A 56,013-nucleotide genomic window follows, 5' to 3' on the forward strand; every position below is an offset into this window, starting at 1 on the left:
GGGCGAGCAGGGTGGCGGCCATGGACAGGACCGGGGTGATGCCGCTGCCGCCGACGACGGCGGCGAAGTGTCCGGGGCGCGGGGCGAGGACGAAGCGGCCCATGGGCTCCATGACCTCGACGGTGTCGCCGGCGGCGAGCTCCTTGAGGGCGTAGGTGGAGAATTCGCCGCCTTCGACGAGGCGGATGCCGACGCGGAGGACGGGGGTCTCGCCTTCGGGGGCGGCGGGGGCGCAGATGGAGTAGGTGCGGCGGATCTCCTGGCCGTCGGCGCCGGTGCGGCGCAGCGCGAGGTGCTGGCCGGGGGTGTGGCGGTAGGTCTCGCGCAGCTCGGGCGGGACGGCGAAGGTGACGGCCACGGAGTCGTCCGTGAGCTGCTCGACCTCGCTGACCCGGAGCGGGTGGAAACCGGCCCGTCCGGTCTTTGAGGACTGCATCTACAACTCCTTGAAGTGGTCGAACGGTTCGCGGCAGGCCGTGCAGCGGCGGAGGGCCTTGCAGGCGGTGGAGGAGAAGCGGCTGAGGAGTTCGGTGTCGGTGGAGCCGCAGTTCGGGCAGCGGATGGCGAGGGTGAGGGGTATCGGGCCGCCGGCCGGGCCTTGGGGGCGGGGCGGAGCGATGCCGAACTCGGTGAGTTTGCGGCGGCCTTCGTCGGTGATGTCGTCGGTGGACCAGGCGGGGCTGAGGACGGTGACGACGGTGACGTCGGGCATTCCGTGGGTGTGGAGGGCGTGTTCGATGTCGGCGGACATCGCCTCGATCGCCGGGCAGCCGGTGTACGTGGGGGTGAGCTCGACCTGGACGCGGCCGGGGCCGAGGACGTGGACGCCGCGGACGACGCCGAGTTCGGCGAGGGTGAGGACGGGCAGCTCGGGGTCGGGGACGGCGCCGGCGACGCGGGCCAGCTCGGCTTCGAGCGCGGTGGGGGCGGCGGTCACCATGTCGCCCCCGGGTGGCTGCGGTGCAGGTGCTGCATCTCGGCGAGCATCCGGCCGAAGGATTCGGTGTGCAGGCCCTCGCGGCCGGCTCCGGCCTTCCAGGCTCCGGTGCGCGGGCCGGTGGGGACGGTGAGGGTGGCCCGCTGGAGGACGGCGGTGACGGAGGCGAGCCAGTCGCGCTCCAGGGCGGCGACGGTGGCGGGGTCCAGGCCGAGGCCGTCGAGGGGCTGGAACAGCTCGCCCGTGTAGCGCCAGAGGGCGTCGCAGGCGTGCTGGGCGCGCCGGTGGCTCTCCTCGGTGCCGTCGCCGAGGCGCAGGGTCCAGTGCTCGGCGTGGTCCTGGTGGTAGGCGACTTCCTTGACGGCCTTGGCGGCGAGTCCGGTGAGGGGGCCGTCGCCGGTGGCGAGGGCGGCGTAGAGGAGGCGCTGGTAGGTGGAGAAGTAGAGCTGGCGGACGATGGTGTGGGCGAAGTCGCCGTTGGGCTGTTCGACGAGCTGGCAGTTGCGGAAGGCGCGCTCTTCGCGGAGGTAGGCCAGCTCGTCCTCGTCGCCGACGAGGGAGAGCAGGATGCGGGCCTGGCCGAGGAGGTCGAGCGCGATGTTGGCGAGGGCGACCTCCTCTTCGAGGACGGGGGCGTTGCCCGCCCATTCGCCGAGGCGCTGGGCGAGGACGAGGGCGTCGTCGCCGAGGGCGAGGGCGGCGAGGGCGGCGGGGTCGGTGCCGGGGTCGGCGGGGGCGACGGCGGCCGGTGCCGTGGCGGCGGGTGCGGTGGGCCGGGTGCTCACAGGTGCTTCACCCCGTCCGGGATCTCGTAGAACGTGGGGTGCCGGTAGGGCTTGTCCGCCGAGGGCTCGAAGAAGGGGTCCTTCTCGTCGGGGGAGGAGGCGGTGATGTCGGCGGAGGGGACGACCCAGATCGACACGCCTTCGCTGCGGCGGGTGTAGAGGTCGCGCGCGTTGCGCAGGGCCATTTCGGCGTCCGGGGCGTGGAGGCTGCCGGCGTGGGTGTGGGACAGTCCGCGGCGCGAGCGCACGAACACCTCCCACAGCGGCCATCCGTCGGTGGTCATGCCCGTGCCTCCCCGTCCGTGTGCTGCTGTGCGGTGTGCGTCGCGGTGTGCTTGGCGGCGTAGGCCGCCGCGGCGTCCCTGACCCAGGCGCCGTCCTCGTGTGCCTGGCGGCGCGTGGCGAGGCGCTGCTCGTTGCACGGGCCGTTGCCCTTGAGGACGTCCCAGAACTCGGCCCAGTCGATGGGGCCGAAGTCGTGGTGCCCGCGCTCCTCGTTCCACTTCAGGTCGGGGTCGGGGAGGGTGAGGCCGAGGGATTCGGCCTGCGGGACGGCGATGTCGACGAAGCGCTGGCGCAGTTCGTCGTTGGAGTGGCGCTTGATCTTCCACGCCATGGCCTGGGCGGAGTGGGTGGACTCGTCGTCCGGCGGGCCGAACATCATCAGCGAGGGCCACCACCAGCGGTTCACCGCGTCCTGGGCCATGGCGTGCTGGGCCTCGGTGCCGCGGGAGAGGGCGAGGAGGGCCTCGTACCCCTGGCGCTGGTGGAAGGACTCCTCCTTGCAGACGCGGACCATGGCGCGGGCGTACGGGCCGTAGGAGCAGCGGCAGAGGGGGACCTGGTTGGTGATGGCGGCGCCGTCCACCAGCCAGCCGATGGCGCCGACGTCGGCCCAGGTGAGCGTGGGGTAGTTGAAGATCGACGAGTACTTCTGGCGGCCGGAGTGGAGCTTGTCGAGGAGCTCGTCGCGGCTGGTGCCGAGGGTCTCGGCGGCGCTGTACAGGTAGAGGCCGTGGCCGGCCTCGTCCTGGACCTTGGCCATGAGGATGGCCTTGCGCCGGAGGGAGGGGGCGCGGGTGATCCAGTTGGCCTCGGGCTGCATTCCGATGATCTCGGAGTGGGCGTGCTGGGCGATCTGGCGGACCAGGCCCGCGCGATAGGCGTCGGGCATCCAGTCGCGGGGCTCGATGCGCTCGTCGGCGGCGACGACGGCGTCGAACACCGCTTCGAGGGCGGCCTGCGTCGTCGCCGCCCCTGCCGTCGCCGGTGTCGCTGTCGTCTCTGCCGTGCCTGCGGTCATCGGACCCCCTACCGACCGATCGTTCGGTTGAATGACTTCAATGGTCGTTCGGCGGCCCGTATGGTGTCAACCTCTGTGGATAAGTGCTTGGGCCGATCGGGAGCGGGGCGCGATGGACTCGTACGACGACGGGGACGTACGCGAGGACCCGGGAGGGCCGGCCGGGCACACGGACGAGCCCCCGGCCGGGCAGGGCGGCGAGCCTGCGGCCGGGCAGGGGGACGAGCCCGCGGCCGGGCAGGGGGACGAGCCCGCGGCCCAAGGGCCCGGCGCACCGGCGGGCCCCCGCCCCGGGGCCGGTATCGCGGCGCTGTCGCTGCCGTACCAGGTGGCCGCCGCCGTCGCGCTCGCCGTGCTCGGCGTCTTCGCCTGTGTGCACCTCGCGATGGTGTTCCTGCACGTCGCCCCGTCGAACACGCTGACCAAGCAGCACGGCGAGGCCGTCGACGACTGGATCTACCCCGAGTTCGAGCAGAACTGGAAACTCTTCGCCCCCAACCCGCTCCAGCAGAACATCGGCGTCCAGGCACGCGCCCAGGTGGCCGGCGAGGGCGGGCGCCGGACGACCGGCTGGATCGACCTCACGGCCCAGGACACGGCGGCCATCCGCGGCAGCCTGCTGCCGAGCCACACCGAGCAGAACGAGCTGCGCCGGGCCTGGGACTTCTATCTGAACACCCACACCGACGACCACCGCCCCAACGGGATGCGCGGCGAGCTCTCCGAGAGCTACATGCGGCGGATCGTGATGCTGCGCCTCGACGGGCAGCGGCTCGGCGGCACCGTCGAGAAGATCCAGCTGCGCTCCGTGACCCGCCCCGTCCCGTCGCCCTCGTGGAGCGGCGAGAAGAACGGCACCGAGCCGTCCTTCCGCAGCTACCCGTGGTGGCGGATCACCGATGCCGACCGTACGGAGGCGGGCCGATGAGCCGCACCCCCGCTTCCCCCGCGCAGCCCCGCGTCCCCTTCGACCGGCGGCTCGCCCGGGCCGTCCAGAAGGTCACGGCCGAGGCCCTCGGCCCGTACCAGACGGCGATCGTCCGGATCGGCTTCGCCCTGACCTGGCTGCTGTTCCTGCTGCGCGAGTGGCCGCACCGACTGGAGCTGTACGGGCCCGACGGCCCCTGGTCCTGGGAGATGGGCCGCCGGCTGGTCGCCGACAACCACGCCTTCACCGCCCTGCTGTGGTCGGACGGGAGGCTGTGGTTCGAGGTCGTCTACGGGCTCGCGGTGCTCTCCTCCGCGCTGCTGCTCCTCGGCTGGCACACCCGGGCCGTGTCCGTCGTCTTCATGGCCGGTGTGCTGTCCCTGCAGAACCGGTCCATCTTCATGGGCGACGGCGGCGACAACGTCGTCCACATCATGGCGCTCTACCTCGTCCTCACCCGCTGCGGCCGGGTCTGGTCGCTCGACGCCCGCCGGGCGGCCCGGCGCGCGCGGGACGGCGCCGGGGACACGCCGGAGCGGGACCTCGTGGGGCCCCTGCTGTGGACGGTGCTCGGCGCGCTGCTGATGGCCGCCACCTGGTTCTCCGACGTCACCGGCACATGGTGGCTCGTGGTGCTGATGTGGGTGCTGTGGCTGGGGCAGGGGCTGTGGTGGCTGGTGTGCCGCTACGCCGACGACGAGCCGCGCACCCTGCTCGACGTGATCGCCAACCTCACCCACAACGCCGCCCTCGTCGTGATCATGGCGGAGGTCTGCCTGATCTACGCCACGGCCGGCTGGTACAAGGTGCAGGGCTCGCGCTGGCAGGACGGCACGGCGCTGTACTACCCGCTCAAGCTCGACTACTTCTCCCCCTGGCCCGCCCTCTCCGACCTGCTGGGCTCCAGCGGCCTGATGGTGCTGCTGCTGACGTACGGCACGGTGATCGTCCAGGTCGCCTTCCCCTTCACGCTCTTCCACCGCAAGGTCAAGAACGTCCTGCTCGCGGTGATGATGCTGGAGCACGCGGGCATCGCCCTCCTGCTGGGGCTGCCCTTCTTCTCGCTCGCGATGATCTCCGCCGACGCGGTCTTCCTGCCGACGGCGTTCCTGCTGTGGCTGGGCGCGCGGGCGGCGCGCGGCCGGGACCGGCTGCTGCGGAGGGGGCGGCCGTCCGCGGAGCCGGTGCCCGTGCCGCCTCCCCGTACCCTCGTCGGGTGAGCAGCACCGAGGAACAGCAGAACGAGCCGGTCCAGTACGACGAGGGCTTCGCCCCCGAGGTCGGCGTCGGGCCGCACCCGGAGCCCTGGCCGGAGGACGAGCGCTACGACCCCGAGCTGCTGGCCGGCGGCGACCGGCGCAACGTCGTCGACCGCTACCGCTACTGGACGCGGGAGGCGATCGTCGAGGACCTCGACACCCGCCGCCACGACTTCCACGTGGCCGTGGAGAACTGGGGCCACGACTTCAACATCGGGTCCGTGGTGCGGACCGCCAACGCGTTCCTCGCCAAGGAGATCCACATCGTGGGGCGGCGGCGCTGGAACCGGCGCGGCGCCATGGTCACCGACCGCTACCAGCACGTGCGGCACCACCCGGACACCGAGTCGCTGACCGCGTGGGCGGCGGCCGAGGACCTGCCGATCATCGGCATCGACAACCTGCCGGGCTCGGTGCCGCTGGAGCGGACCGTGCTGCCGCGCCGCTGCGTGCTGCTCTTCGGCCAGGAGGGTCCGGGCCTCACCGAGGAGGCCCGGAAGCACGCGGCGATGGTCTGCTCGATCGCCCAGTTCGGCTCCACCCGCTCCATCAACGCGGGCGCGGCGGCCGCGGTCGCCATGCACGCGTGGGTGCAGCGGTACGCGGTCATCGACTGAGGCGACTGAGGCGACTGAGGCGACTGAGGCGACTGAGGCGACTGAGGCGACTGAGGCGGTCGAGCGGGCCGGGCGGTCCGGCCTGGCCCGCTCGACCGGGCGGTCACGCCTGGCGGCGGACCTCCACCACGCGGAAGCGGTTGGCGACGAAGGCGCCGTCGCACAGCGCCGCGTTCGCCGCCGGGTTGCCGCCGGAGCCATGGAAGTCGGAGAACGCCGCCGTCTGGTTCACGTAGACGCCGCCCGTCAGGTTCAGCGAGAGCTGCGCCGACTCCTCCAGGCAGACCTCCTCGACGGCCCGCTCGGTCTCGGCCGAGGTCGTGTACGCGCCGACCGTCATCGCGCCCTTCTCGCGGACCGTGCGCCGCAGCAGCTCCAGCGCGTCGGCGGTCGAGTCGACCGAGACGGCGAAGGAGACCGGGCCGAAGCACTCGGAGAAGTACGCCGCCTCCGCGTCCGGCTTGGAGCCGTCCAGCTTCACGATGACGGGGGTGCGCACGACGGCGTCGGGGAAGTCCGGGTTCGCCACCTCGCGCGAGGCCAGCGCGACCTCGCCCAGGCCCGCGGCGGCCTCCAGGCGCGCCTTCACGTCCGGGTTGACCAGGGCGCCGAGCAGCGCGTTCGCCCGCGCGTCGTCGCCGAGCAGGCCGCCGACCGCGCCCGCGAGGTCGGCGACGACCTCGTCGTACGACTTCGGGCCCTGGTCGGTGGCGACGCCCTCGCGGGGGATCAGCAGGTTCTGCGGGGTGGTGCACATCTGGCCGCTGTACAGGGACAGCGAGAACGCCAGGTTGGACAGCATCCCCTTGTAGTCGTCGGTGGAGTCGACGACCACCGTGTTGACGCCGGCCTTCTCCGTGTAGACCTGCGCCTGGCGGGCGTTGGCCTCCAGCCAGTCGCCGAAGGCGGTCGAGCCGGTGTAGTCGATGACGCGGATCTCCGGGCGGACGGCGAGCGTCTTCGCGATGCCCTCGCCGGGGCGCTCGGCGGCGAGCGCCACCAGGTTCGGGTCGAAGCCGGCCTCGGCGAGCACCTCGCGGGCGACCCGGACCGTGAGGGCCAGCGGGAGGACCGCGCGGGGGTGCGGCTTGACCAGGACCGGGTTGCCCGTGGCCAGGGAGGCGAACAGGCCCGGATAGCCGTTCCACGTCGGGAAGGTGTTGCAGCCGATCATGAGCGCGATGCCCCGGGCGACCGGGGTGAACTCCTTGGACAGCTCCAGGGGGTCGCGCTTGCCCTGCGGCTTCGACCAGTCGGCGCGGCCCGCGGGGGTGCGGGTCTGCTCCTCGTACGCGTACGCCACGGCCTCCAGGCCGCGGTCCTGGGCGTGCGGGCCGCCGGCCTGGAACGCCATCATGAACGCCTGGCCGCTGGTGTGCATGACGGCGTGCGCGAACTCGTGGGTGCGGGCGGAGATCCGGGCCAGGATCTCCAGGCAGACCAGGGCGCGGGTCTCGGGGCCCGCGTCGCGCCAGGCGCTCATGCCGGCGCGCATCGCGGGCAGCAGGACGTCGATGTCCGCGTGCGGGTACGTGATGCCGAGGGCCGGGCCGTAGGGCGAGACCTCCGCGCCGGTCCAGTCGTCGGTGCCGGGCTGGTCGAGCTCGAAGCGGGTGTCCAGCAGGGCCTTGTAGGCGTCGAGCCCGGCGGCCGCGTCGAGCGAGCCGTCCTCCCCGTACGCCTTGGGGTGCTCCGGGTAGGGGGACCAGTACGCGCGCGTGCGGATGGTGGCGAGGGCCTGATCGAGGGTGGACCGGTGCTTGTCGGCCAGACGGTCGGTGGTCAGCTGAGCGGCGGCCATGGGCGCAACTCCTCAATGAGCTGGGCAGGGGCAGGCATACGGAGTTAGAGTAACCGAACGATCGGTCGGGACAAGGGGGTCCGTCGATCCTGTGGAAAACCCATCGGGGAGGATCACTCCTATGACCGCCAACACGACCGTCCGGGGGAGCGACGCGGAGTCGGGCGACGGATCCGGGCCCGTCGGTCCCGGCCGTGCCGTCGCCGTCGTCGGAACGGGCACCATGGGCCAGGGCATCGCCCAGGTCGCCCTCCTCGCGGGCCATCCCGTCCGCCTGTACGACAGCGTCCCCGGCCGCGCCGGAGAGGCCGTGGCGGCCGTCGCCGGGCGCCTGGACCGGCTGGTGGCGAAGGGCCGGCTCGACGCGGGAGAACGGGACGCGGCCGTCGCCCGCCTGCGCGCGGCGGACGCGCTCGCGGGGCTGGCCGACGCCGCCCTGGTCGTCGAGGCGATCGTCGAGCGCCTGGAGGTCAAGCAGGGCCTCTTCGCCGAGTTGGAGGGGATCGTCGGCGCGGACACCGTGCTCGCCACCAACACCTCCTCCCTCTCCGTCACCGCCATCGCGGGCGCCCTGCGGCTGCCCGGGCGTTTCGTCGGGATGCACTTCTTCAACCCCGCCCCGCTGCTGCCGCTCGTCGAGATCGTCAGCGGCGCCGCCACCGACCCGGCCGCCGCCACGCGCGCGTACGAGACGGCGAAGCGTTGGGGCAAGACGCCGGTGCGCTGCGCCGACACCCCCGGCTTCATCGTGAACCGGATCGCGCGCCCCTTCTACGCGGAGGCGCTGCGCGTCCTTGAGGAGGGCGCGGCCGACCCCGCCACCATCGACGCGGCGCTGCGCGAGTCCGGCGGCTTCCGGATGGGGCCCTTCGAGCTGACCGACCTCATCGGCCAGGACGTCAACGAGGCCGTGACCCGGTCCGTCTGGGAGTCCTTCTTCCAGGACCCCAAGTTCACCCCGTCGCTCGCGCAGCGGCGGCTGGTCGAGTCGGGGCGGCTCGGCCGCAAGTCGGGGCACGGCTGGTTCCCGTACGGGGACGACGCCGCGCGTCCCGAGCCGCACACCGCGGCGCCGGCGAAGGCGCCCGGGACCGTCACCGTCCAGGGCGACCTGGGGCCCGCGCGGGTGCTCGCGGAGCTCTTCGAGGGGGCCGGGATCGAGGTCCGGCGCGAGGGCGGCGCCGCCGACGGCCGCATCGTCCTGCCCGGCGGCGGGCGGCTCGCGCTCGCGGACGGGAAGGCCGCGTTCGAGCACCCGGGCGAGGACACCGTCCGCTTCGACCTCGCCCTCGACTACGCCGCGGCGGGCCGGATCGTGCTGTCGGCCGGCGCGCGGACCTCTCCGGAGACCCTGGAGGAGGCCGTCGGGCTCTTCCAGGCGCTCGGCAAGAAGGTCTCCGTGATCGGCGACGTGCCGGGCATGATCGTCGCCCGTACGGTCGCCCTGCTGGCCGACCTCGCCGCCGACGCCGTCGACCGGGGCGTCGCCTCCGCCGAGGACATCGACACCGCGATGCGGCTCGGCGTCAACTACCCGGCCGGGCCCCTGGAGTGGGCGGCCCGGGTGGGCCACCGGCGGCTCGCCGCGCTGCTCGGCGAGCTCCACGGCCGCTACCCCACCGGTCGCTACGCGCCGTCGCTCGCCCTCGCGCGGCGCGGTTTTGACGAACAGGCCGCAGAAGCGGAGGAGAACCGATGACCACCGCGCGACGCGATACGTACACCCCCGACACGCTGCTCTCGGTCGCCGTGCGGGTCTTCAACGAGCGTGGCTACGACGGCACGTCCATGGAGCACCTGTCCAAGGCGGCCGGGATCTCGAAGTCCTCGATCTACCACCATGTGGCGGGCAAGGAGGAGCTGCTGCGGCGCGCGGTCAGCCGGGCGCTCGACGGGCTCTTCGCGGTCCTCGACGAGCCGGGCGCGGGTCGGGGCCGGGCCGTGGAGCGGGTCGAGTACGTGACCCGGCGCACGGTGGAGGTGCTGATCGCGGAGCTCCCGTACGTGACGCTGCTGCTGCGGGTGCGGGGCAACACCTCGACCGAGCGGTGGGCGATGGAGCGGCGCCGGGAGTTCGACCACCGGGTGGCCGAGCTCCTGAAGGCCGCGGCGGCCGACGGCGACCTGCGGGCGGACCTGGACATCCGGCTGGCGACCCGGCTGCTCTTCGGCATGATCAACTCGCTGGTGGAGTGGTACCGGCCGCACGCCGACGCCCCGGCGGAGGGGGAGCATCTCGCGGAGACCGTGGTGCGGATGGCCTTCGGGGGGCTGCGGACGGCCCGCTGAGGCGTCCCTCCGGCCCCCTGGCGGCCCTGGCGGGCCCTCTGGCGGGCCTTGGTGGGCCTTGGGTAGGCCCTGGGTGGGCCCTGGTGGGCCCGTCAGGCGCGGTGGTCCGGGTCCGGGTCGAGGTCGGTCTCCTCGAAGACCAGCAGGGTGCGGGTGGAGAGCACCTCCGGGATGGACTGGAGCCGGGTGAGCACCAGCTCCCGCAGGGTGCGGTTGTCCGGGGTGTGCACCAGCAGCAGGACGTCGAAGTCGCCGCTGACCAGGGCGATGTGCGCGGCTCCGGGGAGGGCCTGGAGCTGTTCGCGGACGGTGCGCCACGAGTTCTGGACGATCTTGAGCGTGATGTAGGCGGAGGCGCCGTGCCCCGCCCGCTCGTGGTTGACGCGGGCGCTGAAGCCCCGGATCACCCCGTCGTCGATGAGCCGGTTGATCCGCGCGTACGCGTTGGCGCGGGAGACGTGGACGCGCTCGGCGACCGAGCGGACCGAGGCGCGCCCGTCCGCCTGGAGCAGGCGCAGGATGTCCCGGTCGATCGCGTCCAGCGGGCGCGGCGGCGGTATCGGGGAGACCATGGCTGCACCGACAGGACCGGCGGGGCTCGGGAAGGCTCCCGCCGGGCCCGCCGGAGTGCCCGCCGAGGGGGCGGCTCCGGGGGGCGCGTTCAGGAGCTCGTCGATGGTGCGCTCCCCGACGTCGGCCATTTGTTCATCCGCCATGTCCCCCCGCCTCTCTCCTGTGGACGACCTGCACCCATCCCAAGCTGTGGAGAACCGTTTGTCCACAGGCTGAAGGTGCCTGTAGCCAAAATGCCTCCACGACCGAACAATCGGTAGGTGAGGCGCGCCACATTCCGCGCCACCCGCCTTCGGGTCTTATGCCCGCTCCCACGAGGAGGTGGACTCGTTGCAACAGCGCAGTTCGACAGTCCAAGAGCCCCCCGGTGCCGCGCTCGCCTACCGGCCCACCCCGCCGCCGGCCTGGCAGCCCCGCACGGACCCCGCCCCGCTGCTGCCGGACGCCGAGCCGCTGCGCGTGCTCGGCACCGACGCCGTGGCCGACGCCGACCCGGAGCTGCTGCGCCGCCTCTACGCGGAGCTCGTCCGCGGCCGCCGGTACAACGCGCAGGCGACCGCCCTCACCAAGCAGGGCCGCCTCGCCGTGTACCCCTCCACGACGGGCCAGGAGGCCAGCGAGGTGGCCGCCGCGCTCGCGCTGGAGGAGCGGGACTGGCTCTTCCCCTCGTACCGCGACACGCTCGCCGCGGTCGCCCGCGGACTCGACCCCGTCCAGGCGCTGACCCTGCTGCGCGGCGACTGGCACACCGGCTACGACCCGCGCGAGCACCGCATAGCGCCGCTCAGCACCCCGCTCGCCACCCAGCTCCCCCACGCGGTGGGCCTCGCCCACGCCGCGCGCCTCAAGGGCGACGACGTGGTCGCCCTCGCCATGGTCGGCGACGGCGGGACCAGCGAGGGCGACTTCCACGAGGCGCTGAACTTCGCGGCCGTGTGGCAGGCCCCCGTGGTCTTCCTCGTGCAGAACAACGGCTTCGCGATCTCCGTGCCGCTCGCCAAGCAGACCGCGGCGCCGTCCCTCGCCCACAAGGCCGTCGGCTACGGCATGCCCGGCCGGCTCGTCGACGGCAACGACGCCGTCGCCGTCCACCAGGTGCTCACCGAGGCCGTGACCCGCGCGCGGCGCGGCGGCGGGCCCACCCTCGTCGAGGCCGTCACCTACCGCATCGACGCCCACACCAACGCCGACGACGCCACCCGCTACCGCGGCGACAGCGAGGTCGAGACCTGGCGGGCGCACGACCCGATCCTCCTCCTGGAGCGGGAGCTGACCGCGCGCGGACTCCTCGACGAGGACGGCCGGCGGGCGGCGGCCGAGGCCGCCGAGACGATGGCGGCGGCGCTGCGCGAGCGCATGAACGCCGACCCCGTGCTGGACCCGATGGACCTGTTCGCCCACGTGTACGCCGAGAAGACCGCGCAGCTGCGCGAGCAGGCGGAGCAGCTGCGGGCCGAGCTCGACGCCGAGAGCGAGGCGGGATGACCACCCACGCGACCGCGCGGCCCGCCGCCAAGGCGCAGGCCAAGCCGGCCACCATGGCGCAGGCCCTCCAGCGGGCCATGCGCGACGCGATGGCCGAGGACCCGACCGTCCACGTGATGGGCGAGGACGTCGGCACCCTCGGCGGCGTCTTCCGCGTCACCGACGGGCTCGCCAAGGAGTTCGGCGAGGACCGCTGCACCGACACGCCGCTGGCCGAGGCGGGCATCCTCGGCGCGGCCGTCGGCATGGCGATGTACGGGCTGCGGCCGGTCGTGGAGATGCAGTTCGACGCGTTCGCCTACCCGGCGTTCGAGCAGCTCATCAGCCATGTCTCGCGGATGCGCAACCGCACCCGGGGCGCGATGCCGATGCCGATCGTCGTCCGCGTGCCGTACGGCGGCGGGATCGGCGGCGTCGAGCACCACAGCGACTCCTCCGAGGCGTACTACATGGCCACCCCCGGCCTCCACGTCGTCACCCCGGCGACCGTCGAGGACGCCTACGGGCTGCTCCGCGCGGCCATCGCCTCCGACGACCCGGTCGTCTTCCTGGAGCCCAAGCGGCTCTACTGGTCGAAGTCCGACTGGTCCCCCGAGGCGCCCGCCGCGGTGGAGCCGATCGGCAAGGCGGTGGTCCGCCGCCGCGGCACCGGCGCCACCCTGATCACCTACGGTCCCTCCCTGCCGGTCTGCCTGGAGGCCGCCGAGGCCGCGCAGGCCGAGGGCTGGGACCTGGAGGTCGTCGACCTGCGCTCGCTCGTCCCCTTCGACGACGAGACGGTGTGCGCGTCCGTGCGGCGCACCGGCCGCGCGGTCGTCGTCCACGAGTCGGCCGGCTTCGGCGGGCCGGGCGGCGAGATCGCCGCGCGGGTCACCGAGCGCTGCTTCCACCACCTGGAGGCGCCGGTCCTGCGCGTCGCGGGCTTCGACATCCCCTACCCGCCGCCGATGCTGGAGCGGCACCACCTGCCCGGTGTCGACCGGGTCCTGGACGCCGTCGCCCGGCTCCAGTGGGAGGCGGGGAGCTGATGGCCCAGGTGCTCGAATTCAAGCTGCCCGACCTCGGCGAGGGGCTCACCGAGGCCGAGATCGTGCGCTGGCTGGTGGACGTCGGCGACGTCGTCGCCATCGACCAGCCCGTCGTCGAGGTCGAGACCGCCAAGGCGATGGTGGAGGTGCCCTGCCCGTACGGGGGCGTGGTCACCGCCCGCTTCGGCGAGGAGGGCACCGAACTGCCCGTCGGGTCGCCGCTGCTGACGGTCGCCGTGGGCGGGGCGGACGGGGGGAGTGCCTCCGGCGGGACCCTGGGGGATGCCGCCTCGGCCGGGGCTGCCGGGGCCGCCGAGTCTGCGGTGTCTGCGGTGTCTGCGGTTTCTGCCGTGTCTTCTGAGTACTCCGGCAACGTGCTCGTCGGGTACGGCACCGCCGGGCCCGCCGCCCGTCGCCGCCGGGTCCGCCGGGAGGCGCCCGCCGTCGCGGCCGTCGCACCGGTGCCGGTGCCGGTGGCCGCGCCCGCGCCCGTGGCCGCCGTGCCCCGGGGGCCCGTGCCCGTCATCTCGCCGCTGGTGCGGAAGCTGGCCCGCGACGAGGGGCTCGACCTGCGGGAGGTGCGCGGGTCCGGCCCCGAAGGGCTGATCCTGCGCGCGGACGTCCAGAACGCCCTCGCCGTCCGGACCAGGCCCGCACCGGCGCCCGTCGCCGCCCCGGTCGCCCCGGCTGTCCCGGCCGCGAGCGGGGCCGTCGCCGCCGCCGGTGAGCGGATTCCGCTGCGCGGGGTGCGCGGTGCCGTCGCCGACAAGCTGTCCCGCAGCCGTACGGAGATCCCCGACGCGACCTGCTGGGTCGACGCCGACGCCACCGAACTCATGGCGGCCCGCGCGGCCATGAACGCGGCGGGCGGGCCGAAGATCTCCGTGCTCGCGCTGCTCGCCCGGATCTGTGCGCACGCCCTGGCCCGCTTCCCCGAGCTCAACTCCACCGTGGACACGGCCGCGCGGGAGATCGTCCGGCTGCCTTCGGTCCACCTGGGCTTCGCGGCCCAGACCGAGCGGGGCCTGGTCGTCCCCGTCGTCAAGGACGCCGGCGGGCGCACCGCCGAGTCGCTGACCGCCGAGTTCGCCCGCCTCACGGAGTCGGCCCGGCAGGGGACGCTCACACCGGCGGACCTCACCGGGGGCACGTTCACCCTGAACAACTACGGGGTGTTCGGCGTCGACGGCTCCACGCCGATCATCAACCACCCCGAGGCGGCCATGCTCGGCGTGGGGCGGATCGTCCCCAAGCCGTGGGTGCACCAGGGGGAGCTGGCGGTACGCCGGGTGGTGCAGCTGTCGCTCACCTTCGACCACCGCGTCTGCGACGGCGGGACGGCGGGCGGCTTCCTCCGGTACGTCGCGGACTGCGTCGAGAATCCGGCGGTGCTGCTGCGCACGCTGTGACACGACTCCGCCGGGGCGGACGCCGACCGGGGCACGGGGCCCCGCCGGTTCCCGGCGGTTCCGTCCGGGACCCAACCCCACGCCGGGTCCCGGACACGTCCCGGCGGACCATACTGCTGGGATGACGACCGCGTACGACGCCCTCGTGCTGGCCGGCGGTGCCGCCCGGCGCCTCGGCGGGGCCGACAAGCCGGGAGTGCGGGTCGGCGGGCGGAGCCTGCTCGACCGGGTCCTCGCCGGCTGCCGCGACGCCGGGACGACCGTCGTCGTCGCCGCGCCCCGGACCACCGCCCGCCCCGTCACCTGGGCCAGGGAGGACCCGCCGGGCGGCGGCCCCCTCGCCGCCCTCGACGCGGGCCTGCGCCGGCTGGCGGAGGTGGATCCCCGGGTGCGGGGGGCCCTCGACGAGCCCGCCGACGGGGTCGCGTACGACGAAGGGGCCCGGGCGGGGGACGCCTCCCGCGCCCTCTCCACCGACTCCTCCACCGACTCCTTTGACGGCCCCTCCGCCGGCACCATCGACGCCCTCTCAGGCGCCCCCTCCGCCGACCCCGTCGTGCTCGTCCTCTCCGCCGATCTGCCGTTCTTCGGGCCCGGGGCCGCCGGGCGGCTCCTGGCGGCGGTGGGGGACGGCGCCGGGGACGGGGCGGTGTTCGTCGACGGGGAGGGGCGGGAGCAGCCGCTGGTGGCGGCGTACCGGGTCCGGGCCCTCGCGCGGGCGGTCCGGGAGGTCCGGGACGAGCGGGGCGGTCTCGCGGGGCTTCCGCTGCGGCTGGTGACCGGACGGCTGACGCTCGCACGGGTGGTCGCGGAGGGTGCGGACTCCTTCGACTGCGACACCTGGGGGGACATCGCCGCGGCCCGGGCACGGATCAGGGACCATGGGACTGTGCTGGACGAATGGATCACCGCAGTCAAGGATGAACTGGGCCTCGACCTGGACGTCGACACGGGCCTGCTGCTCGACCTCGCCCGCGACGCCGCCCACGGTGTCGCCCGGCCCGCCGCGCCGCTGACCACCTTCCTGGTCGGGTACGCGGCGGCGCGGGCCGACGGCGGGCCCGAGGCCGTGGCGGAGGCCGCCCGCAAGGCCGCGGCGCTCGCCCAGCGCTGGGCGGCCGAGCAGGACGCCGCCGGATGACGATGCGGGAGCGGCTGCCCGACGACGGGGTGGAGGACGCCCTCGCCCTCTTCGGCCGGCCCCGCGAGGACTCCCCCCGCCCCGGGGCGCACCGCGCCACCCCCTGGCCCGAGGCCCGCGCCCGCGCGGCCCGGGCCGGGCAGGCCGGGGCGGACGCGCGTGAACCCGTCCGGGTGCCGCTCGGGCAGGGCCTCGGGCGGCTGCTGGCCGAGCCCCTGCGCGCCCTCACCGACCTGCCCTCCTTCGACACCTCGGCCATGGACGGCTGGGCGGTCGCCGGGCCCGGCCCCTGGCGGACCGACCCCGAGGGCGCCGTCCTCGCCGGGCACCTCCCGGCCGACGGGCTGGCCGACGGCGACGCCGTGCGGATCGCGACCGGGGCGCGCGTCCCGCGCGGGGCGACCGCCGTGGTCCGCTCCGAGCACTCCCGCACCGACGAGGCCGGGCAGCTGCACGCCCTGCGCGAGGTCGTCCACGGGCAGGACATCCGGCCCCGGGGCCAGGAGTGCCGCAGCGGCGACCCGCTGCTGCCCGCCGGGTGCGCGGTGACCCCCGCGGTCCTCGGGCTGGCCGCCGCGGCCGGCTACGACGAGCTGGCCGTCCGCCCGCGCCCCCGCGTGGAGGTGCTGGTCCTCGGCGACGAGCTGCTCGCGGGCGGACTCCCCCACGAGGGCCTGATCCGGGACGCCCTCGGCCCGATGCTCGGCCCCTGGCTCGAGGCCCTCGGCGCGGAGGTGCTCGCCACCCGTCACGTCGGCGACGACGCCGAGGTGCTGTACGCGGCGGTCACCGGGTCCGCCGCCGACGTGGTCTTCAGCACCGGCGGCACGGCGGCCGGTCCCGTGGACCACGTCCACGCCGTGCTCGACAAGGCGGGTGCCGCGCTCCTCGTCGACGGCGTGAAGGTACGGCCCGGCCACCCCATGCTGCTGGCCCGGCTGGCGGACGGCCGCCACCTCGTCGGGCTGCCCGGCAACCCGCTCGCCGCCGTCTCCGGGCTGTTCACGCTGGCCGAGCCGCTGCTGCGCGCGCTCACGGGCGCGGATGCCGCCCCGGGCGCCGGCTCCGCCCCGTGCCGCCTGCCCGTCGGCGCGGAGGTGCCGGGGCATCCGTACGACACCCGGCTCGTCCCCGTGGTCGTGCGCGGCGGCGCGGCGGAGCCCCTGCACTACAACGGGCCCGCGATGCTGCGGGGCATCGCCGCCGCCGACGGCATGGCCGTGGTGCCGCCCGGAGGGGCACGCCCCGGGCAGCCGCTGGAGGTACTGGATCTACCCTGGCAGGTCGAGTCGGTCGAAGGGGCGGGCGGCGGAGCCCAAGGAGTGTGTTTCACGTGAAACTTCCCAGCCGGGACGTGATGGCCCGCCAGGCCGATGAGAAGGTCTCGGGTTCCAAGATCAAGCTGCCCCGGCGCGTGGTCGAGAAGCCGCTGCGGCAGGTCGGGAAGCGCCTGCTCATGGCGCTGGGCGTGCTGATCGTGACGGTCCTCATCGTCTACATCGACCGGGCCGGCTACCACGACAACGCCAACGACTCCGTCGACTTCCTCGACTGCGTCTACTACGCGACCGTCACCCTCTCCACCACCGGGTACGGCGACATCGTCCCGTACAGCGACTCGGCACGACTCGCCAACATCCTGCTGGTCACGCCGCTGCGCGTGCTCTTCCTGATCATCCTGGTCGGTACCACCCTCGAGGTCCTCACGGAGCGGACCCGCGAGGAGTTCCGGCTGAACCGCTGGAGGTCCGCCTTGCGCGATCACACCGTCATCGTCGGCTTCGGTACGAAGGGGCGGTCGGCGATCCAGACGCTGTGCGCGACCGGGCTGCGCAAGGACCAGATCGTGATCGTCGATCCCTCGACCAAGGTGATCGAGGCGGCCAACGCGGACGGCTTCGTCGGCGTCATCGGCGACGCGACCCGCAGCGATGTGCTGCTCCGCGCCGAGGTGCAGAGGGCCCGTCAGATCGTCATCGCCACCCAGCGCGACGACACCGCCGTCCTCGTCACCCTGACCGCCCGTCAGCTCAACCGCGCGGCGAAGATCGTCGCCGCGGTCCGCGAGGAGGAGAACGCGCCGCTGCTGCGCCAGTCCGGCGCCGACGCGGTCATCACCAGCGCCTCCGCCGCCGGACGGCTGCTCGGCCTGTCCGTGCTCAGCCCCAGCGCCGGCACCGTGATGGAGGACCTGATCCAGCAGGGCTCCGGGCTCGACCTGGTGGAACGCCCGGTGACCAAGGCCGAGGCGGGGCGGAGCGTCCGCGAGACGGAAGACCTGGTGGTGAGCGTGCTGCGCGGGCACCGGCTGCTCGGTTACGACGATCCCGCCGCCAGCCCGCTCCAGCTGACGGACCGCGTGATCACCATCGTGCGGGCCGCGCCGGTCACCCCGCTCACCACCCCGAGCGACGACTAGGGCCTGTACGCCTCGCCGTCCGGGGCCTGTTCGGGGCCTGTCCGGCCCGTCCCGCTCGCGGCGCGAGTAGCCTCGCCGCCATGTATGCGATCACGATTCCGGAACCCGGCGGGCCCGAGGCGCTGGTCTGGTCCGAGGTGCCCGATCCCGTGCCCGCCGAGGGCGAGGTGCTCGTCGAGGTGACGGCGAGCGCCGTCAACCGCGCCGACCTGCTCCAGCGGCAGGGCCACTACGACCCGCCGCCCGGCGGCTCCCCGTACCCGGGCCTGGAGTGCTCCGGCCGGATCGCCGCGCTCGGGCCCGGGGTCTCCGGCTGGTCGGTCGGCGACGAGGTGTGCGCGCTGCTCGTCGGCGGCGGTTACGCCGAGAAGGTCGCCGTCCCGGCCGGGCAGCTGCTCCCGAAGCCCGAGGGCGTGGACCTGGTGACCGCCGCCGCGCTGCCCGAGGTGGCCTGCACGGTCTGGTCGAACGTCTTCATGCTGGCCCACCTGCGGCCGGGCGAGACCCTGCTCGTGCACGGCGGGGCGAGCGGCATCGGCACCATGGCGATCCAGCTCGCCAAGGCGGTCGGCGCGCGGGTCGCGGTCACCGCGGGCAGCCCGGAGAAGCTGGCGCGCTGCGCCGAGCTGGGCGCGGACATCCTCATCGACTACCGCGCACAGGACTTCGTCGAGGAGCTGAGCAAGGCGACGGACGGCGCCGGGGCGGACGTCATCCTGGACATCGTCGGCGCGAAGTACCTGGAGCGGAACGTCAGGGCGCTCGCCGTCAACGGCCGGCTCGTCGTCATCGGGCTCCAGGGCGGCGTCAAGGGCGAGTTGAACCTCGGCGCCCTCATGGCCAAGCGCGCGGCCGTGCTGGCGACCACGCTGCGGTCGCGCCCGCCGGGCGAGAAGGCCGCCGTCGTGGCCGCCGTCCGCGAGCACGTCTGGCCGCTGATCGCGGCGGGCACCGTCACCCCGGTCGTCGACCGGACCGTGCCGCTGCCGGACGCCGCCGCGGCCCACCGGGCCGTCGAGTCCAGCGACCACGTCGGCAAGATCCTGCTCCGCGTGCCGGGGAAGTAGCCCCACCGGGCCCGCCACCGGCGGCCCACCGGCCCGTCGCTCCCGCCCGAGGGCAGCGAAAAGGCCCGGCACCTTCCCCGTGCCGGGCCTCGTCCTTCCCCGCTCCGCAGTCGTCTCGCTGCGGATACCCCCACCGCCTACAGATACGGTCCGGAGCCCACCGCGCGGCCGTGGCCGGGGCCGTGGTCGTCGTCATCGTCGTGGCCGGCGCCGGGCGGGAGCGCGCGGCGCATCTGCTCCAACTGGGCGCGGGCCGCCATCTGCTGGGCGAACAGCGCCGTCTGGATGCCGTGGAAGAGGCCCTCCAGCCAGCCCACCAGCTGGGCCTGCGCGATCCGGAGCTCCGAGTCGGAGGGGATGGCCTCGTCGGTGAACGGCAGGGAGAGCCGCTCCAGTTCCTCCACCAGCTCCGGTGCGAGACCGTCCTCCAGCTCCTTCACCGAGCTGGCGTGGATCTCCTTGAGCCGGACGCGGCTGGCCTCGTCGAGAGGCGCCGCCCTGACTTCCTCCAGAAGCTGCTTGATCATGCTGCCGATCCGCATGACCTTCGCAGGCTGTTCGACCATTTCCGTCACCGGGACCTCGCGGGATTCGTCGTCACCCTGAACGCCGCCGAGCGCCGTCCCGTCCTGGCCCACGATGAGGACCTGGGGGTGCTCCTGCGACCTGTCATTCCTCGGCATCTCCATGCCGCCATTCTCTCGCACACATGCCTCACCACACGGTGTGCCCCTGTACGAGGGTGATCCACCCTCGTACAGGGGCACGGCCCGGCAACGAACGCGTGTGCGGGTCCTGGGGCTGTCGGGCGGGCCGCCTAGTGGGCGGCCCGGCGGGCCAGGGAGCCGCGGGAGCGGGTCACCAGGGCGGCCAGCAGGGCGGCGCCGAGCGGCACGGCCACCAGGAGCGCGGCGAGCGTCTCCCAGGGGACGACGATCGGCACGTACGGCGGGGTATCCGAGCTCATCCAGCCCATGTCGAGATTCTGCTCGTAGAACGCGAGCTGCTCGCGCTGCTCGGTGAGCCGCAGCCCGATCGCGGGCAGCACGCCCGCGGCGGAGCCGAGGACCACGCCCATCGCGGCGACCACACCGCACTGGAAGCCGCTGAGCGTACGGCGGACCCCAGGCGGGGCACCGACCGCGGCGAGCGTCTTGAGGTCGGCCTCCGCGTCCGCCTGGGCGAGCCCGGTGGCGATGCCGGCCGCGCCGATGGTGACCAGGCCGGCGAAGACGGTCAGCGCGAGGAGGGCGAGGCTGGTCTTGCTGGTGTAGCCCTCCTCCAGGGTGAGGTCGACGTTGCTGCCCAGCTTGGCGATCTCGCCGTCCAGCTTCTGCCGCTGCTCGCCGTCGGGCAGCCGGTCGGTGGTGAAGTAAGAGCCCATCGGGACGGTGGTCAGTCCGGCGGCCTTGGCGGCGGCCGGGCTCAGGATGTTCTGCACGCCGTACGTGAGCGGGTTGCCGGGCACCTGGTACGCGGTCAGGTTCTTGACCTCGCCCGGGATCGGCTGGTTCTTCCGGGCGGCCGTGTCGGCGGCATCGGGGTCGGTGATCAGCCGGATGCCGACGGTGCCGGTCTTCTTGTCGACGTTCGTCTTCAGGAAGTTGACCATCTTGCCCTCGGCGAGGGCCTTGGCGGCGCCGGGGTCGTCGATCCCGAGGACCCCGAGGATCTCGGCGTCGGCGACCAGCAGACCGCCCTCGACGTACACCCCGCTGCCGGGGAGGGCCTGGCAGCGCCAGTCCTTGGAGGCGATCTCGCGGCGCTGCTCCTTGGTGAACTTCTCGGACGGGTCGGTGCCGTCGGGCGAGAAGGCCCACAGGGGGCACTCGTTGGCGGTCGGAATGACCACCTCGAAGCGGCCGCAGCCCTTGCCGCCGCCCCAGGGCTCGCAGCCGGGCTTGCCGACGGCGACCCGGGCGACGTCGGCGCGGACGTCCACGGGGAAGCTGCGCTCGATGGCCTCGCGGACCGCGGGCACGTCCCGGCCGCCCTCCTCGGTGACGAGCGCGGCGACGACGCCGTGCGGCAGCCGCGCCTCGTACTCGTTCCGCCCCTGGGCGTCCTGGCTGGCCGCGTAGGTGGCGACGGCGACGGTGCCGGCGACGGCGGCGAGCACGGCGGCGACGGCGGGGGCCGTGCGGCCCCGGTTGCGCACGGCGTCCCGCAGGGCGAGGCGCGGCGACAGCGGCAGCCAGCGGCCGATGCGGCCGAAGAGGCCGACCAGCACCGGGGTCAGGGCGACCACGCCGAGCTCGGCGATGGCCGAGCCGCCCGCGACGATCACGTACTGGTCGCTGACGACCGACCCGTACAGCGCGATGGCCGCGCCGAGCAGGATGGCGATGATGCCGATGACGGGCAGGACGCGGCTGGCGCGGCGGACGCCTCGGCGGCCGGTCAGGGAGGCGAGCACGGTCTGCCGGGAGGCGGTGATCGCCGGGGCGATCGCGGCCAGCAGTCCGGTGAGGATCGCCAGTCCGGCGATGCCGAGGAGTTCGAGCGGCCGGACGGTGAAGCCGCCGAACCGCTGCCCCATGACGTCCTCCAGCAGCGGCCGGAGCGCGAAGGTGAGGATCAGGGCGAGCACGGTGCCGACGACCGCCGCGGCGACGCCGATGACCAGTCCGCCGCTCAGCACGATGGCCCGGATGTGACTGCGGGCGCCGCCGTTGGCGCCGACGAGCCCGAGCTGGCGGCGCGAGCGGCGGGCGCCGACCGCGAAGGCGGGACCGGCGAGCAGGCAGATCTCCAGCATCGCCAGGCCGACGATGGTGGCGACGGCCGCGAGGACGGTGGCGTTGCCGGCCATGCTGGTGTCGAAGCTGCCCCAGCCGTCCTTCTGGTAGAGCGGGACCTCGGAGTCGGCGGGCGGGGCCAGGATCACGGCGCGGGACTCGACGACCACGCCCTTCTTGTTGATCTCCTGGACGTTGTTCCACGTGAAACCACCGGACTTCTGCACCAGATACGTGGTGGAGACGCCCTGCGCGTGGATCCCGGCCTTCTCGATGGCCTTGTTGTACGGCGCGAGGAAGGCCCCCGGCAGCACGTTGACCTGGTCCTTCTTCAGCTCGTTGGGGAGCTCGTAGGAGCCGGTGATCCGGTACGGGCGGTCGAAGCCGCGCGCGGTGAGGGTGGAGCCGACGTGCAGGCCGCTGGTCTCCAGGAAGTGCGTGCTCGCCGCGATCTCGTCGTTCTTCTCCGGGAAGCTGCCCTCCTGGAGCCGCATGATGCCACGGGCGACGGGGTCGGCGGCCTTCAGCTCGCGGACCTCGGTCATCAGCAGCCCGTGCGCGGTGGTCAGCTTGGCGCTGCCGACGCTGTCGGTGAGGACGGTGGAACCGGCCGGGATGGACGTGCGGACGTCGGTCCCGCCGTCGGGCCAGGGCTCGTCCTTGTAGTCCTTGACGGTGGTGCTCTGCTGGCCGGCCGGGTCCTGGTAGATCGGCACGCCGCTGACCCGGGCGTCTCTGAAGCGCGCGTCGGCGGCGCCTATGGAGCGTTCCGCCTTCTGCTCGGGCGGCAGCTCGGAGCTGCGCATGGTGACGGAGAAGGCGCTGACGCCGAGGATGGGCAGCGCGATCATCGCGAGGACGAGGAAGCTGCGGCCCTTGGAGCGCCAGGCGTCACGGCGGGCGATGCGGATCGCGGCCCGCCAGGAGTGGAGCCACGTGTTCACTGCTGTGCCGCCCGGCCGGTCAGGAGCGAGTCGGCCTCGCTGCGTACGGTCTGGTCGACGACGGCGCCGTCGCGCAGGAAGACGACCCGGTCGGCCCAGGCGGCGAAACGCGGCTCGTGGGTGACCAGGACGCCGGCGGCACCGGCGTCGCAGCGGCTGCGCAGCAGGGCGAGCACGGACTCGCTGGTCTCGGAGTCGAGGGCGCCGGTGGGCTCGTCGGCGAGGACGAGGCGGCGGTCGCCGACGAGCGCGCGGGCGATGGCCACGCGCTGCTGCTGGCCGCCGGACATCTCGTCGGGGAAGCGGTCGGCGAGGTGCCCGAGCTCCATCTCGGCGAGCGCGGCGAGGGCCTCGCCGCGGGCCTTGCGGGCGGAGACGCCGTCCAGCTCGCGGGGCAGGGCCACGTTCTCGGCGGCGGTGAGCGCCGGGATGAGGTTGTAGTCCTGGAAGACGTAGCCGATGCTGCGGCGGCGCAGGGCCGCGAGCTGCTTGACGCTCGCGGTGGTGATGTCGGTGTCCTCGACGATCACCTGGCCCGAGGTGGGGGCGTCGAGGCCGCCGGCGATGGTGAGCAGGGTCGACTTGCCGGAGCCGGACGGGCCCATGACGGCGACGAGTTCGCCGGGGTAGACATCGAGGTCGATGCCGCGCAGGGCGTGGACCTCGGTGGCGCCCGCGCCGTGGACGCGGGTCAGCTGCTGCAGGCGCAGCACGGGCTGCTGTGTGGACATGGCGGAATCCCCCTCGGGCGTACGCGGGCGAGGTGCCGGCCTGCGTCGGCCGGGCTCCGGCGGCGGTACGGCGACGGCGCGGGGCCGGTGCCGGGGACGGTGCCGCGGGCGGTGCCCGGTCCGGCGCGGATGCCGGTGCCGGTGCGTACGGTCTGGGTCGGTCGGATGTGCTTGCGGAGCGGTCGGAAGCGGTGCTTCGGGACGCCGGTACTTCGGTGGGGCGGTACTTCGGTAGGGCGGGTGGGTCGGCCGGGCCCTCGTGGGGCCCGCCGCGACCCGGTGGTCTGCCGGGTTACGAGACCCCCGTGGCTCCCGGCAGGGCGGAGGCGGGCGTGGCGGCGCGTGGCGGGCCCCCTGAGGCCCCCCCATGACTGCCGGGTGCCCCGGGGCCGGCCGGTCCGCCGGAGGCGCCCGAACCGGCCGCGGCGGCGACCGCCGACAGCCGGATCAGGCGTGCCTCGCAGTGGTCCAGCCAGCGGGCCTCCGCCTCGGTCTGGAAGATCAGCTGCTCCAGGACGAGCAGCCAGGCGACGTCGTCGCGCTCGCGCGCTCCCCCGCTCTCGACGGCGGTGATGGCCTGCGCCTTGAGCCGGGTGTAGTCCTGCATCGCCTTCACGGTGTGCCGGCGCTGGGACTGGATGACGTTGCGGATGTCGACCCCGGGCGCGCCGACGGCCATCGCCAGCTTGATGGCGAGTTCGTCGCGGGCGGGGCTGGTGCGGTCCACGGGCTTCTCGAACCAGGTGCGCAGCTCGCCGCGGCCCTTGTCGGTGATCGCGTAGAGCGCGTGCCCCGCGCCGTCCTCGCCGTCCTGCCCGACCATCCCGTCCCGCTCCAGGCGGGCCAGGGTCGTGTAGACCTGGCCGACGTTGAGCGGCCAGGTGGAGCCCGTGCGGGACTCGAACTCCGTACGGAGCTGCGAGCCGTAGCGAGGGCCGCGTTCGAGGAGGGCGAGGAGCCCGTGGCGGATCGACATACTCAGTATGTATACCGGGTATGCCCGAGCCGACAAGCGTCCTGAGAGGGACCTCGCGGGTCCGACTCAAGGAGGACCCGGGCCCCGGCGGCGGGCGGGGCGGGGGTCAGCGGCGCCGCATCCGCAGCCCGAGGAAGCCGATGCCGAGCCCCATCAGGGCCAGCCCGACTCCCAGCGTCAGCACGGGAATCCGCCGGTCGGACAGGTTCGCGACGGCTTCCGCGCCGATCCTCGGAGCCGCCGCCGGGAGCGCCGCGGCCGAGCCGCTCGCGGCCCCGGCGTCCGTCCCGAGTACCGCTCCGGCGGCCTCGTCGGCCGCCATCTCAGCCGTTTCGTCTGTTGCGGTTTTGATACGCGAAGGGCTTCCCGAGCCCTCCGGGGGCGTCGAGGCGGCCGGGGAACTCGGCTCCGGGGGCCGCCCCGGGTGCTCCCGCCCCTCGCCCGCCGGGCGCCCGGCGAGCGAGGCGGCGCCGCTCGGGGCGGGCCGCCCCTCGGGCGCGCGGGTGGCGGTCGCCGAGGACGGGGCGCCTGTGCTCGCGGGCGCGGAGGTGGATGTGGAGGTGGCCGCCGTGCCGGTCCCGGTCCCGTCCCCGGTGGCCGAGGGGCGCGGGAGGACGGTGGCGGCGGACGGCGGGGTCGTCCCGGTCGTCCCGGCGGCGCCGCTCGCGCCGGCGGCACCGGTCGCGGCGTCCGGCGCGGCTCCCCGGGGCGGCTCGCTCCGGGCCGGCGCCCCGGCGGACCCCGGGCTTCCGGCGGCGGCCGTGCCGCGCGCCCCACCGTGCCCGACGGCGGTCCCGGCGGTACTCACAGCCCCGGATGTCCCCGCAGCCCCACCGACGCCGCGCCCCGGTCCGCTCTCGCCGCTTCCCGCGCTGATCCCGGCCTCGTAGCCCCCGTACGCGAAGGCGGCGCCCGGGGCGGCGAAGGGCACCGCGCACGCCGTGAGACAGCAGGCGAGGACCGGGCCGAGCGCCCGTGTCCGTGCCGTGCGGAGTGCTGGAGTCACCGGGTGACCCCCTCCCGTGCCGAGCCGCCGTGTCCGTCGACTCAGCGTCACATGACGGGACGGACCCGGCATCCCGGAGCATCCGGACGGGGCCGAAGCGCCCTCCGCGCGGGAGCGCGTTTTCCTCCTGCGGCAGGCTGCGTAACCGCGGCGGGCCGCCCGCTTACGGCTGCCCGCCTACTGCGGCAGGCTGCCCGTGGAGACCTGGAGTTCGAAGTTCGCGTCCTCCGGCTTGATGTCCGTGCCCTGGCGCGGGTACTGGGTGATGACCGTGCCCTCGCCGTAGGTCGCCTCGTCGTACGGGGACTCGGACTTGATCTTCCAGCCGGCGGCCTGGATGCAGTCCTTCACCGACTGGATGTTCTTGTAGGTGAGGTCCGGCACCACGATCATGCTCGGGTCGCTGCTCGACTCGGTCGGCTCCGTGCACTTCTTCGTGGCGATGGTCTTCGTGAGGTCCGGCCCCTTGTGGCCGGGGGCGCTGCTGGTGCCCTGGCTGGGACCGTTCGCGGTGGGCGGGTCCGAGGGCTCGCGGTTGTAGAGGGAGATCCCGGTGATCACGCCGGCGACCACGAGCAGCGCGAGCGCGCCGAGGGCGAGCTTCGAGCGGTTCGACGAGGAGCCGCCGCCGGTCCCGGTCCCGGCCATGGTCACAGGCGCCTGCGGCGGCACCCCGTACGGGCCGGGGGCGGGCGCCTGGGCCTGGTAGACGGGCGGGGGCGTCTGGTAGACGGGCGGCGGGGTCGGGACCTGCTGCGGGGGGTAGCCGTACGAGGGCGCGGGCGCCGGGGTCGGTACGCCGTAGGGGCCCGGCTGCGGGGTGGGCTGGTACGGGGTCTGGACGCCGTGCGTCGAGGGCGGCGGGGTCTGGCCGACCGGCGGGAAGACGGCGGAGCCGACGCCCGCACCGCTCTGCACCGGACCGCCCGCGACGATCACCGGCGCCCCGGTCTGCCCGGCGGACAGCACCCGCAGGCACTCGTCGCGCATGGCGGCGGCGCTGGGGAAGCGCTCGTTCGGGTTCTTCTTGAGGGCGCGGGCGACCAGCGCGTCCATCGCCGGGGTCACCGCGCGGTTCACGGAGGACGGTGCGACCGGCTCCTCCTGGACGTGCGCGTAGGCGATGGCGAGCGGCGAGTCCGCGTCGAACGGCAGCCGCCCGGTCAGCAGCTGGAAGAGCATGATGCCGACCGAGTACAGGTCGGAGCGGGCGTCGACGGCGCGGCCCAGGGCCTGTTCGGGGGAGAGGTACTGCGGGGTGCCGACGACCATGCCGGTCTGGGTCATCGAGGTGACCCCGGACTGCATGGCGCGCGCGATGCCGAAGTCCATGACCTTGACCACGCCGCGCTTGGTCATCATCACGTTGCCCGGCTTGATGTCCCGGTGGACCAGGCCCATTTCGTGGCTGGTCTCCAGCGCGGCGAGCACGTCGCCGGTGACCTTCAGCGCCTTGTCGGCCGGCATCGCGCCGTACTGCCGCACGTCCGCGGCGAGCACCGAGCCGAGCGGCTGCCCCTCCACGTACTCCATGACGATGTACGGCATGACGGCGCCGTCGAGGGTGTCCTCGCCGGTGTCGAAGACCGAGACGATGTTGGTGTGGGACAGCTTCGCGACCGCCTGCGCCTCGCGCCGGAACCGTTCGCGGAACGACTGTTCGCGGCCGAGCTCGGTGTGCAGCGTCTTGATGGCGACCTGGCGGTCCAGGGCGCTGTCGTACGCCAGGTACACCGACGCCATGCCGCCCTCGCCGAGCAGGTCGCGAAGCTGGTACCGGCCGCCCGCGACCGAACCGCCCGCATAGCGGCCCTGTGCGCCGTCCTGGCTCATCTCGTGCTTCCCCCTACGCGCGCGTGGCGGCGCTGATCCCGGATTTTCCCGGCCAAGTCTGCCCGAGGGCGGTGACACGTCAAGCCGGGCGCGGGTTCGGTACCCGTTCCGTGACCCTCCGCGACCCTCCGTGGTCTTCCGGGCGCCGTCGTCCCGGGAGCGTGACGGGGGCGTGACAGGAACGGCACGGAATTTGCACAGGTGTATGCGTGGGGAGTTGGATGGCCCGTTCATCGCGGACCGTGATGTCGTACGGAGCCTGTAGCGTGACGACTGGACACGGCACCAGAGACGACGGCGAGGACTGATGGCACCCGAATCCGGAGCAGGTGGCGGTCTGCCGGACGCTTCTCCCGAGTCCTGGGGCGCCGACGGGGTGGTCGGCGACGGACGTTATCGGCTGACCCACCGCCTCGGACGCGGCGGCATGGCCGAGGTGTTCGCCGCCGAGGACGTGCGCCTCGGGCGCACCGTCGCGGTGAAGCTGCTGCGCAGCGACCTCGCCGAGGACCCGGTCTCCAAGGCCCGCTTCACGCGCGAGGCGCAGTCGGTCGCGGGCCTCAACCACCATGCGATCGTGGCGGTCTACGACTCGGGCGAGGACCTGGTCAACGGCCGCCCCGTGCCGTACATCGTGATGGAGCTGGTCGAGGGCCGCACCATCCGCGACCTGCTGATCAGCGCCGAGGCGCCGGGGCCCGAGCAGGCCCTGATCATCGTCTCGGGCGTCCTGGAGGCGCTGGCCTACTCGCACCAGCACGGCATCGTGCACCGCGACATCAAGCCGGCGAACGTGATCATCACCCACGGCGGCGCGGTCAAGGTCATGGACTTCGGCATCGCCCGCGCGCTGCACGGCGCGCAGTCGACGATGACGCAGACCGGCATGGTCATGGGCACCCCGCAGTACCTGTCGCCGGAGCAGGCCCTCGGCAAGGCCGTCGACCACCGCTCCGACCTGTACGCGACGGGCTGCCTGCTCTACGAACTCCTCGCGCTGCGTCCCCCGTTCACGGGCGAGACGCCGCTGTCGGTGGTCTACCAGCACGTCCAGGACATGCCGGTGCCGCCGTCCGAGGTGGCGCCCGCCTCGCCGCCGGAGCTCGACGGCCTGGCGATGCGCTCGCTGGCGAAGGACCCGGACGACCGGTTCCAGAGCGCCGAGGAGATGCGCGGCCTGATCCAGTACGGGCTGCAGATGCTCCAGGAGCAGGGCGGCCACACCGGTGTGTGGAACACCGGGCCGGTCGACCTGCACGGGATGCACGACCCGCACGGGATGTACGGGACGCACGACCAGATGCACACCCCGGGCGGCGGGATGGGCGGCGTCGGCGCGACGGCCGTCCTCGGCCACCCCATGGGCCACCCGATGCACCACGACACCGCGCAGGGCCCGATCCTGCCGCCGATGAACCCGGACGACGGGGGCTACGACGGCGGGCACGGCGGCCACGGCGGATACGGCCAGGACGGCACTTACGGCGGCAAGGGCGGCGGTGGCCGCCGGGCCAAGCTGCTGCTGTTCGTGGCGCTCGCGCTGGTCGCGATCGTCGCGGGTGTGGCGTACGCGATCGACAAGGCGGGCGACAAGGGCACCGGCGGCGGGACGACGCCGCCGGCGGTCTCCGACAAGCCGTCCACCGAGCCGCCGTCCCCGGACCCCTCCGACGAGCCCTCGGACCAGACCGAGCCGCCGGACTCCTCCTCGGGCGGCAACGACTACACCCACCGGCCGACGAACCGGCCCACCCAGCGTCCGACGAAGGACCCGACGCCGACGAACACCCCGTCGACCGACCCGACGGGCACGAGCGACGGCGGCACGGGCACCAACGAGGGCACCACCGAGGGGACGACCGAGGGCACCACCGAGGGGACGACGGAGGGCACCACGGACGGCTCCTCCACCGGCACCTCGACCGGCACGTCCACCGGCACCTCGACGGGCACGTCCACGGGCACCTCCACGGGTACGTCCTCGGGCACGGGCACCTCGTCCGGCACCGCGCGGGGCAGCACGGGCACGTCGACGGGCACGACCACCGGGACGGGCTGAGGCGGGGCCCGGCCGGGCCCTGTCGCCCCCCGGTCAGCCCGCGAAGGCGTCGCGCACGGCCTCGTACTCGCGGGTCCACCACACGGCCAGGGCCGATAACGCGGGGAAGAGCGGGTCGGCCCTGCGGTCCTGGTGCTGGTAGCGCCAGCGCAGGGTCCAGAAGTCGTTGAGCCGCTCCCACCAGACCCGGTCGACCGCCGCGGCCAGCTCCGCGCGGTCCGCCCCGGCCGCCCGCCGGTAGGCGCGCGCGTAGGCCCGCACCTTGTCCAGGGCGAGCTCCCCGGACGGGCGGACGAAGAAGATCGCGGCGGCCCGCACCGCCTCCTCGGCGCGCGGGCGGACGCCGAGCCGGTCCCAGTCGACGATCGCCGCGGGTTCGGCGCCCCGGTAGAGCAGGTTCAGCGGGTGGAAGTCGCCGTGCACCCAGCCGCCCTCGACGGCGGCCGGCGGGCGCCGGTGGGCGTGCCGGTCGAGCAGCGCCCGGCGCTCCCGCAGCCGGTGCTCGGCCAGCTCGTCGAAGCCGTCGCGCGGCCGGCGGGCCCGGACCAGCCGCAGCAGCTCCTCGATGAGCCGCAGGGTGTCCTCGGGGCGGGCGCTCTCGTGGCCGGTGTCCGGCGCCGGGGAGCCCATGACCCGCTCCAGGCAGGTGTGCACGTGCCCGAGGAGGCTGCCGAGGCGGCGGGAGCCCTCGGTGGACAGTTCGGCGCCCTCGCGGTGCCGGCCCTCGACCCAGGGGTGCAGCGCGTAGCAGCGCCCGCCGATGACGGCGACGGTGCGGCCCCTGGTGTCGTGCAGCGGCGGGGCGACGGGCAGCCCCAGGGCGTGCAGGCGCAGCGTGGCGCGGTGCTGCCGGGTGATGGTGTCCCGGTCGGCGGTGCGGGCGTCCAGGTGCTGTTTGAGGAAGTAGCGGCCCCGCGTGGTGGAGAGCCGGTAGCCCCGGTTCAGTAAGCCCTGGGCGACGGGCTCACAGGACAGCGGCTCGCCCGCGTCCCCGTAGCGGCGCAGCAGGGCGCCGAGCGGCGGGGCGGGCGAGGAGGCCGGGGCCGGGGCGGACGGGGCAGGCGGGGCCGGTGCGACCGGCGGGGCCGGTGGGCCCGATAAGGCCAGGGGTACAGATGAGCGCGGCACTCCGCAGATGTTAGATCACGCTACGTGGTGGAGGTGGCGTACGACGGAGGGAACGGCCGCGGGGGCCGGCGCCTCGGACGCGTAATCGAGGCTGTGCACCGTGACGAACTGGGGATCGATCCGCATGAAGACCGGGTCGAACGCCTCGTCGTCCACGGTGCGCGGCTCCCGCCCGAAGGCGGCCCGCTGCGCCTCGGTGGGTTCGATGATCTCGGCGGTGCCGGTGAACTGCACGGACCACATCGCCTCGTCGTCGGAGCCGAAGTTGTCCGTCCCGTAGGCCACCACGCTGCCGTTGCAGGCGCGGTGGTAGCCCAGGCCGCGGTGCATCCGGATCAGGACGTCGCCCTCGAACACGATGTGCCGGGCGGGGGCGACGAAAGGCATCGCCCGCATACTCGTCGCCACCCGGCCGTACGGCACACGGCTGAGCAGCTCGATGGCGCGGATCTCGTCGGTGGACATGGCTACCACTCTCCGCCACCGGCAGGTTGTCGGAAAAGGGGCCCCTGCCCCTTTTCCGGGGACGTAGGTCCCTAGTACGGGCCGTCGGGCCGCGCCACACCCGTTCGGGTGAAGGCGGCGGCCCCGGCCCGGCGTCCCGCGGCGCTCAGTGGCGCTCGGCCTGCATACGCGCCACGTACGCGGCGGCCTGGGACCGCCGCTCCATGCCGAGCTTCGACAGCAGGCTGGACACGTAGTTCTTGATGGTCTTCTCGGCCAGGTGGAGCCGCTCGCCGATGGCCCGGTTGGTCAGGCCCTCGCCGATCAGGTCGAGGATCTTCTTCTCCTGCTCGGTGAGGTTGGAGAGCCGGTCGTCGCCCTTGGGGCTGTTGCCGTCCCGCAGCCGCTCCAGCACCCGCGCGGTCGCCACGGGGTCGAGCAGCGACTTGCCGGCCGCCACGTCGCGCACCGCGTTCAGCAGCTCGTTGCCGCGGATGGCCTTCAGCACGTACCCCGAGGCCCCGGCCATGATCGCGTCGAAGAGCGCCTCGTCGTCCGCGTAGGACGTCAACATCAGGCACTTGATCGAATCGTCCTGGGAACGGACCTCACGGCACACCTCGACCCCGCTGCCGTCCGGGAGCCGGACGTCGAGCACGGCCACGTCGGGCCGGGTCGCAGGGATCCTGACCAGGGCGTCCGCGGCGGTACCGGCTTCGCCGACCACCTCGATGTCGTCCTCCACGGAGAGCAGCTCGTGGACGCCGCGCCGCACGACCTCGTGGTCGTCCAGCAGAAATACCCGGATTTTTCCTTCTTCGCGCACGCAGCCAGTCTCACATATTCGCTCTTCCCGTGCCCGGGGTGACCGGGATAACGTGCCGGGTGTTCCGGCGGCCCCTGCGGGCTGCCCCCGGATGCCCGCTGACCAGCGGCGAGTCCCCCTTTTCTCGATTTACTTGGAAATCCAAGCAAAATCGCAGGTCAAATGGGGTTTCGCGGGAATGCGGCGCTGTGGGTAACGTGCCTATGACAGGGCGCTCGCCGGGGCACCTGTCACGCCCGACCCCAGCCGCGTCGCACCCACCCCGTGCGAAGGGCACGGTGAAGGCGGAGCCGCACTGGCCTTACCGGCGAACCCGGGGGCCGGACCGACGGAGGAGCACGCACGTGACCGTGGAGAGCACTGCCGCGCGCAAGACGACGCGACGCAGCAGCGGCACCAAGCGCACCGCAAGTGCCGCGAGCGCGAAGAAGGCGACGGCGGCGCAGAGCGCAGAGCCCGAGCTCGTTCAGCTGCTGACGCCCGAGGGGGAGCGCGTCCAGCACCCCGATTACGACATCGACCTGAGCTCCGAGGAGCTGCGCGGGCTCTACCGCGACATGGTCCTCACCCGCCGCTTCGACGCCGAGGCCACCGCGCTCCAGCGCCAGGGCGAGCTGGGCCTGTGGGCCTCGCTGCTCGGCCAGGAGGCCGCGCAGATCGGCTCCGGCCGCGCCCTGCGCGACGACGACTACGTCTTCCCGACCTACCGCGAGCACGGCGTGGCCTGGGTCCGCGGGGTCGATCCGACCAACCTGCTCGGGATGTTCCGCGGCGTGAACCACGGCGGCTGGGACCCCAACACCAACAACTTCCACCTGTACACGATCGTCATCGGCTCGCAGACCCTGCACGCCACCGGCTACGCCATGGGCATCACCAAGGACGGCGCCGACTCGGCCGTGATCGCGTACTTCGGCGACGGCGCCTCCAGCCAGGGCGACGTGAACGAGGCGTTCACCTTCTCCGCGGTCTACAACGCCCCGGTCGTGTTCTTCTGCCAGAACAACCAGTGGGCCATCTCCGAGCCCACCGAGAAGCAGACCCGTGTGCCGCTCTACCAGCGCGCCCGCGGCTTCGGCTTCCCCGGCGTCCGGGTCGACGGCAACGACGTGCTGGCCTGTCTCGCGGTCACCCGCTCCGCCCTGGAGCGCGCCCGCCGCGGCGAGGGCCCGACCCTCGTCGAGGCGTTCACCTACCGCATGGGCGCCCACACCACCTCCGACGACCCGACCAAGTACCGGGCCGACGAGGAGCGCGAGGCATGGGAGGCGAAGGACCCGATCCTGCGCCTCAAGGCGTACATGGAGCGCGAGGGCCACGCCGACGCGGCCTTCTTCGAGGAGCTGGAGACGGAGAGCGAGACGCTCGGCAGGCGCGTCCGCGAGGCCGTCCGCGCCATGCCCGACCCGGGCCACCTGGCGATCTTCGAGAACGTGTACGCGGACGGGCACGCCCTCGTCGACGAGGAGCGCGCGCAGTTCGCCGCCTACCAGGCGTCCTTCGCGGACGGAGAGGCCGAGTAACCATGGCTGTTCAGAAGCTCCCCCTCGCCAAGGCGCTCAACGAGTCGCTGCGCAAGGCCCTGGAGACCGACCCCAAGGTCCTCATCATGGGCGAGGACGTCGGCAAGCTCGGCGGCGTCTTCCGCGTCACCGACGGGCTCCAGAAGGACTTCGGCGAGGACCGGGTGATCGACACCCCGCTCGCCGAGTCCGGCATCGTCGGCACCGCGATCGGCCTGGCCCTGCGCGGCTACCGGCCGGTCGTGGAGATCCAGTTCGACGGCTTCGTCTTCCCCGCGTACGACCAGATCGTCACCCAGCTCGCGAAGATGCACGCCCGCGCGCTCGGCAAGATCAAGATGCCGGTCGTCGTGCGCATCCCGTACGGCGGCGGCATCGGCGCGGTCGAGCACCACTCCGAGTCCCCCGAGGCGCTCTTCGCGCACGTCGCGGGCCTCAAGGTGGTCTCGCCCTCGAACTCCTCCGACGCGTACTGGATGCTCCAGCAGGCCATCCAGAGCGACGACCCGGTCATCTTCTTCGAGCCCAAGCGGCGTTACTGGGACAAGGGCGAGGTCGACACCGAGGCCATCCCCGGCGAGCTGCACAAGGCGCGGGTGGCCCGCGAGGGCACCGACCTCACGCTCGCCGCGTACGGCCCGATGGTGAAGACCTGCCTGGAGGCGGCGGCCGCCGCCGCCGAGGAGGGCAAGTCCGTCGAGGTCCTCGACCTGCGGACGGTCTCCCCGATCGACTTCGACGCGATCCAGACCTCGGTGGAGAAGACCCGCCGGCTGGTCGTCGTCCACGAGGCGCCGGTCTTCTTCGGCTCCGGCGCCGAGATCGCCGCCCGGATCACCGAGCGCTGCTTCTACCACCTGGAGGCCCCCGTCCTGCGGGTCGGCGGCTACCACGCGCCGTATCCGCCGGCGCGCCTGGAGGAGGAGTACCTGCCGGGCCTGGACCGCGTGCTCGACGCCGTCGACCGCTCGCTGGCGTTCTGAGGAGAGCACCGTGACGATCCGCGAATTCAAGATGCCCGACGTGGGCGAGGGCCTCACCGAGGCCGAGATCCTCAAGTGGTACGTCCAGCCCGGCGACACCGTCTCCGACGGGCAGGTCGTCTGCGAGGTGGAGACGGCGAAGGCGGCCGTCGAGCTGCCGATCCCCTTCGACGGGACGGTGCACGAGCTGCGCTTCCCCGAGGGCACCACGGTCGACGTCGGCGAGGTCATCATCTCGGTGAACGTCGGCGGCGACGAGGCCCCGGTGGCCGCGCCGGCCCCCGCCGCGCTGCCGACGCCCGAGCCCGAGGCCGAGCCGGAGCAGACGGGCCGCCAGCCGGTCCTCGTCGGCTACGGCGTGGCCGCGACCTCCACCAAGCGTCGCGCCCGCAAGACGGCCCCGGTCGCGGCCCCCGCGGCCCCGGCTCCCGCCGCCGTGGTCCCCGCCCCCGCGGCCGTGGTCCCCGAGCAGCTGAACGGCCACGCCCCGGCGGCGGCCCGCCCGCTGGCGAAGCCGCCGGTGCGCAAGCTCGCCAAGGACCTGGGCGTGGACCTGGCGACGGTCACCCCGACCGGCCCGGACGGCGTGATCACCCGCGAGGACGTGCACGCGGCGGTCGCCCCGGCCCCGGTCGCGGCCCCCGCCGAGACCCCGGCCCCGGCCGCCGAGGCACCCGCCGCCCCGGTCGCCGTCGCCGTCGAGCCGGGCGCGCGGGAGACCCGTATCCCGGTCAAGGGCGTACGGAAGGCCACGGCGGCGGCGATGGTCGGCTCGGCCTTCACCGCGCCGCACGTCACCGAGTTCGTGACCTTCGACATCACGCGCACGATGAAGCTGGTCGAGGAGCTCCGGTCCGACAAGGACATGGCGGGCCTGCGGGTCAACCCGCTCCTGATCATCGCCAAGGCGGTCCTGGTCGCGGCCCGGCGCAACCCGGACATCAACGCGTCCTGGGACGAGGCCGCCCAGGAGATCGTGCTCAAGCACTACGTGAACCTGGGCATCGCCGCGGCCACCCCGCGGGGCCTGATCGTCCCCAACATCAAGGACGCGCACGCCCAGACCCTGCCGGAGCTGTCGCGGTCCCTGAGCGAGCTGGTCGCCACCGCCCGCGAGGGCAAGACCACCCCGGCGGCCATGCAGGGCGGCACCTTCACCATCACCAACGTCGGCGTCTTCGGCGTCGACACCGGCACGCCCATCCTGAACCCGGGCGAGTCGGCGATCCTCGCGGTCGGCGCGATCAAGCTCCAGCCCTGGGTCCACAAGGGCAAGGTGAAGCCCCGCCACGTCACCACCCTGGCCCTCTCCTTCGACCACCGCCTGGTCGACGGAGAACTCGGCTCCCGCTTCCTGGCCGACGTGGCCGCGATCCTGGAGCAGCCGAAGAAGCTGATGACCTGGGCGTGATCACCTGGGCGTGATGACGTGAGGGCATGACACGAGGGGGATGACATGGGGGGGATGACATGGCCGTGATGACGGAGGCCCGGCGGGCGCGCGGCGACGGACGCTTCGCGTTCGTCGTCGTCGAGTCGGTCGTCAGCGGGCTGCTCGCGGTGGGCTGGCTGCTGCTGGCGCTCGCGATGTCCATGGAGGCGTACGACCGCGTTCCGGGCGAGCCCGGAACGCCGGAGGGGCAGGGCGGGCTCGCCCTGCTCGCCCTCGGGGTGGGCGTCTCCGTCGGGGTGACCTGGGCGCTGCGGCTCTTCCGGGCGCCGGGCGCGCGGCTGGTGGTCGACGGGGTCGTCGCGCTCCGGCTGCTCGCCGTGCTCGTGGTCAGCGTGCTGCTCGGCATGGACCTGCTCGACGGGTGAGGTTCGGCACAGGGCCGTCCGTATCGCGGACGGCCCTGTCTGTTGCGCCTCTGTTGTATCTAAGCTGTGTCCATGGCATCCGCACCCCCCGCAGCAGACCGCGTCTACACGCACGTCAAGCAAGCCGTGCTCGACCGCCGGTACGAAGGGGGGACCCTGCTCACCGAGGGGGAGCTCGCGCTGGCCGTCGGGGTGTCGCGGACGCCCGTGCGGGAGGCGCTGCTCAAGCTGGAGATGGAGGGGCTGCTCAAGCTCTATCCCAAGAAGGGCGCCCTCGTGCTCGCCGTCTCCGCGCAGGAGATCGCCGACGTCGTCGAGACCCGGCTGCTCGTCGAGGAGTTCGCCGTGCGGCGGGCCGTGCCCGCCGGGCCCGGGCTCGTGGCGCGGCTGGAGGAGCTGCTGGAGGAGCAGAAGCGGCGGGCCGCGGCGGGGGACCTGGCCGAGGTCGCCGCCACCGACCGGGCCTTCCACGCCGAGATCGTCCAGCACGCCGGCAACCAGATCCTCGCCCGCCTCTACGACCAGCTCCGGGACCGGCAGCTGCGGATGGGCGTCGCCGTCATGCAGTCGCAGCCCGACCGGATCGCCAAGAACATCGTCGAGCACGCCGAGATCCTGGAGCGGATCAAGGCGGGCGACGCGGAGGGCGCCGCCGGGTGCGTCCGGCAGCATCTGAGCTGGGTCAAGGTGCTGGTGCGGGGAGAGGCCCGGTGAGCGGGGGGAAGAACGGGTACGGCTCCGCCGTCACGCTCCCCGGGGACCCGCCCGGCGGGCGCCGCGCCGCGCTCGTGTGGGGCGTCGGCGTCGCCGTCTACTTCGTCGCCGTCATCTTCCGGACCTCGCTCGGCGTCGCCGGGCTCGACGCCGCCGACCGCTTCGGCGTCAACGCCTCCGCCCTGTCGACCTTCTCCATACTCCAGCTCCTCGTCTACGCCGGAATGCAGATACCCGTCGGCCTCATGGTCGACCGGCTCGGCACCAAGAAGGTGCTGACCATCGGCGTCCTGCTGTTCACCCTCGGCCAGCTCGGCTTCGCGCTCTCCCCCACGTACGGCATGGCGCTCGCCTCCCGCGCCCTGCTCGGCTGCGGCGACGCGATGACCTTCATCAGCGTGCTGCGGCTCGGCACCCGCTGGTTCCCCGCCCGCCGCGGGCCGATGGTCGCCCAGCTCGCCGGGCTCGTCGGCATGGCCGGCAACCTCGTCTCCACCCTCGTCATCGCCCGGCTCCTGCACGGCCTCGGCTGGACCCCCGCCTTCGCGGGCAGCGCCGGCGCCGGAGTCGTCGTCCTCGTCCTGCTGCTGCTCTTCCTGAAGGACCACCCCGAGGGGTACGAGCCCGAGCCCGTCCCGCACGCGGGCGCCGCCTTCGTCCGCCGCCAGATCGGCGAGTCCTGGCGCGAGCCCGGCACCCGGCTCGGGATGTGGGTGCACTTCACCACCCAGTTCCCCGCCATGGTCTTCCTGTTGCTGTGGGGGCTGCCCTTCCTCGTCGAGGCGCAGGGACTCAGCCGCGAGACCGCCGGGTCGCTGCTCACCCTCGTCGTCGCCTCCAACATGGCGGTCGGGCTGGTCTACGGGCAGATCATCGCCCGGCACCACGCCGCCCGCGCCCCGCTCGCCCTCGGCACCGTCGCCATGACCGCCGTCGCGTGGGCGGCCACCCTCGCCTACCCCGGCGCCCACGCGCCGATGTGGCTGCTCGTCACCCTGTGCGTCGTGCTCGGCGCCTGCGGGCCCGCCTCGATGATCGGCTTCGACTTCGCCCGGCCCGCCAATCCGCCCGAGCGGCAGGGCACCGCCTCGGGGATCGTCAACATGGGCGGCTTCATCGCCTCCATGACCACGCTCTTCGCCGTCGGCGTCCTCCTCGACGCCACCGGGAACGACTACCGGATCGCCTTCTCCTCGGTCTTCGTCCTCGAAGCCCTCGGCGTCGCGCAGATCCTCCGCCTCAAGTCCCGCACCGCCCGCCGGGAGCGGGAGCGGCTCGTCGCCAGCCGGGTCGAGGCCGTGCACGTCCCCGCCGCGTAGGACGGCCGTGTAGGGCCGCCGCGTGAGGTCGCCGTGCGAGGCCGTGTGCGGGTGCAGGCCGTCGTGCGAGGCCGTGTGCGGGTGCAGGCCGCCGCGCAAGGCCGCCGTGCGGGGGCCTCAGTTCGGTGTCACCGCGAAGTGGTCCAGGATCGCCCGCGCCAGGTCCGCGTCGCCCTCGGTCTTCACCCGGTCGGCCACCTCGGTGTGGCGGACCCGGCCGCAGGCCAGCCGTACGTACGTCTCCCAGTCCGTCACCAGCGTCACCGCCGGGCCCAGCGACGGCGCCCCGTCCACCGAGCCGTTGCCCTGCGCGTCCACCCGGACCGTCCGCAGGAACTCCAGCGGGCCGGTCACGTCCAGCACCACCGCCGAGCTCGCGGGCGCGCCCGCCTCCTTCGCGACCACGAACGGCAGCGCCTCCAGCAGCACGTCCCGCACGATGTACGCGCCGGGGGAGTCCAGGTTGCCCGGGACGCCGAGGGCGGTCCGCAGGTCCTGCTCGTGCACCCAGCAGTCGAAGGCGCGCATCCGGTAGGCCAGTTCCAGCGTCTGCTCGGCGCCGAGCGGGGCCCGCATCAGGGCGTCGGGCAGCCGGTTCTCGTTGCGGAGCTGACGCGCCCGGCGGATCAGGATGTACTCCAGCTCCGACGTCATCTCCGGCGCCGTGTGGTGCCGCCGCACATCGACCTGCATCTCCATGTAGCGGGCGAAGTCGCTGCGCACGTGGTAGAGATCGCGGGGCAGGCTGTGGATCGGGCGCGGGTCGCCGAGCATCTCGGTCTCCATGCCGATGACATGGGACACGATGTCGCGGACCGACCAGCCGGGGCACGGGGTGGCGCGATTCCACTCCCCCTCCACGAGCGGCTGCACCAGCTCGGCTATCGCTTCGATCGAGTGGGTCCAGGCGTCGGCGTAGTTCTGGAGGCTGGGATGGACGGTCACGGGACCCCTCGGCGGCGCTGGTACGGCTGGGCGGGCTGAAAACATGACTGCGTGGGAGGCTCGGTGGCTAAGTTACGCTGCCCGCAGGCACCCCGGCAGTGCTTTCGTGTGACGATCGTAGGCCGGTGTTGACGGCTCGAATGCCAGGACGGTGGTAGTGTGCGCGCCTCGCTGATCCAGATCGCGGTAGACCCGGACGAACCGGTCGAGAGCCGCAGGGCGCGCGTCGCGCGCCTGGTGCGGGAGGAACGAGGGGCCGCCGACCTGGTGGTCCTGCCCGAGCTGTGGCCCGTCGGAGCCTTCGCCTACGAGGAGTTCGCGGCCGAGGCCGAGCCGCTGAAGGGCCCCACGTACGAGGCGATGGCCGACGCCGCGCGCGCCGCCGAGGTCTGGCTGCACGCGGGCTCGATCGTCGAGGCGGCGGGCGGCGCGCTCTACAACACCTCGCTGGTCTTCTCCCCCGACGGCGAACTCGCGGGCTCCTACCGCAAGATCCACCGCTTCGGCTTCGACAAGGGCGAGGCGGTGCTGATGGCGCGCGGCGAGGACCTCGTCACCGTCGATCTGCCGCAGCTCACCGTCGGCGTCGGCACCTGCTACGACCTGCGCTTCCCCGAGCTGTTCCGGGGGCTCGTCGACGCGGGCGCGCAGGCGTTCCTGCTGCCGGCCGGCTGGCCCGCCCGCCGCCTCGCCCACTGGCGGCTGCTCGCGCGGGCGCGCGCGGTCGAGAACCAGGCGTACGTCCTGGCCTGCGGCACCGCCGGCACCCACGCCGGTGTCGAGCAGGCCGGGCACTCGATCGTCGTCGACCCCTGGGGCGAGGTGCTCGCCGAGGCGGGCCCGGACGAGGAGATCCTGCGGGTCGTCCTGGACCCGAAGAAGGTGACGGAGACGCGGGAGCAGTTCCCGGCGCTCAAGGACCGGGTGCTGTAGGGCCCCGGACGCCCGCGAGCTCGCGCCCCGGCGCGTACTCCCGCCACGCCGTCGCCAGTCGGCGGACCGCCTCCCGGAGCGTGTCCGGGGGCAGCAGGAAGTGCAGGCGGAGCATCCGGACGCTGCCGCCGAGCGCGTCCATGGTGGAGCCGGGCAGCACGGCCACCCCGTGCCGCAGCGCGAGCTGGGCGAACGAGATCCCGTCGCCGTGCGGGAGCCGGACCCACAGGGTCTGGCCGCCCGCGCACGGCGGGCACTCCCAGGACGGGAGGTGCCGGGCGAGCTCGGCCCGCAGCAGGTCGTGGCCCGCGCGCAGTTCGGCGCGCCGGGCCGCGAGCAGCGGCTCGTAGGAGTCCAGCAGCCGGGCCGCCACGAGCTGGCCCGGCACGTCGCTGCCGAGGTCGTGCAGCGCCTTCAGGCGGGCGAGGCGCGCGATCAGCGGGGCCGGGCCGCGCACCCAGCCGATCCGCAGGCCGCCCCAGACGGACTTGCTGAGCGAGCCGACGCCGATGACCTCCTCGCCGTACGCGGAGAGCGGCGGCGCGGCGGCGGCGCCGTCGAAGCGGAGTTCGCTCAGCACCTCGTCGTCGACGAGCGGGATCCCGTACGCCTCGGCGGCGGCGACCAGCCGGCGCCCCGGCAGCGGCGGCAGGACGGTCCCGGTGGGGTTGTGCAGGTGCGGCACCACATAGGCGAGGGACGGGCGGTGACGTTCCATCACCGCGACGGCCGCCGCCACGTCGAGGCCGTCAGGACCGACCGGTACGGGCCGGGGCACCGCCGCCGCCTCCCGGAACAGGTCGAGCGCCCCCGGATAGCTCGGCGCCTCCACGAGCACCGAGTCGCCCGGCGCCAGCAGCAGCCGGGTGAGCAGCCCGATGCCCTGCTGGGCGCCGGTGGTGACCAGGATCCTGTCCGGGCCGGTCGGCACCCCGCGCGCCGCGTACCGGCGGGCGACCGCCGCCCGCAGGGCGGGGAGGCCGGCCGGGTGGTAGCCGAGGTCGTCCGTGGGCAGCGTGATCTCCGCGTACGCCTCGGCCAGCGCCGCCGGTGGCGACGGCGGGGCGGCGCAGCTCAACAGGATGACGCCGTCGGAGGGTTCGAGGAGGTGGAGGAACATCGGGTTGGAGGTCTCCACCACGCGGGGGCCCGGCGCGGCGAGCACGGCGGGCGCCACCCGGGTGCCGCTGCCCTGGCGGCGCACCAGCCGCCCCTCCTGCCGCAGGGTGTCGTAGGCGGCGACGACCGTCGTCCGGCCGACGGACAGCGCGGTCGCGAGGCGCCGGTCGGGCGGCAGCGGGGCGCCCGGCGGCAGCAGCCCCTCGTCGATCAGCCGGCGGAAACCGGCGGCCAGCAGCAGATACAGCGGGCCCCGCCCGGCCGACCAGCGGCCGAGCCAGGCGACGAGTTCGGCCGGGGCGGGTGTCATTGGATCCATTGGCGGACCAATCTGCCGGGATTGGTCCTGTGGACGCAAGCGTTCCGTCCACAGACTGACGTCATGAGCGCCGACTTCCCGCCCTTCGCGTCCCGCCCCGAGACCCTCGCCGTCCACTCCCCGCAGCCCGAGATCAAGGGCAGCAGGCCGCTCGGCGTGCCGCTGCACCAGGGGCACGTCTTCGCCTTCGAGACCGCCGACGCCATGGCGGACGCCTTCCACTCCACGGACACCTTCCTCTACAGCCGGATGGGCAACCCGACCGTCCGCGCCCTGGAGACCGCCGTCGCGCGCCTGGAGGGCGGGGCCGCCGCCCTCTCGTACGCCTCCGGGATGGGCGCCATCAACGGCGTGCTGCTCGCCCTGCTCGGCACCGGCGGCCACGTCGTCGCCCAGCGCTGCCTGTACGGCGGGACGTACGCGCTGCTCGCGGACCTCTCCGCGCGCTGGGGCGTCGAGGTCACGTACGTCTCCGGGAGCGACGCGGACGAGGTGCGGGCGGCGCTGCGCCCGGAGACCCGGCTGCTCTACCTGGAGACCATCGCCAACCCCACCACCCGGGTCTCCGACCTGCCCGCACTGATCGCCGCCGCGCGGGAGGCGGGCGTGCCCACGGCCGTCGACAACACCTTCGCCTCGCCGCTGCTGTGCCGCCCGATCGAGCACGGGGCCGACATCGTCGTGCACTCGGCGACCAAGTACCTCGCCGGGCACGCCGACGTCCTCGGCGGCATCGCCGTCTTCAGGGACGAGGAGCTGTACGGCCGGGTGCGGCACTACGCGGTCGAACAGGGCGCCAGCACCGACCCGTTCGCCGCCTGGCTGACCCTGCGCGGCCTCCAGACGCTGCCGCTGCGGATCGAGCGGCAGTGCGCGAACGCCGCCGGGCTGGCCGCGCGCCTGGCCGCCCACCCGGCGGTCGCCGCCGTCCGGCACCCGGCCCTCGCCGGGCACCCGGACGCGGCGGTGGCGGCGCGGCTGCTGCCGAGGGGCGGCGGCGGGGTGGTCTCCTTCGACCTCGCGGGCGGCCGGGAGGCCGGCCGGGCCTTCGTGGAGGGCGTCCGGCTGGCCTCGCTCAGCGCCTCGCTCGGCGACGTGAAGACCCTGGTGATGCACCCGGCCTCCACCTCGCACCGCCAGCTGGACGCGGCGGCGCTGGAGGCGGCGGGCATCGGCCCCGGCACGGTGCGGCTCTCGGTGGGCATCGAGCACGTCGAGGACCTGTGGGCGGACCTGGAGCAGGCCCTGGCCAAGGCCCTGTAGCCGACCGGGGCCGCTCGGTCCTCCCGGTCCCGCTCAGTCCTCCCGCTCCCGCTCGGCCATCCGGATCACGCACACCGCGACCGCGATGAGCAGGGCGGGATCGGCGTCCTCGCGGACCGCGTTCACGGCGTACGTGTCGCGGACGTGGAACCACTGGCGGGAGATGTGGGCCAGGAGCTCGCCGTCGTACTCGACGGTGAACTCCCGGTCCAGGATCCTGCCGCTGACGTCGAGTTCGGTGCCTTCGACGAGGCTGACGCGGTAGTGGTTGCGGAGCAGCGAGAGGCGCTTGCGGCGGATGGTGGCGAGGGGGCGTTCGTCCCGCTCGATCGTCATCGCGTCCCGCAGGCTGAACATCTTCTGCCGCAGCGTGATGAGGACGTGCCCGTCCGGGTCCTTCAGCTCCAGGGTGTCGCGCAGCCGCAGCGCCTTGCCGTCGACGAGGTAGGCGTGCCGGCCCCGCTCGTCCTCGATCCAGTAGTCGTCGCCGATCGCGAAGATCTTGTCCCGTACCAGGTATTTCATGGCGGAATGCCTTCCCCGTCAGGACGGGAAGTAGCGCGTGAACGGGTCCGGACTCGCGCCGAGCATCGCGCCGAACGGCGCGTCGAGCTGGTGGATGAGCAGGACGGTGAAGGCGATGAACCCGGCGAGCCCCATCACCATCACCACGTGCGTGGTGCTGCGGCTGATCCCGAACAGGAACATGAAGGCCAGCGTCAGCAGGCCGCCGATGATCAGCCCGGTCCACAGCACGGGGGACAGCCGCTCCTGCGCCGCCGCCTCCCGGCCGCGCCGCGCGTCGTCCACGTACCCGATCTGGGCGAGCGTCTCCTGCGCCGCGATCTGCTGGGCGGTGGTGCCGGTGCCGCGCAGCTGGCCCGCCTCGCGCAGCCGGGCCAGCATCGCCCAGCCCTCCGGCCCGAGGGGCTCCCGCTCGGTCATGAGCGGCCACTCGACGTCGACGACGTGCGTGGCGTACGAGCGGGCCGCCTGCCGCAGCGGCTCCCGCTGCGCGGCGGGGAAGGCGTCCGCGAGCAGGTACGTCTGGTGCAGCGCGCTCGCCTCGGCCTGCACCTGGTCGTCGGCGGAGGAACGGTTGTCCCAGACGGAGACCAGGCAGAGCCCGAGCACGATGGCGTAGAGGACCGAGACCATCATCGCGATGTACTCGGCGACGTCCTCGCGCGGTTCGTCGCCCTCGCGCATCGGGAACAGGCGCGTCTTGGCGACCACGGCGAGCGCCGCGACGAGGGCGACGCCGATGACGACGACGAGGGTTTCCAGGAGGGCCATGGGGGCTCGCAGGATCTCTCAGTGGTGGCGGGAGCCGAACAGGGCGGCGGCGAGCGCGGCCGGGATCAGCAGGAGCAGCAGCGTCACGACCACGCCGAGGCGGGGGAGCTCGCGGGCGCGGCGGTGGAGGCGGGGCAGCAGCCCTTCGTCGGCGGGGGCGGGGGCGACGGCCACCGGGACGGGGACCGGGGCGGGGACGCGGGTGGACGGGAGGGTGGCGGTGCCGGGGGAGGTGCCGGTGCCGGTGCCGGTGTTGGTGCCGGTGTTGCCGCCGATGCCTGTGCCTGCGCCTGTGCCCGTGGCGGCGCCTGTGCCCGTACCGATGCCCACGCCCATCCCCGTCCCGTTCCCGGCGGCCGCCGTGTCCGCTGCTGCGGCGGCTCCCACCCCCACCGGTGCCCAAGGCCCCGGCCCCCGGCCCCCCGCCACCAGCCCGGCCACCAGCCCGCCGGGCACCCCGCCCGCGCCGGGTGCGCCGGGTGCGCCCGGCACCGGGGACTGCGTGCCGGGGCGCGGGCGCGGCCGGGGCCCCGCGCCCGGGGACTCCCCGCCGCCCCCGTCCCGTACCCGGAACTCCGCCGAGGCGCGGGCCGTGAGCTCCGGGGCGGGGACGGTCCCGCCGCGCTCGTCGACGGTGGCGACCCGGTCGCTGCCCCGGGCGAGCCCGGTGCTGCGGTACGTGCCCGGCGGCCGCCGTACCGTCGCCGCGCACTCCGCCGAGGCGCCGGGCGCGAGCAGGGGCACGGTGCCGGTGCGGTCCTGGCCGCAGGCGAGGGCGCCGGGGCCCGCGGCCAGGGCGGTGTCGGTGAGGCGGACGGTGTGGACGGGGCGGTTGCCGAGGTTGGTGACGGTGTAGCGGACGTCCACGAGGGTGCCGGCGGGCACGGGGGCGGCGCGGCCCTGGCGCCCGCCGGGGCCGGGCGTCCCGGCCACCCGTACGGTCTCGGTCAGCCGCAGCGCCCCGGCGACACCCTCGTAGCCGGAGCGGGCGGTGGCGGTGAGGCGGTCGCGCAGCGAGGGGATCTCGCCGGTGGCGCGGGCGGTGGCCGTGTGGCGGCCGGGCAGGGCGCGGAAGCGGGCCGTGCAGACCATCGAGCGGAGCGCGGTGAGCGGGCGCGCGGGGCAGCGGACCAGGTCGCCGGGGACGCCCGGGTCGGCGATCCGGACCCGGTGGAGGTCGGCCTCGCCGCGGTTGACCAGCACGTACCGCTTGACGAGCGGGCTGCCGGCCCGGACGGGGCGGGTGCCGGTGCCGTCACCGCCGTTGACGGTGACGCTGAGGCTCAGGCCGCCGCTCCCGGCGCCGCCGGCGCGCGCGGCGGGCGCCCAGGGGGCCCAGAGCGGCAGCAGGAGCAGCGGGAACAGCAGCGGGACGAGGAGCGCGGCACCCGGTGATCCCCGCATGACACCCTCCCCGGGAAGATCCGACGGAAAATCTGATGATCGTTCCGCTTGTCATGCTCGCCAGGCCCCCCGCCCCGCCCCCGGCCACGACACGCCGGGGTCCGGCCACCCGGGGCCCCGCGTTCATCCGTACGGCGGGACGTACGGCACCCTTGAGCCATGAACGACGACTCCGTGCGCGCACGCGTCCGTGTCCGGGCCCCCGAGCTGATCGGCAAGGGCGGCTGGCTCAACACCGGCGGAGACGATCTGTCCCTCACCGACCTGCGGGGAAAGATCGTTCTGCTCGACTTCTGGACCTTCTGCTGCGTCAACTGCCTGCACGTCCTCGACGAGCTCCGCGAGCTGGAGGAGAAGCACCGGGACACCCTGGTGATCATCGGCGTGCACTCGCCGAAGTTCGTGCACGAGGCCGAGCACCAGGCCGTCGTGGACGCCGTCGAGCGCTACGAGGTGCGCCACCCGGTCCTCGACGACCCGGAGCTCGCGACCTGGAAGCAGTACGCCGTACGGGCCTGGCCGACGCTCGTCGTCATCGACCCCGAGGGCTATGTCGTCGCCCAGCACGCGGGCGAGGGGCACGCCAACGCGCTGCGCGCGCTCGTCGAGGAGCTGGAGGCCGAGCACGGCGCCAAGGGCACCCTGCGGCGCGGCGACGGGCCGTACGTGCCGCCGGAGCCGGTCGCGACCGACCTGCGCTTCCCCGGCAAGGCGGTCCTGCTGCCGTCCGGGAACCTGCTGGTCTCCGACACCACCCGGCACCAGCTCGTCGAACTGGAGCCGGACGGCGAGACCGTCGTGCGCCGGATCGGCGACGGGGAGTTCCGCGAGCCGCAGGGCCTCGCCGTGCTGCCCGACGGCAAGGTCGTCGTCGCCGACACCGTGCACCACGCGCTGCGCCTGTTCGACCCGGCCACCGGCGCCTCGGAGCGGATCGCGGGCACCGGCCGCCAGTGGTGGCAGGGCTCCCCGACCGCCGGCCCGGCCCTGGAGGTCGACCTGTCCTCGCCGTGGGACGTGGCCTGGTGGCGGGGGAAGGTGTGGATCGCGATGGCGGGTGTCCACCAGCTGTGGACGTACGACCCGGAGACCGGGACCGTCGGCGTCGCGGCCGGCACCACCAACGAGGGCCTGGTCGACGGGCCCGCCGCCGAGGCGTGGTTCGCGCAGCCGTCCGGGCTCGCGGCCACCGAGGACCGCCTGTGGGTGGCCGACTCGGAGACGAGCGCGCTGCGCTGGGTCGACCCGGAGGGCCTCGTGCACACGGCCGTCGGCACCGGCCTGTTCGACTTCGGGCACCGCGACGGCGAGGCCGGGCAGGCGCTGCTCCAGCACCCGCTGGGCGTGACCGCCCTGCCCGACGGCTCGGTCGCCGTCAGCGACACGTACAACCACGCGCTGCGCCGCTTCGACCCGGCGAGCGGCGAGGTCACCACGCTCGCCACGGACCTGCGCGAGCCCTCCGACGCGGTCGTCGTCGGCGAGGACGTCGTGGTCGTCGAGTCGGCCCGGCACAAGCTGACCCGGCTGCGGCTGCCCGAGGAGGCCGTCCAGGTCGAGTCGGTCGCCCACCGCACCCGGCGCGAGGCCACCGAGGTCGCCCCGGGCGCGTTCCGCCTCGACGTGGTCTTCCAGGCCCCGAAGGGCCAGAAGCTGGACGAGCGCTACGGCCCCTCGACCCGGCTGCTGGTCTCCTCGACCCCGCCGGAGCTGCTGCTCGCGGGCGAGGGCACGGGCACGGACCTGTTCCGCGAGCTCACCCTGAACCCGGAGCTCGCCGAGGGCGTCCTGCACGTCTCGGCGATGGCCGCGTCCTGCGACGACGACCCCGCCAACGAGTACCCCGCCTGCCACGTCCACCAGCAGGACTGGGGCGTCCCGCTCCGCCTCACCGAGGGCGGCGCGACCCGCCTCCCGCTGATCCTGGCGGGCATGGACGCGGCGGACGGCTGACCGGAGCGGTCACCCCGCGACCACGGCCGCCGTCTCCCGGTCGAGGACGGCGGCCAGCGGCCGGGCGATCCGGATCCGCCGCCGCAGGTCCTCGGCCTCGGCGTGCAGCCGGTGGAAGGCGGCGGCGACGTCCCGCATGTGCACGAGCTCGCCGCGCCCGTCCTTGAGGACCTCCAGCTCCCGCGCTGTGTCCCGCAGCCGCCGCCGCAGCGGGCCGCTGGTGACGCCGTCGGCGGCGAGCGCGGCCAGCTCCGCCTCGGCGGCGGCCAGGCCGTCCGCCGCAGCGAGGGCGGGAGGCCGGCACAGCGTGCGGAACGAGGCGATCGTGTCGAAGAGCTTGTCCAGGTCCTGCTTGGCGGCGGCGCCGTCGTCCATCGGCCCCAGGACGTGCAGGGACGCCTCCTCGAACGCGGCCCGCGCCTTCCGCAGCCCGCGGACGGACGCGTGCGGGCGGAGCGGGAGCAGGGCGTCGCGGAGCTCGAAGTACTCGGTGAAGACGGTGACGAACACGGCCTCGACCTGGGCGCAGGCGTCGAGGACGGGGGCGACGCTCGCGCGCCGCAGCCCGAACCCGTCGTCCATGAGGCGCCTGAGCTCGGCGGCGTAGGACGTGATGGCCCGGTCGAGGACCTCCGCCTCGTAGAACGTGGCGGTCATGTACCGGAGCGCCTCCTCCGCCGAGGCCCGCGCGTACTCCCGCTCCTCGCGGTCCCGTCCCCATGGCCACCACATGCGCGTACCCCTCCCCCGATCGGTCCGTGGATCATGGCACGGCCGGGGGGAGGGGCACAGGGTTCCGCCGGGCCTCAGCCCTCCAGGAAGGCCACCAGGGCGTTGGCCAGGTGGTACGGGTCGTCCGAGCCGCACAGCTCGCGGGCGCTGTGCATCGAGAGGCAGGCGACGCCGATGTCGACGGTGCTGATGCCGTGGCGGGCGGCGGTGATCGGGCCGATCGTGGTGCCGCAGGGCATGTCGTTGTTGGAGACGAAGGTCTGCCACGGCACGCCGGCCTTCTCGCAGGCGGCGGCGAACACGGCCCGGCCGCTGCCGTCGGTGGCGTAGCGCTGGTTGACGTTCACCTTGAGGATCGGGCCGCCGTTGGGGCGCGGGTGGTGCGTCGGGTCGTGGCGCTCGCTGTAGTTCGGGTGCACGGCGTGGCCGACGTCGGAGGAGAGGCAGACCGAGCCGGCCAGGGCGCGGGCCTTGTCCTCGTAGCCGCCGCCGCGGGCGTAGACGGAGCGCTCCAGGACGTTGCCGAGCAGCGGGCCGTGGGCGCCGGTGTCGGCCTCGGAGCCGTTCTCCTCGTGGTCGAAGGCGGCGAGGACCGGGATGTACGGCAGGTCGGGCAGCGTCGACACGGCGGCCAGGGCGGCCACGCAGGCGTGCACCGAGATGAGGTTGTCCATGCGGGGCCCGGCGAGCAGCTCGCGGTCGCGGCCCAGGTAGGCGGGGGCCTCGACGGCGTGGACCATGAGGTCCCAGCCGGCCACGTCCTCGGCGTCGACCCCGGCCTCCTCGGCGACGAAGGAGATCAGGTCGCCCTCGTGGACCTCGCCCAGGCCCCAGATCGGCTGCATGTGGCGCTGGCGCTCCAGCTTCATGCCGTCGTTGACGCCCCGGTCGAGGTGGACGGCGAGCTGCGGGACGCGCAGCACCGGCCGGTCCACGTTCGCGAGCACCTGGCTGCCGTCGCGCAGGGTGAGCCGGCCGGCCAGGCCGAGGTCGCGGTCGAGCCAGCTGTTGAGCAGCGGGCCGCCGTAGATCTCGACGGCGACCTGGCGCCAGCCCTCGCGGCCGAAGTCGGGCCGGGGCTTGACGCGCAGGTTCGGGGAGTCGGTGTGCGCGCCGACGATCCGGAACGGCGTGTGCGGGGCGGCGCCCTCGGGCACGTACCAGGCGATGATCGCGCCCCCGCGCACCACGTACTTCCCGCCGGTCGTGGCGTCCCAGGCGGCGGTCTCCTCGACCTTGCGGAAGCCGGCCTTCTCCAGGCGCTCGGCGGTGTTCGCCACCGCGTGGTACGGCGAGGGGGAGGCCGCGAGGAAGGTCATGAGGTCATCGGTGTGGCCGCGGTCGAACCGGGGAGGTGCGCTACTCATGCGTTCACCTTACGCAGCGGCCCGGGGAAGCCAGAACGGCCCGCTCCCCTCCCCGGGAGCGAGCCGTTCCTTGTGCGGACTCAGGCGCGCGTCAGAACGCGGCCTCGTCCAGGTCCATCAGCGAGCCGTCGACACCCTCGGCGAGGAGGCGCTCGGCGGTGACACCCGGCAGGACGTTGGCGGCGAAGAACTTCGCGGCCGCGATCTTGCCCTGGTAGAAGGCGGCGTCCTTGGCGGAGGCGCCCGCGGCCAGCTTCTCGGCGGCGACGGCCGCGCCGCGCAGCAGCAGGTAGCCGACGACGACGTCGCCGGAGGCGAGCAGCAGGCGGGTGGTGTTGAGGCCGACCTTGTAGATGTTCTTGACGTCCTCGCCGGTCGCCATGAGGTCGTCGAGCATCTTCTTGACGATGCCCTCCAGGTCCACGGCGGCCTTGGTGAGCGCGTCGCGGGCGCCGGACAGCTCCTCGCCGCCGGTGCCGACCGCGAGGAACTTCTTGATCTCCTCCGAGAGCGCGTTCAGGGACGCGCCCTGGTCGCGGACGATCTTGCGGAAGAAGAAGTCCTGGCCCTGGATGGCCGTGGTGCCCTCGTAGAGGGTGTCGATCTTGGCGTCCCGGATGTACTGCTCGATCGGGTACTCCTGCAGGAAGCCGGAGCCGCCGAAGGTCTGGAGCGACTGGGCGAGCTGCTCGTAGCCCTTCTCGGAGCCGTAGCCCTTGACGATCGGGAGCAGCAGGTCGTTCAGGCCGTGCAGGGCCTTGGTGTCCTCGCCGGCGGCCTCCGCGACGGCGATGGCGTCCTGGACGGAGGCCGTGTAGAGGACGAGGGAGCGCATGCCCTCGGCGTACGCCTTCTGCGTCATCAGCGAGCGGCGGACGTCGGGGTGGTGGGTGATGGTGACCTTGGGCGCGGCCTTGTCCATGAAGTTCGCCAGGTCGGTGCCCTGGACGCGCTCCTTGGCGTACTCCAGGGCGTTGAGGTAGCCCGTGGAGAGGGTGGAGATCGCCTTCGTGCCGACCATCATGCGGGCGAACTCGATGATGAGGAACATCTGGCGGATGCCCTCGTGCTTGTCGCCGATCAGCCAGCCCTTGGCGGGGTGCTGGTCGCCGAAGGTCATCTCGCACGTGTTGGACGCCTTGAGGCCCATCTTGTGCTCGACGTTGGTGGCGTAGACGCCGTTGCGGGCGCCGAGCTCGCCGGTCTCCCAGTCGAACTCGTACTTCGGGACGAGGAAGAGCGAGAGGCCCTTGGTGCCGGGGCCGGCGCCCTCGGGGCGGGCGAGGACGTAGTGGAGGATGTTCTCCTCCATGTCGTGCTCACCGGAGGTGATGAAGCGCTTCACGCCCTCGATGTGCCAGGAGCCGTCCTCCTGCTGGATGGCCTTGGTGCGGCCGGCGCCGACGTCGGAGCCCGCGTCGGGCTCGGTGAGCACCATGGTGGAGCCCCAGCGCTTCTCGACGGCGATCTGGGCGGCCTTCTTCTGCCGCTCGTTGCCCTCGTTGTAGAGGACGCCGGCGAAGGCGGGGCCGGAGGAGTACATCCAGATGGCCGGGTTCGAGCCGAGGAGCAGCTCCGCGTAGGCCCAGACGAGGGAGCGGGGGGCGGTGGTGCCGCCGATGCCCTCGGGGATGCCGAGGCGCCAGTACTCCGAGTCCATGAACGCCTTGTAGGACTTCTTGAAGGAGGCGGGGACGGGCGCGGTGTGGGTCTCCGGGTCGAAGACCGGGGGGTTGCGGTCGGCGTCGGCGAAGGACTCCGCGAGCTCGTTCTCGGCGAGGCGGCGGATCTCGTCGAGGATGCTCTTCGCGGTCTCGACGTCCATCTCCTCGAACGGACCGGTGCCGTACACCTTGTCGCGGCCGAGCACCTCGAAGAGGTTGAACTCGATGTCGCGGAGATTCGACTTGTAGTGCCCCATGGCGACGGCTCCGTAAAGGCTCGGGGAGGCGGTTTCCTCGTACGCGGACAGACGACTACCGGCGGGTAGCCCACGCTCTCTACGATGATGCTACCCACCGGTAATAACGGCAACCCCTATCCGGGGATATCCGGGGAACTTGTCTGTGACGCGTGCCGCACGGAGCTCCGGCGGTCAGTAGTGCTCGACCTTCTGCCCGTCCGGGACCTGGTAGCAGCCGGACACGACGTCGATCTTGAGCATCGGGGGGTTCTTGTCCCCGCCGCTGTCCTTGCGCCAGAAGCTGACGTGCAGGCCGAACTTCCGCTCGTCGTTGTCCGCGGTGAGCTCCAGGCTCTTGGACGCGCTGCTGTCGGGGCCGTACTTCACGATCTTCCAGCCGCGCTGGGGGAGCGCGGCCTTCAGCCGCTCCATGGCCTGGGCCAGCTCCTCGTCCGTCTTCGCCGTGAGGCTCCAGGGGTGGAACATCTTGTAGAACCGCTCGCGGTCCCTGTCCTCGCAGGGCTGGACCCCGGCGCCGCCCTTGGAGGTCGTGCCAGGGACGCCGATCAGGTCGAAGATCTCGCTCGACACCTTCTTCGTCTCGGCGTTCACCTCGTCCTGGTCGCGGACTCCGACGACCTTGGTCCCTTCGGCCTTGGCCTCGCCGCCATTGGACATGCTGCATCCCGTGAGTGTGAGAAGGGCCGTCGCCAGGAGGGCGCCGGTTCGGATCTTGATCATTCGGTGACCACCTTGCCGTACTTGCCCGTCACGACCGCCGCCTGGTTGTTGAGGCTCTGGCTGTTGTTGTCCCAGTAGCCGCTGTGTCCTTCGGTGTCCGTGGCCATCTGGTTCGCCCCGAAGACCTCGTCGCTCGGGATGAGGAAGACGCCGCCGCCGAGCCGCCACTGGCTGCCGCCGTGGCCCCAGCGCCCGATGTCGGGTACGGCGTCGCCGTCGGCCTCCTCGTTCCACACGTGCCCCTTGGGGACGTCCAGCTCGCCCGCCGAGCCGACCTGGACGCCGGGGCTGCCCGCGAAGACGATGTCGTCGGCGTGCAGCGTGCCCTGGCGCGCGGCCGAGCCGATCAGGGTCGTGCCGTAGGAGTGCCCCACGGCGGTGGTGTGGCTCTTGTCGGGGCCGCCCTGCGCGACCTCCATGCCCTCCATGAACTTGTTGTACGCCGGGGCGCCGTCGTTCGCGTAGTGGCTGAAGGGGGCGTCCTTCACGATGTCCTGCGGGGCGTCGTAGCCGAGCCAGGTGATCGTGGACGTGGTCTCACCCGGTGCGGCCGCGTCCGAGGCGCGCCACAGGTTCACCATCCGGTCGATGTTCCCGCCGATGCTGCCGAGGTTCGACGTGGTGCCCGGGACGTACACGGCGGTGTGCTGCGCCGTGTCGGGGTTCCCGTTCGCGACGATGGCCCGGCCGTGCCCCTCGGGCGAGAACCCCAGCAGGTACGCCTCCGGCAGGCCGTCCTTGCCCGTCTTGGCGAAGCGCTCGTCGATCGCGTCCATGCCCTTGAGCGAGCTCTCCAGATGGGCCTTGCGGTCGCCGTACTTCTTGTCCCACTCGCGCCACTCGGGGTTCTTGATGACCGCCGGGTACTGCCCGCTGGGGTTGGGCAGGTACTCCTGCGGCTGCGGCGGGATCGTCTTGAGCTCCAGGCGGTACTGGGCCTTCGACTCCGCGAGCACCATCCGGTTGGCGTCGTCGCGGACGGCGGAGGGGATGCCGTCCAGGGCGCCGACCGAGGCCGGGTAGAGGGTCGCGTACTCGTCGCGCTGCTCCTGGGTGAGGCCGTTCCACCAGTCGGCGTTCTCCTTGGGGGACTTGCCCTTCGGGATCGCGTCGTCGTCGGCGTACTTGCCGGCCGCCTGCTGCATCGCCTTGGTGTCCCGGGCCGCGTCGGCGAGGGTCTCGTCGCTGACGGTGAGGCCCGGCTCGGCCTTGAGCTGGCGCAGGGCGGCGGCGTAGCGCCCGTCGATCTCGGTGGCCTCGCGGAGCGCGTCGCCGATGCGCTGGGCGATGTCCTCGGCCTTGCCCTTGTTCTCGTCGCCGCTGCCGATGCCCTCGGCCTTGCCGGGCAGATACGGGAAGGGGGCGCCGTCCCGGGCGGTCTGATCGCCCTTGAGGACGTACGACTTGGTGGGGTAGCTGACCGAGCCGTCGGCCTGCACGGTGAACTTCAGGTTCTCCGCGTCCTCCAGCGCCTGCTTCAACTTCTTCTGCGGCGCGGCCATTTCGGAGGCCAGGCCGTTGAGCGCGGTGCGCACCAGGCCGCATTCGGTGTGCAGGTACTGGTAGTTGCGGGAGAGCTGCTGGACGTCGCCGCCCGCCTTGGCGGCGGTCTCGCCCTTCTGGGTGTCGTGGATCTTGGCGAACATGCCGTTGTCCACGCGGTCCTTGTCCGCGTTGGCGCGGGAGCTGACCTTGCCCCAGCCGTCGGCGGCGTCGGTGTACTCGGTGAGCTTCAGGTCGCGGAGCTGCTGCCAGGTCGGCACGGGGCTCAGCCCTCCTTCTTCGGGGCGGACTGGCCGTTCTGCTTGTCGCCTTCGGCGGCGACCTTCCGCTGGGTGTCCAGTTCGCGCTCGCCGAAGTCCCGCCCGGCGGCCTTGAGGGCGCCTTCGAGCCGTCCGGCCTCGTCGCGGACGTTGCCGAGGCGGGTCTTCCAGGTGCCGAGGATCTCGGTGAGCGCTGCGGTGGAGTCGAAGCCCGCGGTGCCGCCCGCGACGCCCTCGTTCGCGGTGTCGAGGTCGGTGACGGAGCTCGCCGTCGAGGTCTTGAGCTCGCCCGCGGTGTTGCCGGCGCTGTGCCAGGGGCCGACCTCCGCCTTGAGATCGGGCCCGCCGCCGCCTCCGCCGTCGGGCGCCGGGAGCCCCGCGAGGCTCATCGCGGCTGGTCGTTCACCGATGATTTCCTGCCATTTGGCGTCGAGCGCCATCTTTCACCCCCGTGGTGGCCGGATTGCTTCCGCGAACCTAGCAAGAGAGGCCGGGCCGTGCGAAGAAGGGTGGGAGAGGCATCCATGCGGCCCCCCGGGCCCGCCGCCGCTCGATAGGCTGGCCCGCATGTACGGCTACGACCAGAATCCGGGCGCCCAGCAGCAGTACGGCCAGCCCCAGCAGCCGCCGATGCACGGCGGGATGCAGGGCGGTATGCAGGCGGGTATGCAGGGCGGCATGCAGGGCGGCTACGCCCAGCAGCCGCCGCTGTACCCGGAGCCGTCGCCGCCCTCGCTCGCGGACGCGGTGCGCGCGTTCACGACCGGCACCCTCGCCGCCGAGGACTTCCAGCAGATCTTCGCGACCTCGAAGGTCTACTGCCCGCGCGGCGACAACCCCGGCTTCCTCGCGCTGCACAACACCCAGCAGCCGGTGATCCCCATGTTCACCACGCTGAAGGAGCTGCGGCGCTACGCGGGCAAGGAGTCGAAGTACTTCGTGATCACCGGCGCCGAGGTGATCGACCTGCTCCCGACGGGCTACGGCTTCGTCCTCGACATGGAGGGCGACCACCGGATGGTCTTCGACGCGAAGGCCGTGGAGCAGATGGTCGACTTCGCGATGCGGCGGATGTACGGCTGACGGAGGCTGGTAGCGCCGGCCATGGGCCGCAGGTGTGGGGACGCCCGGGAGGAATACCTCCCGGGCGTTCCGCGTTCCGGGTGGCAGAAAGTTAAAGCTTCAACTACTCTGGGACCCAGAGATCGTACGAACTTCAACTTGAAGTGGACGAACTAGAGGAGGCACGCCATGCCCGCCGTGACCGTCGAGAACCCGCTGACCCTGCCCCGCGTCGTCGCGCCCGCCGACGCCGTCGCACGGCCGGTGCTGGCCGTGACCACCGCCCCCTCGGGCTTCGAGGGGGAGGGCTTCCCGGTCCGCCGCGCGTTCGCCGGGATCAACTACCAGTACCTCGACCCGTTCATCATGATGGACCAGATGGGCGAGGTGGAGTACGCGCCGGGCGAGCCCAAGGGCACCCCCTGGCACCCCCACCGCGGCTTCGAGACCGTCACCTACATCATCGACGGGATCTTCGACCACCAGGACTCCCAGGGCGGCGGCGGCACCATCACCAACGGCGACACCCAGTGGATGACCGCCGGGTCCGGCCTCCTGCACATCGAGGCCCCGCCGGAGCAGCTCGTCATGAGCGGCGGCCTCTTCCACGGCCTCCAGCTCTGGGTGAACCTGCCCGCCTCCGACAAGATGATGGCCCCCCGCTACCAGGACATCCGCGGCGGCCAGGTCCAGCTCCTCACCTCCCCGGACGGCGGCGCGCTGCTCCGCGTCATCGCCGGCGAGCTCGACGGGCACGAGGGCCCCGGCATCACCCACACCCCCATCACGATGATCCACGCGACCCTGCGCCCCGGCGCCGAGATCAACCTGCCGTGGCGCGAGGACTTCAACGGCCTCGCGTACGTGATGGCCGGCCGAGGCTCCGTCGGCGCCGACCGCCGCCCGGTCCACAAGGGCCAGACCGCCGTCTTCGGCAAGGGCGGCGCGCTCACCGTCCGCGCCGACGAGAAGCAGGACGCGAACGAGCCCGACCTGGAGGTCGTGCTCCTCGGCGGGCAGCCGATCCGCGAGCCCATGGCGCACTACGGCCCGTTCGTCATGAACACCCAGGCCGAACTGCGCCAGGCGTTCGAGGACTTCCAGGCCGGCCGCCTCGGCACCATCCCGGC

At 73.4% G+C, this 56,013-nt stretch carries 51 protein-coding genes (1 of these 51 only partly in view); 24 read left to right on the forward strand and 27 right to left on the reverse strand.

From position 1 onward, the window contains the following. The 5 genes from AB0C99_RS00005 to paaA form a co-directional block, all read right to left on the reverse strand. On the reverse strand, positions 1-436 hold a 436-nt coding region (locus AB0C99_RS00005; protein ID WP_362467541.1), incomplete at its 3' end, for an FAD-binding oxidoreductase. Beyond that, positions 437-940, reverse strand: coding sequence for a 1,2-phenylacetyl-CoA epoxidase subunit PaaD (paaD, locus tag AB0C99_RS00010; protein ID WP_362467543.1), 504 nt, complete (start codon positions 938-940; stop codon positions 437-439). Next, on the reverse strand, positions 934-1,722 hold the full coding sequence (gene paaC / locus AB0C99_RS00015; protein ID WP_362467545.1) for a 1,2-phenylacetyl-CoA epoxidase subunit PaaC: 789 nt from the start codon (positions 1,720-1,722) through the stop codon (positions 934-936). Before paaC ends, paaD begins: the two co-directional genes overlap by 7 nt. After that, on the reverse strand, positions 1,719-2,006 hold the full coding sequence (gene paaB, locus AB0C99_RS00020) for a 1,2-phenylacetyl-CoA epoxidase subunit PaaB (RefSeq protein ID WP_362467547.1): 288 nt from the start codon (positions 2,004-2,006) through the stop codon (positions 1,719-1,721). Before paaB ends, paaC begins: the two co-directional genes overlap by 4 nt. Then, positions 2,003-3,025 carry a 1,2-phenylacetyl-CoA epoxidase subunit PaaA gene (paaA, locus tag AB0C99_RS00025; RefSeq protein ID WP_362467549.1) on the reverse strand — a complete coding sequence of 341 codons (1,023 nt, stop codon included), beginning with the start codon at positions 3,023-3,025 and terminating at the stop codon, positions 2,003-2,005. The genes paaB and paaA overlap by 4 nt, the downstream gene beginning before the upstream one ends. A 112-nt stretch (positions 3,026-3,137) precedes the next feature. On the opposite strand from paaA, the gene AB0C99_RS00030 reads away from it, so the two are divergent. Genes AB0C99_RS00030 through AB0C99_RS00040 form a run of 3 tightly spaced genes read left to right on the forward strand, consistent with a single transcriptional unit; the run spans position 3,138 to position 5,829 of the window. Beyond that, the gene (locus tag AB0C99_RS00030) at positions 3,138-3,953 is read left to right on the forward strand and encodes a DUF5819 family protein (protein ID WP_362467550.1); all 816 of its coding nucleotides are present in this window, start codon (positions 3,138-3,140) and stop codon (positions 3,951-3,953) included. Then, the gene (locus AB0C99_RS00035) at positions 3,950-5,173 is read left to right on the forward strand and encodes an HTTM domain-containing protein (RefSeq protein ID WP_362467552.1); all 1,224 of its coding nucleotides are present in this window, start codon (positions 3,950-3,952) and stop codon (positions 5,171-5,173) included. The genes AB0C99_RS00030 and AB0C99_RS00035 overlap by 4 nt, the downstream gene beginning before the upstream one ends. Then, the gene (locus tag AB0C99_RS00040) at positions 5,170-5,829 is read left to right on the forward strand and encodes a TrmH family RNA methyltransferase (RefSeq protein WP_362467554.1); all 660 of its coding nucleotides are present in this window, start codon (positions 5,170-5,172) and stop codon (positions 5,827-5,829) included. The genes AB0C99_RS00035 and AB0C99_RS00040 overlap by 4 nt, the downstream gene beginning before the upstream one ends. Positions 5,830-5,932: 103 nt before the next feature. Here the strand turns inward: AB0C99_RS00040 and paaN are convergent, their stop codons facing one another. After that, on the reverse strand, positions 5,933-7,630 hold the full coding sequence (paaN, locus tag AB0C99_RS00045) for a phenylacetic acid degradation protein PaaN (protein ID WP_362467556.1): 1,698 nt from the start codon (positions 7,628-7,630) through the stop codon (positions 5,933-5,935). A 121-nt stretch (positions 7,631-7,751) separates the two neighbouring features. On the opposite strand from paaN, the gene AB0C99_RS00050 reads away from it, so the two are divergent. Next, entirely contained in the window at positions 7,752-9,329 is a 1,578-nt protein-coding gene (locus tag AB0C99_RS00050; RefSeq protein WP_362467558.1) for a 3-hydroxyacyl-CoA dehydrogenase, read from the forward strand. Continuing rightward, entirely contained in the window at positions 9,326-9,919 is a 594-nt protein-coding gene (locus AB0C99_RS00055) for a TetR/AcrR family transcriptional regulator (protein ID WP_362467559.1), read from the forward strand. The genes AB0C99_RS00050 and AB0C99_RS00055 overlap by 4 nt, the downstream gene beginning before the upstream one ends. A gap of 92 nt (positions 9,920-10,011) precedes the next feature. Here AB0C99_RS00055 and AB0C99_RS00060 read toward each other — a convergent pair whose 3' ends face one another. Then, positions 10,012-10,491, reverse strand: coding sequence for an Lrp/AsnC family transcriptional regulator (locus AB0C99_RS00060; protein WP_362468082.1), 480 nt, complete (start codon positions 10,489-10,491; stop codon positions 10,012-10,014). Positions 10,492-10,813: 322 nt separating this feature from the next. On the opposite strand from AB0C99_RS00060, the gene pdhA (AB0C99_RS00065) reads away from it, so the two are divergent. The 7 genes from pdhA (AB0C99_RS00065) (at position 10,814) to AB0C99_RS00095 (ending at position 19,041) form a co-directional block, all read left to right on the forward strand. Further along, positions 10,814-11,977, forward strand: coding sequence for a pyruvate dehydrogenase (acetyl-transferring) E1 component subunit alpha (pdhA, locus tag AB0C99_RS00065; protein ID WP_362467561.1), 1,164 nt, complete (start codon positions 10,814-10,816; stop codon positions 11,975-11,977). Continuing rightward, on the forward strand, positions 11,974-13,005 hold the full coding sequence (locus AB0C99_RS00070) for an alpha-ketoacid dehydrogenase subunit beta (RefSeq protein WP_362467563.1): 1,032 nt from the start codon (positions 11,974-11,976) through the stop codon (positions 13,003-13,005). The genes pdhA (AB0C99_RS00065) and AB0C99_RS00070 overlap by 4 nt, the downstream gene beginning before the upstream one ends. Further along, entirely contained in the window at positions 13,005-14,414 is a 1,410-nt protein-coding gene (locus AB0C99_RS00075) for a dihydrolipoamide acetyltransferase family protein (protein WP_362467565.1), read from the forward strand. Before AB0C99_RS00070 ends, AB0C99_RS00075 begins: the two co-directional genes overlap by 1 nt. 121 nt (positions 14,415-14,535) lie before the next feature. Next, positions 14,536-15,555, forward strand: a complete 1,020-nt coding sequence (locus AB0C99_RS00080; RefSeq protein ID WP_362467567.1) for a DUF6457 domain-containing protein — start codon at positions 14,536-14,538, stop codon at positions 15,553-15,555. Further along, complete coding sequence (locus tag AB0C99_RS00085) at positions 15,552-16,892, forward strand: molybdopterin molybdotransferase MoeA (protein ID WP_362467569.1); 1,341 nt, start codon at positions 15,552-15,554, stop codon at positions 16,890-16,892. The genes AB0C99_RS00080 and AB0C99_RS00085 overlap by 4 nt, the downstream gene beginning before the upstream one ends. After that, positions 16,889-17,974 carry a potassium channel family protein gene (locus tag AB0C99_RS00090; RefSeq protein WP_362467570.1) on the forward strand — a complete coding sequence of 362 codons (1,086 nt, stop codon included), beginning with the start codon at positions 16,889-16,891 and terminating at the stop codon, positions 17,972-17,974. Before AB0C99_RS00085 ends, AB0C99_RS00090 begins: the two co-directional genes overlap by 4 nt. A gap of 80 nt (positions 17,975-18,054) precedes the next feature. Next, positions 18,055-19,041, forward strand: coding sequence for an NAD(P)H-quinone oxidoreductase (locus AB0C99_RS00095; protein ID WP_362467572.1), 987 nt, complete (start codon positions 18,055-18,057; stop codon positions 19,039-19,041). Positions 19,042-19,178: 137 nt separating this feature from the next. On the opposite strand, the gene AB0C99_RS00100 is transcribed toward AB0C99_RS00095, so the two are convergent. The 6 genes from AB0C99_RS00100 to AB0C99_RS00125 form a co-directional block, all read right to left on the reverse strand. Next, positions 19,179-19,730 (reverse strand): bacterial proteasome activator family protein, encoded by a 552-nt coding sequence (locus tag AB0C99_RS00100; RefSeq protein ID WP_362467574.1) that lies wholly within the window; start codon positions 19,728-19,730, stop codon positions 19,179-19,181. A gap of 128 nt (positions 19,731-19,858) precedes the next feature. Further along, positions 19,859-22,723 carry an FtsX-like permease family protein gene (locus tag AB0C99_RS00105; protein ID WP_362467576.1) on the reverse strand — a complete coding sequence of 955 codons (2,865 nt, stop codon included), beginning with the start codon at positions 22,721-22,723 and terminating at the stop codon, positions 19,859-19,861. Beyond that, a complete protein-coding gene (locus AB0C99_RS00110; RefSeq protein WP_362467578.1) occupies positions 22,720-23,454 on the reverse strand; it encodes an ABC transporter ATP-binding protein in 735 nt (244 codons plus the stop codon). The genes AB0C99_RS00105 and AB0C99_RS00110 overlap by 4 nt, the downstream gene beginning before the upstream one ends. 292 nt (positions 23,455-23,746) lie before the next feature. Continuing rightward, positions 23,747-24,430 carry a PadR family transcriptional regulator gene (locus AB0C99_RS00115; RefSeq protein WP_362467580.1) on the reverse strand — a complete coding sequence of 228 codons (684 nt, stop codon included), beginning with the start codon at positions 24,428-24,430 and terminating at the stop codon, positions 23,747-23,749. 106 nt (positions 24,431-24,536) lie between these two features. Beyond that, positions 24,537-25,238: a hypothetical protein gene (locus AB0C99_RS00120; RefSeq protein WP_362467582.1), complete on the reverse strand. Its 702-nt coding sequence runs from the start codon at positions 25,236-25,238 to the stop codon at positions 24,537-24,539. Positions 25,239-25,613: 375 nt separating this feature from the next. Then, positions 25,614-27,269, reverse strand: a complete 1,656-nt coding sequence (locus tag AB0C99_RS00125) for a protein kinase (protein WP_362467584.1) — start codon at positions 27,267-27,269, stop codon at positions 25,614-25,616. A 307-nt stretch (positions 27,270-27,576) separates the two neighbouring features. Here AB0C99_RS00125 and AB0C99_RS00130 point away from each other — a divergent pair, with 307 nt between their 5' ends. Next, positions 27,577-29,328, forward strand: coding sequence for a protein kinase (locus tag AB0C99_RS00130; protein WP_362467586.1), 1,752 nt, complete (start codon positions 27,577-27,579; stop codon positions 29,326-29,328). 33 nt (positions 29,329-29,361) lie between these two features. On the opposite strand, the gene AB0C99_RS00135 is transcribed toward AB0C99_RS00130, so the two are convergent. The 3 genes from AB0C99_RS00135 to AB0C99_RS00145 all read right to left on the reverse strand — a co-directional run bounded on the left by AB0C99_RS00135 (position 29,362) and on the right by AB0C99_RS00145 (position 31,726). Then, complete coding sequence (locus tag AB0C99_RS00135; protein ID WP_362468084.1) at positions 29,362-30,336, reverse strand: phosphotransferase; 975 nt, start codon at positions 30,334-30,336, stop codon at positions 29,362-29,364. A gap of 135 nt (positions 30,337-30,471) precedes the next feature. After that, positions 30,472-30,921 carry a pyridoxamine 5'-phosphate oxidase family protein gene (locus tag AB0C99_RS00140; RefSeq protein WP_362467588.1) on the reverse strand — a complete coding sequence of 150 codons (450 nt, stop codon included), beginning with the start codon at positions 30,919-30,921 and terminating at the stop codon, positions 30,472-30,474. A 145-nt stretch (positions 30,922-31,066) separates the two neighbouring features. Next, positions 31,067-31,726: a response regulator transcription factor gene (locus tag AB0C99_RS00145; protein WP_362467590.1), complete on the reverse strand. Its 660-nt coding sequence runs from the start codon at positions 31,724-31,726 to the stop codon at positions 31,067-31,069. A gap of 344 nt (positions 31,727-32,070) precedes the next feature. Here AB0C99_RS00145 and pdhA (AB0C99_RS00150) point away from each other — a divergent pair, with 344 nt between their 5' ends. The 6 genes from pdhA (AB0C99_RS00150) to AB0C99_RS00175 all read left to right on the forward strand — a co-directional run bounded on the left by pdhA (AB0C99_RS00150) (position 32,071) and on the right by AB0C99_RS00175 (position 38,083). Continuing rightward, entirely contained in the window at positions 32,071-33,249 is a 1,179-nt protein-coding gene (pdhA, locus tag AB0C99_RS00150; RefSeq protein ID WP_362467591.1) for a pyruvate dehydrogenase (acetyl-transferring) E1 component subunit alpha, read from the forward strand. Between the two features lie 2 nt (positions 33,250-33,251). After that, positions 33,252-34,232: an alpha-ketoacid dehydrogenase subunit beta gene (locus AB0C99_RS00155; RefSeq protein WP_362467593.1), complete on the forward strand. Its 981-nt coding sequence runs from the start codon at positions 33,252-33,254 to the stop codon at positions 34,230-34,232. Between the two features lie 31 nt (positions 34,233-34,263). Beyond that, positions 34,264-35,643: a dihydrolipoamide acetyltransferase family protein gene (locus AB0C99_RS00160; RefSeq protein WP_362468086.1), complete on the forward strand. Its 1,380-nt coding sequence runs from the start codon at positions 34,264-34,266 to the stop codon at positions 35,641-35,643. 59 nt (positions 35,644-35,702) lie between these two features. Next, a complete protein-coding gene (locus tag AB0C99_RS00165) occupies positions 35,703-36,050 on the forward strand; it encodes a hypothetical protein (protein WP_362467595.1) in 348 nt (115 codons plus the stop codon). 72 nt (positions 36,051-36,122) lie between these two features. Then, complete coding sequence (locus AB0C99_RS00170) at positions 36,123-36,764, forward strand: GntR family transcriptional regulator (RefSeq protein WP_362467597.1); 642 nt, start codon at positions 36,123-36,125, stop codon at positions 36,762-36,764. Beyond that, positions 36,761-38,083, forward strand: a complete 1,323-nt coding sequence (locus AB0C99_RS00175) for an MFS transporter (RefSeq protein ID WP_362467598.1) — start codon at positions 36,761-36,763, stop codon at positions 38,081-38,083. The genes AB0C99_RS00170 and AB0C99_RS00175 overlap by 4 nt, the downstream gene beginning before the upstream one ends. 117 nt (positions 38,084-38,200) lie before the next feature. On the opposite strand, the gene AB0C99_RS00180 is transcribed toward AB0C99_RS00175, so the two are convergent. Then, positions 38,201-39,028 carry a maleylpyruvate isomerase family mycothiol-dependent enzyme gene (locus tag AB0C99_RS00180; RefSeq protein ID WP_362467600.1) on the reverse strand — a complete coding sequence of 276 codons (828 nt, stop codon included), beginning with the start codon at positions 39,026-39,028 and terminating at the stop codon, positions 38,201-38,203. A gap of 159 nt (positions 39,029-39,187) precedes the next feature. On the opposite strand from AB0C99_RS00180, the gene AB0C99_RS00185 reads away from it, so the two are divergent. Beyond that, entirely contained in the window at positions 39,188-39,961 is a 774-nt protein-coding gene (locus AB0C99_RS00185) for a nitrilase-related carbon-nitrogen hydrolase (RefSeq protein WP_362467602.1), read from the forward strand. Here the strand turns inward: AB0C99_RS00185 and AB0C99_RS00190 are convergent. Further along, on the reverse strand, positions 39,942-41,390 hold the full coding sequence (locus tag AB0C99_RS00190) for a PLP-dependent aminotransferase family protein (protein WP_362467604.1): 1,449 nt from the start codon (positions 41,388-41,390) through the stop codon (positions 39,942-39,944). The two genes, AB0C99_RS00185 and AB0C99_RS00190, sit on opposite strands and share 20 nt — an antisense overlap. A 72-nt stretch (positions 41,391-41,462) precedes the next feature. Between AB0C99_RS00190 and AB0C99_RS00195 the strand changes: the two genes are divergently transcribed. Continuing rightward, positions 41,463-42,662: an aminotransferase class I/II-fold pyridoxal phosphate-dependent enzyme gene (locus tag AB0C99_RS00195; RefSeq protein ID WP_362467605.1), complete on the forward strand. Its 1,200-nt coding sequence runs from the start codon at positions 41,463-41,465 to the stop codon at positions 42,660-42,662. Positions 42,663-42,695: 33 nt separating this feature from the next. Here AB0C99_RS00195 and AB0C99_RS00200 read toward each other — a convergent pair whose 3' ends face one another. The 3 genes from AB0C99_RS00200 to AB0C99_RS00210 are packed head-to-tail and all read right to left on the reverse strand — an operon-like array spanning position 42,696 to position 45,362. Further along, a complete protein-coding gene (locus tag AB0C99_RS00200) occupies positions 42,696-43,187 on the reverse strand; it encodes an LURP-one-related family protein (RefSeq protein WP_362467607.1) in 492 nt (163 codons plus the stop codon). Positions 43,188-43,205: 18 nt separating this feature from the next. Next, a complete protein-coding gene (locus AB0C99_RS00205) occupies positions 43,206-43,958 on the reverse strand; it encodes a hypothetical protein (RefSeq protein ID WP_362467609.1) in 753 nt (250 codons plus the stop codon). Positions 43,959-43,976: 18 nt separating this feature from the next. Continuing rightward, entirely contained in the window at positions 43,977-45,362 is a 1,386-nt protein-coding gene (locus AB0C99_RS00210; protein WP_362467610.1) for a hypothetical protein, read from the reverse strand. 159 nt (positions 45,363-45,521) lie between these two features. On the opposite strand from AB0C99_RS00210, the gene AB0C99_RS00215 reads away from it, so the two are divergent. After that, positions 45,522-47,315 (forward strand): NHL domain-containing thioredoxin family protein, encoded by a 1,794-nt coding sequence (locus AB0C99_RS00215; protein ID WP_362467612.1) that lies wholly within the window; start codon positions 45,522-45,524, stop codon positions 47,313-47,315. 9 nt (positions 47,316-47,324) lie between these two features. Here the strand turns inward: AB0C99_RS00215 and AB0C99_RS00220 are convergent, their stop codons facing one another. The 6 genes from AB0C99_RS00220 to AB0C99_RS00245 form a co-directional block, all read right to left on the reverse strand. Further along, on the reverse strand, positions 47,325-48,047 hold the full coding sequence (locus AB0C99_RS00220; RefSeq protein ID WP_362467614.1) for a hypothetical protein: 723 nt from the start codon (positions 48,045-48,047) through the stop codon (positions 47,325-47,327). 74 nt (positions 48,048-48,121) lie between these two features. Then, complete coding sequence (locus AB0C99_RS00225) at positions 48,122-49,414, reverse strand: M18 family aminopeptidase (RefSeq protein WP_362467616.1); 1,293 nt, start codon at positions 49,412-49,414, stop codon at positions 48,122-48,124. A gap of 91 nt (positions 49,415-49,505) precedes the next feature. Then, positions 49,506-51,335: an acyl-CoA dehydrogenase gene (locus tag AB0C99_RS00230; RefSeq protein ID WP_362467618.1), complete on the reverse strand. Its 1,830-nt coding sequence runs from the start codon at positions 51,333-51,335 to the stop codon at positions 49,506-49,508. Positions 51,336-51,509: 174 nt separating this feature from the next. Beyond that, complete coding sequence (locus AB0C99_RS00235; RefSeq protein ID WP_362467620.1) at positions 51,510-52,058, reverse strand: hypothetical protein; 549 nt, start codon at positions 52,056-52,058, stop codon at positions 51,510-51,512. Next, positions 52,055-53,821, reverse strand: a complete 1,767-nt coding sequence (locus AB0C99_RS00240; protein WP_362467622.1) for an alpha/beta hydrolase — start codon at positions 53,819-53,821, stop codon at positions 52,055-52,057. The genes AB0C99_RS00235 and AB0C99_RS00240 overlap by 4 nt, the downstream gene beginning before the upstream one ends. A gap of 5 nt (positions 53,822-53,826) precedes the next feature. After that, positions 53,827-54,261, reverse strand: a complete 435-nt coding sequence (locus AB0C99_RS00245; protein ID WP_362467624.1) for a hypothetical protein — start codon at positions 54,259-54,261, stop codon at positions 53,827-53,829. A gap of 127 nt (positions 54,262-54,388) precedes the next feature. Here AB0C99_RS00245 and AB0C99_RS00250 point away from each other — a divergent pair, with 127 nt between their 5' ends. Together AB0C99_RS00250 and AB0C99_RS00255 are read left to right on the forward strand one after the other, a co-directional pair. Then, the gene (locus AB0C99_RS00250) at positions 54,389-54,904 is read left to right on the forward strand and encodes an SseB family protein (RefSeq protein WP_362467626.1); all 516 of its coding nucleotides are present in this window, start codon (positions 54,389-54,391) and stop codon (positions 54,902-54,904) included. A 168-nt stretch (positions 54,905-55,072) separates the two neighbouring features. Then, a protein-coding gene (locus AB0C99_RS00255) for a pirin family protein (protein ID WP_362467628.1) crosses the window boundary here: on the forward strand, positions 55,073-56,013 show its 5' portion. It continues 22 nt past the right edge of the window; the window shows 941 of its 963 coding nt (coding positions 1-941); the start codon lies at positions 55,073-55,075; the stop codon falls past the right edge of the window.

It is taken from the genome of Streptomyces sp. NPDC048659 (assembly GCF_040650575.1).
Classification (GTDB): Bacteria; Actinomycetota; Actinomycetes; order Streptomycetales; family Streptomycetaceae; genus Streptomyces.

Bases quoted from the DNA above. Each gene is read 5' to 3' on its own strand.
- paaD (WP_362467543.1), bottom strand. From the start codon at position 940: ATGGTGACCGCCGCCCCCACCGCGCTCGAAGCCGAGCTGGCCCGCGTC.
- paaB (WP_362467547.1), bottom strand. From the start codon at position 2,006: ATGACCACCGACGGATGGCCGCTGTGGGAGGTGTTCGTGCGCTCGCGC.
- paaA (WP_362467549.1), bottom strand. From the start codon at position 3,025: ATGACCGCAGGCACGGCAGAGACGACAGCGACACCGGCGACGGCAGGG.
- AB0C99_RS00030 (WP_362467550.1), top strand. From the start codon at position 3,138: ATGGACTCGTACGACGACGGGGACGTACGCGAGGACCCGGGAGGGCCG.
- AB0C99_RS00035 (WP_362467552.1), top strand. From the start codon at position 3,950: ATGAGCCGCACCCCCGCTTCCCCCGCGCAGCCCCGCGTCCCCTTCGAC.
- paaN (WP_362467556.1), bottom strand. From the start codon at position 7,630: ATGGCCGCCGCTCAGCTGACCACCGACCGTCTGGCCGACAAGCACCGG.
- AB0C99_RS00050 (WP_362467558.1), top strand. From the start codon at position 7,752: ATGACCGCCAACACGACCGTCCGGGGGAGCGACGCGGAGTCGGGCGAC.
- AB0C99_RS00055 (WP_362467559.1), top strand. From the start codon at position 9,326: ATGACCACCGCGCGACGCGATACGTACACCCCCGACACGCTGCTCTCG.
- AB0C99_RS00060 (WP_362468082.1), bottom strand. From the start codon at position 10,491: ATGGTCTCCCCGATACCGCCGCCGCGCCCGCTGGACGCGATCGACCGG.
- AB0C99_RS00070 (WP_362467563.1), top strand. From the start codon at position 11,974: ATGACCACCCACGCGACCGCGCGGCCCGCCGCCAAGGCGCAGGCCAAG.
- AB0C99_RS00075 (WP_362467565.1), top strand. From the start codon at position 13,005: ATGGCCCAGGTGCTCGAATTCAAGCTGCCCGACCTCGGCGAGGGGCTC.
- AB0C99_RS00080 (WP_362467567.1), top strand. From the start codon at position 14,536: ATGACGACCGCGTACGACGCCCTCGTGCTGGCCGGCGGTGCCGCCCGG.
- AB0C99_RS00085 (WP_362467569.1), top strand. From the start codon at position 15,552: ATGACGATGCGGGAGCGGCTGCCCGACGACGGGGTGGAGGACGCCCTC.
- AB0C99_RS00095 (WP_362467572.1), top strand. From the start codon at position 18,055: ATGTATGCGATCACGATTCCGGAACCCGGCGGGCCCGAGGCGCTGGTC.
- AB0C99_RS00100 (WP_362467574.1), bottom strand. From the start codon at position 19,730: ATGGAGATGCCGAGGAATGACAGGTCGCAGGAGCACCCCCAGGTCCTC.
- AB0C99_RS00110 (WP_362467578.1), bottom strand. From the start codon at position 23,454: ATGTCCACACAGCAGCCCGTGCTGCGCCTGCAGCAGCTGACCCGCGTC.
- AB0C99_RS00115 (WP_362467580.1), bottom strand. From the start codon at position 24,430: ATGTCGATCCGCCACGGGCTCCTCGCCCTCCTCGAACGCGGCCCTCGC.
- AB0C99_RS00125 (WP_362467584.1), bottom strand. From the start codon at position 27,269: ATGAGCCAGGACGGCGCACAGGGCCGCTATGCGGGCGGTTCGGTCGCG.
- AB0C99_RS00130 (WP_362467586.1), top strand. From the start codon at position 27,577: ATGGCACCCGAATCCGGAGCAGGTGGCGGTCTGCCGGACGCTTCTCCC.
- AB0C99_RS00140 (WP_362467588.1), bottom strand. From the start codon at position 30,921: ATGTCCACCGACGAGATCCGCGCCATCGAGCTGCTCAGCCGTGTGCCG.
- AB0C99_RS00155 (WP_362467593.1), top strand. From the start codon at position 33,252: ATGGCTGTTCAGAAGCTCCCCCTCGCCAAGGCGCTCAACGAGTCGCTG.
- AB0C99_RS00160 (WP_362468086.1), top strand. From the start codon at position 34,264: ATGCCCGACGTGGGCGAGGGCCTCACCGAGGCCGAGATCCTCAAGTGG.
- AB0C99_RS00165 (WP_362467595.1), top strand. From the start codon at position 35,703: ATGGCCGTGATGACGGAGGCCCGGCGGGCGCGCGGCGACGGACGCTTC.
- AB0C99_RS00170 (WP_362467597.1), top strand. From the start codon at position 36,123: ATGGCATCCGCACCCCCCGCAGCAGACCGCGTCTACACGCACGTCAAG.
- AB0C99_RS00190 (WP_362467604.1), bottom strand. From the start codon at position 41,390: ATGACACCCGCCCCGGCCGAACTCGTCGCCTGGCTCGGCCGCTGGTCG.
- AB0C99_RS00195 (WP_362467605.1), top strand. From the start codon at position 41,463: ATGAGCGCCGACTTCCCGCCCTTCGCGTCCCGCCCCGAGACCCTCGCC.
- AB0C99_RS00200 (WP_362467607.1), bottom strand. From the start codon at position 43,187: ATGAAATACCTGGTACGGGACAAGATCTTCGCGATCGGCGACGACTAC.
- AB0C99_RS00205 (WP_362467609.1), bottom strand. From the start codon at position 43,958: ATGGCCCTCCTGGAAACCCTCGTCGTCGTCATCGGCGTCGCCCTCGTC.
- AB0C99_RS00210 (WP_362467610.1), bottom strand. From the start codon at position 45,362: ATGCGGGGATCACCGGGTGCCGCGCTCCTCGTCCCGCTGCTGTTCCCG.
- AB0C99_RS00215 (WP_362467612.1), top strand. From the start codon at position 45,522: ATGAACGACGACTCCGTGCGCGCACGCGTCCGTGTCCGGGCCCCCGAG.
- AB0C99_RS00220 (WP_362467614.1), bottom strand. From the start codon at position 48,047: ATGTGGTGGCCATGGGGACGGGACCGCGAGGAGCGGGAGTACGCGCGG.
- AB0C99_RS00225 (WP_362467616.1), bottom strand. From the start codon at position 49,414: ATGAGTAGCGCACCTCCCCGGTTCGACCGCGGCCACACCGATGACCTC.
- AB0C99_RS00230 (WP_362467618.1), bottom strand. From the start codon at position 51,335: ATGGGGCACTACAAGTCGAATCTCCGCGACATCGAGTTCAACCTCTTC.
- AB0C99_RS00235 (WP_362467620.1), bottom strand. From the start codon at position 52,058: ATGATCAAGATCCGAACCGGCGCCCTCCTGGCGACGGCCCTTCTCACA.
- AB0C99_RS00245 (WP_362467624.1), bottom strand. From the start codon at position 54,261: ATGGCGCTCGACGCCAAATGGCAGGAAATCATCGGTGAACGACCAGCC.
- AB0C99_RS00250 (WP_362467626.1), top strand. From the start codon at position 54,389: ATGTACGGCTACGACCAGAATCCGGGCGCCCAGCAGCAGTACGGCCAG.